Origin of the sequence: Thalassobacillus pellis, assembly GCF_016908295.1 — a bacterium.
GTDB classification, from domain to species: domain Bacteria; phylum Bacillota; class Bacilli; order Bacillales; family Halobacillaceae; genus Thalassobacillus; species Thalassobacillus pellis.
The window spans coordinates 57,672-115,342 of sequence record NZ_JAFBDO010000004.1 but is presented as its reverse complement, the minus strand read 5'-3'; the positions used below and the strand labels follow the sequence as shown (position 1 = coordinate 115,342).

Below are 57,671 nucleotides of genomic sequence, written 5' to 3'. Positions count from 1 at the left end.
ACCCAACAAGAAGTTTATGTGCATACCTTAGAAGGAAATCCAGGTATTCCAACTCCCGTTATCCGAGAAGCTTATTTCATTTGTATAACCCAAGCAGTCAAAACTATTGACATCACTACTCCTTATTTTATACCTGATGAGGATATTATTATGGCGATAAAAACGGCGGCGTTACGAGGTGTGCGTGTTAGGTTAATAGTTCCACACCGTGTGGACCAAATAGTAGTAGGAACTGCAAGCCGTACCTACTATGGAGAACTATTAGAAGCAGGCGTAAATATTTTCTTATATGAAAAAGGAATGCTGCATGCGAAGCAAATGGTCATTGACGGAGAGATAGTTGAAATAGGGGCTGCCAACTATGATATGAGAAGTTTCCGTTTAAATTACGAGACATGTCAATTTTATTATAGTAAAGACGTGGCAAAGAAACTCACAGTGCAATTCGAACGTGATCTATCAGAGTCTAAAAAGTTAACTATAGAAGATGTGAAGCAACGTTCGTTTTCCATGCGCTTAGTGGAACAAAGCGCTCGCCTTATGTCTCCGTTGTTATAGGATATAAATAAATGGAGTTGAACTATTTATATGCTTTTTTAATAAAACTACTTTCTTCTTTAGAGACGGTATAAAAGTTAGCATAAGAACTCGGCGATCTTAAAATTCCATTCCCCGTGAGCAAAATGTGGGGGAGAAGCTTTCCAGATGCTACTACTCATAGCGGGTTATCTTAACTGAGTTTCTTTATTTAACCACTGTGGTATTAGTGGGGCAACAAAAACAATCTTCCTCAATTTTGAAGAGTAATGAAGGAAAGAGGTCGCTCTTGGCCGGACTGACAGCAAAAGTGGATGGTAAAGGGTTGCTTGAAGCAACAGGTAATCCAATTGAGCTGGTATTAATTTCTTTAGATGTAATATAAAGGAGAAAGAATAGAAGTGGTAGTTAAAGGGTATGTCCAGTATGCCCTAAGATCTAAACATCATTAATGCACATTTGAAGTTAAACAAGATCCATATGATTTCGAGCCGACTGTAAAAGCATACTTCGCACCGGATGAAGAGGTTACTCGCGGCGATTTCTCGGTTGTGATGACTCGTTATTATAATGCCTATCATCAATAACAGCGAGAGTTAAATAAGTCCGACCGAATGTCTAAGTGTAGAAGCGGATTATACAGGATTTAACGCTGCATTCTTTAACACTGTAGACCTTAGCGAAATAATTAGGTTAAATGAGGGCGACACAGTAGAAATTTTTGCAGTGAGTTCCACTCCAGGTACAGACACTGCCGCATCACGTACTAGTTTTGCAGGAGCTCGACTTACTTAGGAAAACGCAAGGAATAAGAAAGAAATGTTGTTACGAAAGCTTTACCGCTAACCCTATATTGTATTAACGGAATTATGATAATTAAGTTTACATCAAATACATTTAGTGCATCTTTTATGATAAATGAAGTTATTCAATAAAGAAAAGGGCAGGGAAAATTTAGCGGAAAAATGTTTAATGCTATCCAAATTTAGTAAAACAGCCAGAGATTTATTGTTGGAATTTATGGAGATACACGTCCATAAATTTGACAATCCAACAGCTTTATATATATTTGAATTATTTATTACGTAAGTTACCTCGTAGCAGTAAAGTTAAAGATGTGTATATGGCTGATCAAATTTGTTAGGTTAATTGTTGCCGAGTTGTTGCCCAAATTGGTTAAAAAACCTACAAATCCATCCTATTTAAACCTAATTCAATAGGAAAAAGAACTGATAAGATAGGTGTTTATCAAAGTTCATCATAACCATTCTTATTCAGTTGTCCACTTTGACAGGGTGGAGGTCGTTTGTTCGAGCCCAATCGGAATCACTTAAGTGCCAAAAGTCTCTAAACGTTGCCAACAACGGTTAGGGGCTTTTTTTGCTTAAATAGAGTTTCTATATTCCCTGCAGCTTCAAGGACATGTCCATAAGTCTCCATAATAATTTGTACATCTGCTTGCGCTAAACGATGAGAAATGATTTTGCGAGAGGACTTTATTTTATCAATAAGGGATGAGCTTAATGCAATAGTTGTTTTTTGGGGGTCATTATCTTCTTTATAGTACTATTCCTATTTAATTTTATTACAAGAATATTCCCTTCACTAACCCATAATTTTTGTTGGAATTTTATCATTCACTATCTTTAGGGTTTTTGCTTAATTTTGAAGTTAAGAAGACAAGCCAAATCAAAGATACAATCAATCCAATAATATTCAATGTATTTAAATTAGCAAAATCCATGTCTGTCAGATAAATGGAAACGAGTACAAGAGTAAGAATGTCTTCAGAAGTTATCTTTTTCATATCTTATGGAGGATGTGTTTAACTATCTGTTTTAATTGTTTCCCTTTCCGTAATGTTACTACTAAGGTCAGAATCATATTTTCATCCACCATTCCCCCCCTTTCTTATTTAATCTTACGGAACCTATATACGAAAGACAAGAATTTAAACCGTTATGATGTAGCTTCCAATTATAAATTAGACTTCATTTATTTTAAGCAAAGCTCGTTCTCTTCCCCATCTTCTTAAGGTGGGATTATTTTTTATGACCATAGTTTGGAAAAAATCGTATTAATTGTAATGTTACATAATTATAGATAAAATATAGTTAAGTAACATTACAACAATATGCTGGGAGGAAGAACTCTTGGAGTGTGTCCAGCCTTTAAAAAAAGTTGAGGATATAAATGCGATAAAACGTGTATTGGTGCAGCATTCACAGCGTGATTTATTGTTTTTTGTCTTGGGAATCAATACGGGTATAAGGATCAACGATCTACTTCATTTAACTGTTCATGAGGTATGGGATGGCAATCAAGCAAGGGAATGTGTATATATAACGGATTCATCTGGTAAGGAAAAGAAAGCGTTTTATTTAAATCCTAATGTGAGGAAAAAGCTTGAGGAATATCTATTTAGCCATGATTTATCTTTGGATGACTACCTTTTTAAATCTAAGAAAAATAACCATCCTATTACCCGTCAACAGGCCTATCGCATAATTAATCAAGCAGCGAAGGATGTGGGAGTGAATGGGAAAATTGGTACTCATACTTTAAGAAAAACCTTTGGTTATCATGCTTATCGTAAAGGAATTGCCATTTCAATTATAATGAGAATTTTTGGTCATCATTCTACCTCAGAAACTTTTAACTATATTGGGGTGGATAAAAAGGAGGAAAAGTTTATTAAAGTAGATGTCAATTTATAATCATTTGTAAAAGTAGATTAGAAACCTTTTTTTGAAACCTCTTCCAACCTCCATTTTAATTAACACCTTCCGTCATTTTGTATCAGTGATTAACAAATATCATGCTTTATAAAATAATATAGAAAGGAATGAATCTATGAAGGTACTGGGTTCAAAGTTAAAGGAAGTATTATATGCCGTTCTCCCCATTACTGTCTTGGTTCTGATATTGAACTTTACATTAGCTCCGTTGGATTCCTCATTGATCATCAGTTTCATTATTGGTGCCGTTCTCATTATTGTTGGATTATCCATTTTTTTATTCGGAGTGGATATCGGAATAACACCTATTGGTAAAACGATGGGGAAAACGATAGCAAAAACAAACAAAATTTGGATTGTAGTTGCTGCTGGACTGTTACTTGGTTTTGTCATTTCCATTGCAGAACCTGATTTGCATATATTGGCAAGACAGGTGGAGTTAGTGACATCAGGTCTGATCTCAAAAACCAGTATTGTCCTCGTTGTATCCATAGGGATTGGGACACTGATTGCCTTAGGGCTTGTCAGGATTGTATTCAATATACCATTGTTTAAAGTGCTGTCCGTACTATATTTTATTATTCTTGTGCTAGCCTTTTTTACTTCCCCTGAATTTTTAGCTATTTCCTTTGATGCGTCCGGAGCGACAACGGGAGCGTTAACAGTTCCATTTATTTTGGCACTTGCATTAGGAATCTCCACCCTGAAAAAAGATAGTAAAGCCTCTGAAAAAGATAGTTTTGGGCTTGTTGCCATTGCATCTACAGGAGCAATCATAGCAGTCATGATTATGAATATCATTGCGAAAACGAATGAATTATCAGGAAGTTTGGAGCAACATAAGTCAGGTTCAACATCGATTTTAGAACATTATCTACAAGAGGTTCCTTTAATCGCCCAAGAGATTACATTGGCGCTGCTGCCGATACTCATAATTTTTCTTGTATTCCAAAAAATATCATTTAAAATGTCCATAAAAGCGGTTAGAAAAATAATGACGGGAATTTTATTCACGTTTATAGGTCTTGTGTTATTTTTAATTGGTGTAAATGCTGGATTTATGGAAGTAGGGACCGCAATCGGTCATTCAATCGCATCTTTGGATAATAAATCATATATTGTAATCATAGCTTTCGTGCTCGGAGTTGTTACAATCCTCGCAGAACCGGCAGTTCACGTTTTGACGCATCAGATTGAGGATGTAACCAGCGGTTACGTACGTAGAAAAATCGTTATGATATCTCTTTGTATTGGGGTCGGTATCGCCGTAACCCTATCCATTTTAAGAATACTGATTCCCGATCTTCATTTATGGCATTATCTTTTACCGGGGTATATCATAGCTATAGCTATGACTTATTTCGTGCCAAAGCTATTTGTCGGAATTGCCTTCGATTCAGGAGGGGTTGCATCAGGACCGATGACTGCTACATTCATATTGGCGTTTGTCCAAGGTGCGGCTGAAGCGATAGAGGGTGCAAATGTATTAAAAGATGGTTTCGGGATGATCGCACTGGTAGCGTTAACCCCACTTATTACCTTACAGGTAGTCGGGCTGGTATTTAAATTGAAATCAAGAAAGGGAGGCGAATTAAGGGATGTCCAATAGTTCCGATATCGCCGAATTAGAACTTATTTACGTTATTGTTGATCTTGGATTAGGGAGCAAGGTAGTACAAACAGCAAAGAAACATGGTATTTCAGGTGGAACAGTATTACTCGGAAAAGGAACATTAAAAAGCCGTCTCCTGGAATTGCTAGGAATAAATGATGTTCGCAAAGAAATTGTTATGATGGCTTCTGATAGAGAAACAGCTAATTACGCAATTGAACAACTGGATAAGAAATTTAAATTCACAAAAAAACATCAAGGCATTGCATTTACCATTTCTGTAGGGAAAGTGATTGGAGCAAGGAGTTATAAGGATAGTCACGTAAAGGAAGGTAGAGGTGCAGACAATATGAGGTATCATGCAATTACGGTTATCGTAGAAAAAGGGAATGCCGAGGAAGTAATAAGTGCAGCAACCGAAGCTGGTTCCAAAGGAGGCACCATCATAAATGCCAGAGGCTCTGGAATACATGAAACGAGCAAGGTTTTTTCCATGGATATTGAGCCCGAAAAAGAAATTGTTTTGATTCTCAGTGAAAAAGAAGCCACGGAAGAAATAGTAGCGTCAATAAGAAAAAAGCTTAAGATTGATGAGCCAGGAAACGGGATTATCTTTATACAAGATGTGAATAATACTTATGGTTTATATAAATGATGTATCCTTGAAATAATGGGGAAGTTGGATCTTATTGACGAAGTTAGCTTTAGGTCGTACCCCCGGCAATCATCCATCTCTTGGCGATTATCTAGAATTAACTTCAAACTTTAAGAAGTTTTTCTAAAGTTAATCAGACTTATTCAGTCTCTGTACAATGTACAGGGATTTTTTTGTTCGCTGGTGTTAAAAATGTCAAAGGGGTTCGCAGATAAATCGCTTCAAAGGATAGCCATGATAATAAGTGTAATTCTGTGTCTATCGGGAAAAGGATAAAGAAATGATAGTTGTACAAATGACTTATTTGGAAATGGAAACAAACAACTACTGAAGATTTAGAAGGAGGGCATCATAAATGGCTAACCAAACCTCAGAAAATGAAAAAATCATCAAGAAAATGAAAGATATGATTAAGGATGAGAAAGTGGCGATGCTGACTACTATATCTCCGGAGGGCAGTCTGAAATCCCGTCCTATGCGTACCCAGGAAGTGAAAATGGATAAGGAAGAAATATGGTTCATTACTGAAAAAGATACAGAAAAGTATGTGGATATCGGTCGTAATCCTAACGTCAACCTGGCATACGCAGGCAATTCCTATGTGTCGATCAGCGGCACTGCTGAATTTGTTCAAGATGAGGATAAGAAGAAAGAATACTGGAACACGATTCTTGGAAAACTGCTGAACACTTCTGCGGATGATCCGAATGTTGTACTTGTCAAAGTGACACCTGAAATTGCAGAATACTGGGAATCCGGAATAAACGTGAAGACCGTCAAGGAATTTGCTAAGAAGATGACCAGCAGTAAATCATTAGACGATGGCAATGATTTAAAAGATACGGTTCATTTTCATGAAAACAGATAATTTCTGCCCTGCTTGTTAGACAGGCTTATAGAATAACTGGGGGAAGTCAGTCCCCCAGTTATTTAAAAGCTTAAAGTTGAATAAAACATACCAAGTGGACATACGATTTATCAAAAGTTCACGGAGGTGTTTTATTGAACAGGAAGGGCATATACGGGTTAATTGCACTGCTGATTTTGGTAATCGGATCGATAATTTTTTATCATATAGTTCCTGTAGATTCAATTAATTCGCAGGATAGTAACCTGAACCAAGAATACATAGTAATTGGTGAAAAAATAGAGAAAGTTATAAAAGAGGACAAAGCTGTCGAAAAGGTATATGTGAATAATAATGGTATGGTTATTATTGAAACTTCGATAGATGATTCGAATATAAATGATGCTCTGCAAAAAGCGAATGTTATTACTCAAAAAGTTATCGATATCAATAAACATCATGAATTCGATCCGTTTACACTTAGAATTAAAAGTAAAAGTGGAAAGTCTTTATCTGATATGAGAGTTTTAAATTAGAAAAACGGAAAATAATAAAGAACTCTATATAGAGAGCAAACCTGAAGTAATGGTTTGTTCTCTCTTTCATTTTTTAAGAGTTTTAAATTAAGAAAACATGTTAAAAATATGGGGAACCTCAACTCAGGGAAATTTAAATTCAACTATCAAAATAAGGAGGAACATGATGGTGGTTCAGCAGAAGCGGATTACTTTAGTTTCCTCGATGGCATTATCAACTGTGTTATTTATCGTTATTGCCTTAAATTTTAAGGAATCATGGATGTTGGACTTCGGGAAGTGGGTGCAGTCCTATATGTACGACTTTCTTGGACCAAATGGGGACACTGCTTTTGTTGTGATTACCTATATCGGTTCGAAAAATGTCTCTTTTCCCCTTTTGGCAATCCTAATACTTGTATTCCTGTTTCAGAAAAGGTACTGGACGGCACTATTACTAATCGTGAATCTGATTGGTGTAAGGCAGCTTAACTCACTATTAAAATCCATTTTTGAAAGGACACGTCCCGAGTTAGAGCACCTTGTCCAGGTAAGTACGGAAAGTTTTCCAAGTGGACACTCCATGAATTCAATCGCTTTTTTTGGCTTTCTCGCTTATTTGCTTTACTTAAAGTTAAAAGCATCCGGAAAGCCGGCGAATGTGGTTATAATATTTACCGGTATTTTGATAGTTCTAATTGGGTTGAGCCGAATTTATTTAGGTGTTCACTACCCGTGGGATGTCATTGGTGGATTCTTAGCCGGAGGAGCGTGGCTGTTATTTACTATGTACCTATACACTTATGTACCGGAAAAAGAACAACTCCAGCGTACAACTTTGGCTATCAAGGAAACTTCTGAATAACTACCTGATCGTTCCTATATTAAAAGGAGAGTACTGTGTGAGAGCGTGATTGCATCAAGGTAAGACCCTAAAAAGGTATGTTCTGATAATTACATCATACATTTAGTTGAGAGACTAATTATGATGGAGGGTTTTTACATGCAATTTTATTATGGTCACCAGATGCCGTTGCGCGTGTTGGATGAAGCGGAATTTTGGAAGCACCAGGAAGAGGAGCATACTGTAGTAATTCGGGAATTGGTCCCTAATCTAGAGCCTCAATTTGTACAAGCCTTAGCCCAATGGGAAAAGGATTTCGCTGCAACCCACCAGCAGGTAGTGAGGTATATTGAAACAGTCAATCGATCTAAAGGACAAGTCACTCCACAGTTATATCAGGATATTATGCAACTCGTCACTTATTGCCTACAGCAAAGCCAGCAATTTATCAATTTTTGCCGCAGTTTGATGGAGGAGAGTGAACCTATTCGTAACAACCCAACCGCAAAAGTGGTTTTGAATCATATTATTGTGGAGTCAGAGTACTTTATAGGTATTGCCCAAACAATTTTATATCAGAGTTAATAATTCAGTTGTGGATTCCAAGAGTACTATAGTTGAAATAGTTATATCGGTGAATAAATGCTTTTTCAGAGGATAGGTGCCGTTTAATCAGGGCGATTATGTTATAATTTAAGGGTATTGGCGCTCTCATCGACTATTAAGTTGTTAACACGACGGAAGCAGATAAGGAGAACTAACAATGCCAGCAGGTTTATTAATTCTGATAAGTACTTTTTCCTTTGGTTACGTTGTGTATACCATTATCAAAGCGAAACCCCTTAAATATATGTGGACTCTTATAATTAGTATGGTATATGGTTTTTTGTTATTTTTTATTGGGATGAGTGTTTCAGGAGCTGTATTTTGGATTCTTGTGACATTGCCCGTCCTTATTGGACTGATACTTATAATTAGAAGAATACTTTAAAATAAGCTTTTGTTTGCAATTTAGCAAACGAAAGCTTCTTTTTTATGTATTGGGAAGCTGTCAGGACAGTGCACAGTCAACTTATTTTTGTGAGATTTTATCTTTCATCTCCCATTACTAAAATAGTTGAACGCTGGTTACATTGACGGGACACTATTTGGTGTCGTATAATTAAGACACTAATTGGTGTCCTAATTATTAAAGGAGGAGGGGATTTTGAGCGAGAAACTTCAAGAGCGTGATGTTTATGGCGCTATCGCTGATCCAGCCAGGCGTAAATTGATGGATCTGTTGGCAGAAGCAGAAGAATTGCCGCTAAATGGGTTAACTGTTCATTTCGAAATGGGACGTACTGCGGTTTCCAAGCATTTAACAATCCTAAAAGAGGCTGGACTTGTGACCAGTAGAAAAGTCGGGAGAGAAACAAGATATCGAGTGAATGCTGCTCCGTTGAAAGAAGTCCAGGATTGGGTATCCTTTTACGAGAAATTTTGGATGGAAAGAGTTTCCCTTTTAAAAAACATATTAGAGGAGGAAGAAAACATGGCAGACGTATCATTAGATTTTCAGTTTACAAGTTCAATCAATAAGGTGTGGACTGCATTAACAGACTCGGATATTCTTGCAAAATGGATATGGGAGAATGACTTTAAACCAATCGTAGGACATAAATTTCAATTTCGAGCAGAGCCGAATAAGTGGTGGGATGGCATAGTAAACTGTGAAGTGTTAGTCGTAGATGAGCCTAATAAGCTTTCTTACACATGGGAAAGTGCTGGTGAAAGCACGACAGTTACGTGGACATTAACAGAGGGTTCGGATGGAATTACCAACCTGCATCTCGAACAAAACGGATTCAGTGAAGAAACAAAAGCACGCCCAGGTGCCGTCGAGGGTGCCAAATCCAGCTGGATGAAAATCGGTGAAGAACTTAAAAAAGTGTTGGCTGAATAAAAGGGAGGAGAACCTTATGTTCATCGCTTTTGTTATTTTCCAAAGTTTTTTGCTACTCTCCATGTCTGTTGCCGGCGTAAGCAAGCTGGCTGGCGAGAAAAATCAAGTTAAACTATTTGAGTCGATTGAACTGCCGCAATGGTTTCGGGTTGTTACCGGGTTCGTCCAAATAGTCGGAGCAGCCGGGCTTCTTATCGGATATTGGTATCCGGTAGCAGCTGCATGGGCGGGCATTTGGATTGGTATCACCATGCTGCTGGCAAGCCTTTCTCATTTCAGAGTCAAGCATCCTTTTGGAAATGCGGTACCGGCCATTGTGATTACTTTGATAGCAGCCATTCTTGTAGCTGTATACGCATATGGAATGCAGCATTCTTTTATCCTTACTTAACAGGGGTGCATTTTGAATGAAATTATGTGCTTATATATTATTTGGAATCAAATAACCATAAAGACAAATAATAGAGTGAATTGTCATAATCAAAAATTGGAGAAGACGATCATTCTTTACTGCTGAATGAAAAAGTGAAAAGGAGTGTTCCTTTATGTCAGATAGTAGAAAGAATCGTAAAGTAGATGGATTTTTGAAAAAAGCCAAACAGTGGAGGGAAGAATTTGAGACATTGAGGGAAATCGTTCTTGACTGTGGGCTGGATGAAGATATTAAATGGATGCACCCTTGTTATATGCATGAGGGGAAAAACATTGTTTTGATACATGGATTCAAAGAATATTGCGCGCTTCTGTTTCACAAAGGGGCCTTGTTAAAGGATCCCCACAACATCCTAATTCAGCAAACCGAGAACGTACAAGCGGCACGCCAGATTCGCTTCACCAACGTTCAAGACATAGTTGAAATGGAAACAATATTGAAAGAATATATACAAGAAGCCATTGAAGTTGAAAAAGCCGGTTTGGAGGTGGAAAAGAAAAAAGATTTCACCATTCCGGATGAACTTCAAAATAAATTCGTTGAAATGCCTGATTTGAAAACTGCATTTGAAGGATTGACGCCAGGTCGCCAAAGAGCCTACATTATTTATTTCTCCAAGGCTAAAAAACCCCAGACCCGAGAGTCGAGAGTTGAAAAATATGTGCAGCATATCCTCGATGGAAAGGGATTAAATGATTAATATATCCAATAAGATTAGTTCACCATGATGGTTGTTGGAAATTAAAATGTTCAAAACGAGCGTTGCAATGGAAAGCCCTGATTTTTCTGCAAGGAGAAGAATCAGGGTTTTAACCGCACAATTAGAAACTCTTTCAGCTTGATAGTCCTTAATAGAAATGATATAGCTCTATGATAAATGATATAATGGAGGCGCAGTTAATAAAAATCTAAGGGGGGATATTATGGCCGAACATAAGATTTATACGATGAGTTTTGCGAGTGTTTACCCCCATTATGTTAAGAAGGCGGAGAAAAAAGGACGTACGAAAACAGAAGTCGATGAAATTATCCGCTGGTTAACAGGGTATAGCCAGGAAGAGTTAGAAGAGCAGCTGGAAAAGCAGACTAAATTTGAGAACTTCTTTGCGGAAGCACCACAGATGAATCCTTCCCGGACCTTGATTACAGGTGTAGTCTGCGGTGTCAGAGTGGAAGACATCGAAGAACCAACAATGCAGGAAATTCGCTATTTGGACAAACTGATCGATGAGTTAGCAAAAGGAAAAGCGATGGAGAAGATACTGCGCAAATAATACTTACCATATTACCAGCCATTAGGCTGGTATTTTATATATTAGGAAAGTGTTTTTTGTAAAGGCGTCTGCCTTTATTTGTCATTTATTCTTAGTAGAGTTTGGAGCTTGTTTATTAGCAACTTTTTATGAGTAATCGAGCTTTAGAATGATTTAAGTCGTATATTTATATAGTTTATCTCAAATTCAAGTCTTCCATATAAGGGCAGGTTTATCGAAGACTCAGTTTCGAGATAATCGACTCTTTATAACACTATCTTGTGTGGTGAAATATAGATTATAGTTCATAGCAGGGATTACATGTGAAATGAGTAGAATATGGGGAATTGCCGCCCATTATCTCTGCATTATCTACTAAAATAAAAACGAATAAGAATGCTTTCAACTTTTAAAGAGTAAAGCCAATTTATTTTTTATTCTGTTTCTTATCCAGGATGGACCTTAGTTCTTTAACATCCTCTTCAGACAGGTCTTCCTCCTGAATGAATTGAACGAGCATTGACTTTAAGGTGCCGTCATAGAATCGTTTTACAAAGGATTTTGTTTTGTCACGTTGGCATTCGTCCTGGGAGTAAAGCGGATAAAATGTATAAACTCTCTGATTTTTATGGACGCCGACGACTTCCTTTTTAGTAAGCCGATCTAAAAGTGTCCGTACGGTTTTCGGATTCCAGTGAGTTTGTGCCGGCAATGAAGAAATGATATCATTTGCTGTTTGCGGCCCTTTTTCCCAAAGCACCTTTAAGACTACCCATTCTGACTCTGTAATCGCGGGTATTTTTTTCGTCATGTGAATCCCTGCCTTTTCCTTTTAATAGATGCCTTTGTTGTGTAGAATGTATTTCGTAATGTCAGCAGCTATACTGCCGCTGGCATGATTGTCGCTTTCGATATTCGTGGCAAAGAAATAGGTGTTGTTATCTGTTTCTACAAACCCAATAAACCAGCCATTTACATTTTTCCAGTTAACCGTTCCTGTTCCGGTTTTGCCATAAAGAGTTGAACTGTTTTTTGTCTCCAGTTTAATGGCATTTTTTACGAAATTAATATTCTTTTTAGTAAATCCAAATTGATTTGTATAAAATTTTTTGAGTTTCTGTACCTGTTCGATCGGTGAAATTTTTAAGGAAGATTCCAGCCAGTACTCTTCGATACCACCTGACAGATTTTGATTACCGTACTGTATCCTTCTCATGTACGCTTCAATATTTTTCTTTTGTACCATTTTGTCCATCTTCTGAAAATACCATGTTACAGAGTTTTCCATCGCTGTATGCAAATTATGATTCTGGTTCCAGCTTTGATAAGGATACGAATGACCATTCCACTTCATGAAATTGTCATTTCGTGTGATAACTTCGGACTCCAATGCAAATAATGCACTATAAATTTTGTACGTGGAGTTTGGTGAAACCCGCAATGTGCTTTTGTATTTATTATAGATATTGTATTGCTTCTCCCGTAAATCGTACAATACAAAGCTGCCTTTATATCCTTTGAAATAAGCGCTTAAATCTTCATATACTGTTTGCTCATTGTCAAAATTAATGCGTTCATCATAAGGCATAGCAGAAACAATCGGTACTTGACTCACTACAAATCCGGCAAGAAGGATAAAAATCAGGATACTTTTCACTTTTACCAGCTTTGTTTCAGTTTCGAAATGTGCAATACGCTCAATTCTTTTTTTTATTTCCTTTTTTGAACTAGCGATCTGGTTAACCATTGCGAAATGTCTTGGATGACGAAATTTATCCGCAAGCTTAATAATTGTGTTTCCGTATGCTGCACGCTGATGTTGATTTAATGTATGGAGGACAGCACTGTCACATGCGATTTCTCTGTCCAGTCGCATTTCCCTGAACGCTATCCAGATAAATGGATTAAACCAGTACAAAATCTGGAGCAGGACAATCAGGTAATTTATGGCAACGTCTTTATTTTTGTAGTGATGTAATTCATGCAGCAAAATGTATTTTATTTCATCCGTGGACAGCCAAACTTCAGCATGACTTGGCAGGATGATGCAGGGTTTGAATATCCCGAACATTAATGGGGAGTTGATTCGTTGTGATTCCGTCAACACCACAGGGTACGATATATTTAGCCTTTGTTTGCACTGTTCGAATAATGATAGAATTTCGGTATTCGTTATAGCACTTGCAGACTTTTTTAATTGCCACAATTTTATCCAGGCATGCATGGCCAAAATAATCATAACGAGCATGCCTGCTATCCATACTATGGTGAAAACAGGTTCCAGAACTGTAAAATCCAATCGATGAACAGATGTTGAAAAATCGTTCATCCAACTTCCATTATTTAATTGAGGATTTTCGTTTGTGAAGCCGAGTTGCGCCTGATTACTGTGTTGGATCCCATTTCCCGTAAGCTTACTATCGAAACTTAATAATTGCGTTGGGAGATAAGGAATTAGTAAAGCAATTAATAACAGGAACCAAAGATTGTACTTCCATTTGGATGACAATTGATACTTAAAAATTTTTCGAATCAACAAGATAACAATGACCATGAGAGAAGATATGAACAAGCTAACAGCAAGATGGAGAGCGGACATTTATTCACTCCTAAATCGTTATATTACATCTGGCGGTGTATTATGAAGGACAGAGTGAGCTCTTATTTTAAAGCATCCAGTGTGATCTCGGCAGCCCTTGCAACCAGCGCATCGTCATATTCAGCATTCTTTGTATCGTACCGGGACATAACTGCTATGACGATTGGTTCTCTGTTCGGCGGCCATACAACGGCGACATCATTTCTTGTTCCGTAGCTGCCAGCCCCGCTTTTATCATCAACTCTCCATCCTTGAGGGGCTCCGGCGCGTATTAATGAATCCCCTGTTTGATTTCCTTTCATCCAGTCGATAAGCAATTCACGCTTATCATTTGGAAGAAAGTCACCAAGGGCAACTTTCTTCAGGTTAGTGGCCATAGCTCTCGGTGTGCTAGTATCACGTTTATTACCTGGCGTGAATTCATTTAATTCGGTTTCGTATCGTTCGGGCATTGTAACGTCATCACCAATGTCGCGTAAAGCTTGCTTGAATTGATCTGGCCCTCCGATCGCCTCAAGTAGAAGGTTTCCAGCGGTGTTGTCGCTTGTCCGGATAGCCGCCTCACTGATTTCCAAAAGTGTCATTCCGGTACCCACGTGTTTCTCGGTAACTGGAGAGTAAGTAACCAAATCATCCTTGGTGTATGTAACGGTTTTTTTTAGTTGTTCTATGTCGTTTTGCTTCAGCAAGATCGCTGCAGCCAAAACTTTAAAGGTAGATGAATAGGCATAATGTTCATCCGGTCGATATTCGACTGTTTGATTCGAGCCTGTATCAATTGCATAGACACCTAATCGAGCATCAAACTCTCTTTCAAGCTGTGTAAGTTCTTTATTTTTATTGATTTTTTTTTCTGATTCGCTTTGCTTATCGGAGGATGCGTTGTTTTGATCACCTGCAAGTGTGCATGCGGTAAGTATTGTGAGTAAAAGGAATGTTAAGGACATTGTAACCAAACGAATGCCAGCTTTGTATGAATTTGTTTTTTTCACTTGAACACCTTCTCTTTTATTAGATTGTTTTGCGCTTTGATCATCAACCCTTTTTTTAAGCATTGTATACCCTCTTACTGATTGGACTACAAATGTAATACTATATTACATTTGTAGTCTGTAAGTGTCAAGATGAAATTTTACATACATATCCAATAATCTCTGAGGGCATTCTTCGAAAATATTATGTGGGTGGATGGGCTTAGTGAAATAATCAGAGCTTTTATAGGATGAAGCAAGACTTAGAAAAATCTCCTAAAAAAAGGTTACAAATGATTTTTCAGAATTGATTTGTATAGCTCAAAAAGGTTGAACTCTTTAAAAAACTCGATCTAATCTCAAGAAACGTAATTACCTTGAAATTGAGTCTTCAAGAAACGGGGGCGCGCGACAAGTTCTGCTATAAGCGCTTTCTGGCGTGAAAGGCAGGAAGTTTATTCGATTAAATTTCAACTGTACAACGGAGGATGGGAATGAAGGATCCATGTTTCCCGAAACCATCCCGTCAACACTCCTGCATGCGTTAAGACGGGCAGGTCTTAGGGTGTGAAGCACAGGTGGATTGGGCAGAACGAAGGCTAAAGCCATATCTAAGGTATGCCAACGGATATGCCTCACGGCTGAAAAACTAGATAGGATGAGAATCGTTCTTTGAGATAGGAACTGACGAACTTCCGAAGGTAAGGGTCTAAAGATTTCAATGTAGGGAAACCTACAGGTCATCTTACGATGACGTGAGTGGTGTGGAGTAAAACTGCCCCCTCTGAAAGACGCTATACCGAACGATGGCGGTATCGAGCTCACAGGCTTACAGGAAGCATCTACGTCCAGTATGGATAGCTACGTTGTATGGTACTTGGAAAGCAAGGAACGTTGAATCAAGGGCTGTCACCCAAAACGGTTGCTATAAAGTTATACTGAAAAGCATTTGTCCTTGTGAGGGTAGGGGAATGACTGATGAAACTTCTATAATGGAAGGGGAGGAATAGCCCCAAGTCTAGAGTATGAAACGATTATTTTCCTAACGTGAATGGCACCGATCGGGTAGGAACGTGGGAACATCGCTCCAAAGGAGGGATGCCACAGTGTCAACGCTACGAAACTGGGATTACTATAATATGACGGAGACCTTTACGTATCTTCATGAAAAAGCGAGTCAGGGACATACATTTTCTCACCTATATGAAACCATCATATCGAGAGAAAACATCCTGCTCGCTTTTCGCATGATTAAAACCAATAAGGGATCAAAAACGCCGGGAACCGATGGGAAGACCATCGATGACATGAAAGAGCTATCCGAAAAAGATTTGGTAAATGAAGTCCGAACCAAACTTAGAAACTATCACCCGAAGAAAGTTCGAAGAGAATGGATTGAAAAAGAGAACGGCAAATGGAGACCTCTTGGGATTCCATGCATACTGGATCGAGTGATCCAACAATGCTTCAAACAAGTTCTTGAACCGATTGTAGAATCTCAATTCTTCAAACATAGCTACGGATTCAGACCTCTCCGGTCTGCTCATCATGCTATGGCAAGGATACAGTTTTTGATTAACCATAGTCAACTTCATTACGTGGTTGATGTAGATATTAAAAGTTTCTTTGATAACGTAAATCATCGTCTATTAAAGAAGCAACTCTGGAATATCGGCATCCAAGACCGAAAGGTATTGGCATGTATTTCTAAAATGATTACATCGGAAATTAATGGTGAAGGCGTGCCCGATAAAGGTTCACCACAAGGTGGAATTTTATCTCCCCTTCTTTCTAATGTCGTCTTAAATGACCTAGACCAATGGGTTGCGGACCAGTGGGAAGTATTTCCCCTGACGAAATCCTACAGTTCAGATGATGCCAGAAGGCGAGCGAGAAAACAAACGAATTTGAAACAAGGATATCTGGTCAGGTATGCTGATGATTTCAAAATTCTATGCCGGGATGGAAAGACAGCGCAACGGTGGTACCATGCGGTACGTCTGTACCTCAAAGAGCGTTTGAAGCTGGACATCTCACCAGAGAAATCTCAAATTGTAAACTTAAGAAAACGAGAATCGGAGTTCTTAGGGTTCACCATTCGTGCGAATAAAAAGGGCAAGAAACGAGTGGCCCATACTGGGGTCATTTCTTCAAAAAGAGAGAAAATCAAACAGGAAGCGAAAAAGCTCATTCGAAGAATGAAAGCTTCGCCTTCTGCTGAGAATATTCATCGTTACAATAGCTTTGTTCTAGGACTTCACCAATATTTTAAACGAGCGACTCATGTAAATCTTGTGTTCTCACGTCTTGCTTACGATCTTAAACCATTTCTAGTGAACCGTCTTCGACCGGTTGGAAAGCTAGAACATCCTTTTAAGCCACCGCCTTTTTATAGGAAAACCTTTAGCTTAGGAACGAAAACGATCAATATCAATGGTACGTATCTGTTTCCCATTGGCAATGTGAAAACATTCCATACGATGAACTTCAGTCCAAAGCTTTCGCTTTATACAAAGACAGGAAGAGAACAGATGTACAAAAGTCTCCGCCATGATATACAGAAAGAAATTGGACACTTAATGAAGCCTTCTTTACCGAATCGAAGTGTCGAATATCTGGATAATCGTATTAGTCGGTATAGTATGAAAATGGGGAAATGCGAAATTACAGGTGAACATCTTCACGCTTCAGATGTTCACTGTCACCACTATGTGCCAAAGAATCTTGGAGGAAGCGATCAATTTCAAAATCTCCGTATTCTTCATAAGGATATTCATCGACTTATCCATATAAAAGATATAGAGAAGATAAAGGTTTATCTTAAACAATTACCACAGAATCGATTGATCTTAGATAAAATCAATCAATACCGAAAGGTAAGTGGGGTGGAAAGGATCGTCGCATCCAGTCTCGAAGAGTAACATAGGAACTTATAATGTAGTACATACCTTTAGATGGAGCGCCGAATGCTGGGAAACTAGCACGTTCGGTGTGGAGCAGGGGAAAAGCCGGAGATAACCTCAAAAGCTTACCTATTGCTAACTATAGCTGCACATTGGCTATCGCTTATTGTGTTAACGGAGCAGGATTGTAGAAGAAGGATAAGTTGATTTAACTAAAATATTCAAAGGAAGTGATTTTTTTTGAATACAAAAAGAACTGTCTTTTTAATAAGTGGTCCCCCTGGGTCTGGAAAGAGTACATTGGCTGATAAGGTATGTGGAAGTATAAATGGGTTATGTGTACATATAGAAGGGGATCAGTTATACAATATGGTAAGAAAAGGATGGGTGCATCCTTGTGATGATCACGATAATTTTTTTCTGAATATTTTATGGGATAATATAGTTGCTTTGATTGAAAATTTTACAAAAAATGATTTAAATGTAGTTACTGATTATGTTTTTTCTGCAGAGCAGTTATCTACTGTTATAGATAGAATAAAGAATTTAAATATTAACATTAAAGTAATAGTTATTAAAAGTGAGATAGAAACCTTAATAAAAAGGGATAGACAACGAAGCGGTGTTGCACATGTAGGAGAAGAAAGAATTAGACAAATTGTTAGAGATTTTAATTCTAATAAGTTTCCAGAAAGATTAATACTTGATAATAATGATTCTTATTTAGAGGACCTTGTAAATATCGTTTTGAACGAAGACAGATTTACCGTGAATTAATTTGTAATATTAGTTTAAAGAGCATATCTTGATTTAATATAAATCAAAAATCCACCAATTACTTACTCAACTAACTGGGGCTAAAGTAAAAGAACAGTAAGAGATATATCTCGAATTCGAGTCTTACGTAAACGGGGACGTTAATCCAAGAAGGATATAAAGCTCTTTTTATTGAAACTGTTCACCTAAAGATAGCCTGAGCATAGTAGGGTATTTAGAATGATTATTTATTATACTCCAAGACAACTCTTCGGTCATATATCTGTTTTTGATGAAACAAATGGTTATTTTTTTACTGTTGATCTACTCTTTTGATCATTCATGCCCCTACTGTATTGAAATATTTATTCTGTTTCACAAAGGGGAATCTGATGAAAAAATATATTCTTCTCACCGTCATCGTTTTGGCTTTTGGTGTATATATCAGTTTTTTTAGTGATAAAGCGAAAGAAACGGCTGGTGAAGCTTCAATTGATCAACAAGCACCGATGGATGAAGACAGTTGGGAAGAAAGCGCTTTATTTCAGCGAGATGATAAGGATAAAGGAACATATAAAATTCGATTAGGAAGTAACGGTAAACTGGCTGCAATGGAGTTTGAACCTGTGAAAGCTGATACTCCATTAAAATATATGTGGTTGTTTTGGGGAGACAAAGAAGATATCAAAGATAGTTCCTTAAAGATTATAGGCAGACATAAAGAGAGTATGCAAATGGAAACTTTATTTGAGCAACAGTTAAGCCACTTAGCAGGTATTTATGGTGCTGTCCACCATATACCTTCTAATGTAACCTTACCTCACGAGGGTGTTTGGCGTTTAGAAGTATATATGGATGAAGAGTTATACGGCTACATTGTCATACAAACAAAATGACGAATTTGAAACTAAGCGCCCCCGTTATATGTGGCGATTGCTCAAAAACCCTATTGGCGGAAATTTGTCTTTTATATATGACAAAGCAGGTTTTTTCAGATGTGAATTTATGATTTAAAAGGGGGCTTTAAAAATGGCAATTATCGTTGGGTATGTAATTGCATTTATAGGTGCGCTTGCAGCTTATCAGTTAAGTAAAGGTACTCCGAAAAAAAGAAAATATAAGGTGTGGGGCATTGCTCTTATGGTGCCAATTTCACCAGCGTTAGCTTTTGCGATTGGGTCAAACTATGCATTCATTGTTAAAAATGGTTGGGCTACATTGATAATGTGGTATATTTTCCCCGTTATCTTCATAATAGGATTCGTTATGTTAATGGTTGGTATACTTATGAAAGAAGAAACAAAAATAGTTTGAGAATTTCAACTAAACGGGGGCTGATCTGGAGAAAGGATAAGCCTCTTTTCTTTGTAAAAAAGGATTGAGTTACTGGGTTTGATTTGAAATAATTGGAATTAAGGATGTGGTAACATTCAAACAACACACTACCATAAACTACTTAAGGAGGTATTATGAAAAAAATTTTATTAACTATATCAGTAATTGTTAACCTTTTTTATTTAATTAATGTACTTGCGGGTTCCGGAATTAGGCTGTCCAATCTTATGAATGTTATCTTGGGAGTGATATTTGTAGTAAGTATTTTGGGATCAATAATTTCCCTGTTACGTTCTAAACAAAATTCGAGTTATCACCTTTATTTGTCACTCACCGTGCTTACATTAAGTTTAGCTTCCTTTGGTTGGTTTGCTTTTATAAATTATTTTTCATTAATAATGGGAGTGTAAGGACTCTTATAAGGTTGATGTCTTGAAGTCGAGTCTTCATGAATTGAAGGCAATTGCTAAATAAGCAGTTGAATATATATAATAGCAGTTATTTGGGGAGGAGTGTAAATATATGAACTATTTACAAGACGTTTTGGCCGACCAATTGTCAGCTAATGCAAATGAGAAGAGTTGGTACGTACCATTTTCAGAAGCAGTAAAAGACTTGACAGAAGAAGAGGCTTTTTGGAAAGCGGATGAAAATAGTAATAGCATTGGCGAAATTGTCCATCACTTGATTCATTGGAATAAAACTTGGCAAAAAAGATATTCAGAATCTAGTGTTTATGCTTATCCATCAGTAGAAAATAATGACGAAACTTTTTACATAGAAGAAAACAAACAATTCGATGAACTACAAAATAAACTTTTAGAAACACTTTTATACTGGCAAGAACTCTTAAATGAAAACCAATTAAAAAGTGATGTTAAAGGGTTCTCTGATACAAAATGGTGGGAAGTATTGGCGAGTGTAACTACCCATAATGCTTATCATATTGGCCAAATTATTTACATTAGAAAGATGCAAAAGAGCTGGAGATAACCGTAGTGGTGTAATAGGTTAAAGCTTACGTTTTGTTTTTATGTGCATATCTTAAATTATCTCGAAATCGATTTTAGGGGGAAAATCTGTAATAGTGCCCTTGTTTTATTTTGTGAGACAATTATAGTTAATTACGCTGAAGGAGGGTTACTATCAATAGAGTATTGTTGCAGGGCAGTTGGTATCGCTATTTTTATTAGTAGTTATTCCTCTTTTGTTCTTGACTGTCATTTCATTATTGGTAAACGTAAAAAAAAGAACGGAGAAAATAGAAAACAAAATAAATAAGATGCTTCAAAATGGAGAATGAAAGTAGAAGGTGCCTAATAACCTTGAAATCATGTCTTCATGAATTGGGGAGCTTTAGTGGAAGATCAACTCGAGAGTATCTCGAATTCAAGGCTTCACAAAACGGTGGCGATTGCTGTATTAAACATCGCCATCCTTAAAGAAAAGGCTGTAAAAAGCTAAATGTTTTATTATAAATTTATCAAACATAAAATTGTGGAGGACTAAAATGGACTTATTGCAACAATCAATAAATATGGCAGCCTTGTATAAGGAAAACCAAAAGATAGAAGCCATTATTCTTGCTGGTTCAGTATCTAAAAATCTACAAGATGAACATTCAGATATTGAATTACATATTTTATGGTCAAGTCCTCCAACAGATGCGGAGCGACAGTATCCTATTGAGCAAATCGGTGGCACCATTCTATCTTATCATCCTTATGAAGAAGAAGAGTGGTCTGAGGCGTACTTAAATAAGGTTGGCATTAAATTTGAGATTAGCAGTTTTTTGGTTGGAACAGTAGAGCGCTTTATTTACGAGGTCGTGGATAAATACGAAACAGATTATGACAAACAATGTATTTTAGCTTCCATTCATGATGGTGTGTGCCTATTCGGAAAAGAAAAAGTCACTAAGTTAAAAAATAGGGTTGCCACATATCCTTTAGCACTTACTCATAATATGATTTTTGAAAATCTTTGGTTAGGTAATCGATGGAATAACCGCCAAGCACTGTTAAAACGTCAGGACTGGTTGATGCTCTATGATGTCATGTGTGGGGTACAAAAGAAATTGTTTGGAGTTTTGTTTGGCCTTAACCGTATGTACATCCACCACCCTGTATTTAAATGGATGGAGCATAATATTGAACATATGCAGATTAAACCAGAAGATTTTTGTAATAGAATGAGCAAAATATTGATAGGGAAACCAAAAAGAGGTGTAAAAGAGTTAGAGGGATTAATCGAAGAGATTATAAGATTGGTTAAGGAACACCATCCTGATTTGGACATAAGCGAACAAATGGAAAGCATAGAATATGTTAAATAATAAGCCTGAAGATAATTGCTTTTATGAAAACACTTTTTATCCAATTTGCCTATTTGAATATTATCATTTATATATAAGCAACACATAATCATTAAGTATTGTAAACCTTGAGTTCGAGTCTTCCGCATAAGGGGGGCGATTGTTCAATATAGACGATCGCTTTTTTAACAAACGGAACAGAGCAGTTGAATATCGGGGGGGATAGAATGGAATATGAATTAAGTCTAAAAAGTCAAAAAGTAAGAGTGTGGTTATGGATTATGGTTCCTGCATTCATACTAACTTATGGTTTGTTTGCCTACTTACCAACAGAATTTAGTTTGCTACCTACTTTGCCACTAACTATCGGTTATTTCTCTTACTTAGGTTGGGTACTGGTGCGAAAGAAAAAGTAGAGGTAGCTTGTTTATGTAACACGTGAGTTAAATTTAGTTTTGCTTCAATACATCTTGAAATTAAGACTTCCATTATAGGGGGCGATTGTTCAATATAGACGATCGCTTTATCACTAACGTGGCAGGATAATCAAAAAAGAGATTGTTATTGAGAAACGATATTCCTAGGATAAAAACGGTAAGCGTATAAGGATGTTTTAAAAGGGAGAGAAAAATAATGGCACAATCACTAATCTTTGATATGGATGGAACACTTTTTCAAACAGATAAGATCCTGGAAATATCACTGGATGATGCTTTTAGCCGTTTACGGTCATTAAATAAGTGGGATCAGGAAACGCCTATTGATAAATACCGTGAAATTATGGGGGTTCCTTTACCAAAAGTATGGGAGACTCTGTTACCTGATCATTCCGTTGAGGAAAGAGAACAAACAGATGCTTATTTTCTAGAAAGACTAATTGAAAATATAAGCAGGGGTAAAGGTGCTTTATATCCTAACGTAAAGGAAGTCTTTAGTTATTTAAAAGAGAATGATTGTTCCATATACATAGCAAGCAATGGTTTAACGGGATATTTAGAAGCAATTGTCAGTTATTATCATTTGGATGAATGGGTTACGGAAACATTCAGTATCCAACAAATTGAATCGTTTAATAAATCGGATTTAGTCCAAGGTATTATAAAAAAATACAGCATCACTAATGGAGCAGTAGTTGGGGACCGACTTTCAGATATAAATGCAGCCAAAGATAATGGGTTAGTTTCAATTGGCTGTAACTTTGACTTTGCGCGAGAAGATGAACTTTCTCAAGCTAATATTGTCATTGACGATTTGACAGAGCTACAAACAATATTATCAAAACTAAAACAAATAGCTTATTGAACTCAAAGGAAAACTGTATGGATTATAAAAACATATCGTTCAAGTATGGGAGTGCTTATGATACAGGGTTAAATAGCAGCAATTTTGAATTAGTACTTGAAAGAGCATTAATACATCATCTGGATGAATTACAAAATTGCTTTAAAGAAGCCTATCGAATACTCAAGGATGGTGGGTATTATATTGTTTAGGACCGTACCCCTGATGATTGTTTAATAAAAGGCAACGATAATCATATAAGAGGATATCTTTTTGAATTGTTTCCAAGATTAATCGATAAAGAGGTGAGTCGCCGGTATTCCAGTCATTTCGTATTGAAGACTTTGAAGAAAGTTGGATTTAAAAAATTGAGGAAGTTAAGTTGTGGGAAACAAGAAAAGTGTATCACACCAAAGATCAATTACTTGAAGGTTTAAGTAAGCGAACCGGAAGAAGTATTTTACATGTACTAGATGATAATGAATTGAGGACATTTATTAATTATGTAGATAAGTCACTTATGATTAATAAGAGCGTAATTGAGAAAGATAGATGGACAATTTGGAAAGCGGTTAAATAATATAAAGATATCTCGATTTCGAGCTTTAAATATAAGAGTGACGATTGTTCAATATGGACGATCGGTTTTTCACTAACAGGGCAGTTTGATTAAATAAAAAGTACAGAGGGAGACTAATTATGACAAAAAAGTATTGTTCAATATTATCAGTATCTTTTTTCACTTTGGCTGTTTTTCCACTACTAGCTGGTTTGACTGAATGGGGTAATGCACTATATGTTGCTGTAATTAATATAAGCATCTTTTTACCTTTGATATTAGGAGTTTTGGGCTTAATATTTGCTTTAACTGGGATTAAAGGCAAGATCAAAATTAGCCTTGTTTTGATGAATGTCTTAGGGGTGCTTCTATCTACATTTTTAGTCTTTATTGCGATGTATGGTTTTCAACAAGCATAAAGGGATCATCTTCAGCTGACTGGGCGTAAGTTAAAGATCTAATGAAAGATGTCTCGATAACAAGGATTCGATAATAGAGGGACAAATCTTAAACATAAGGATTTGTTGCCTCCGTATAACAATGGAGGCTACCCTATGAAAAACTGTTGGCTGAGATATTTATTGAAATTAAGACAGAACAAACAAAATTTAATCATTTATCTATTTCCGTTAATATAATCCTATCTGGATATAGGGAGGTTATGGCTTGAGCTTTACAATGAAGCACTTTACAAATTGTCTAAGTTTCTAATGAAAAAAAAACAACTAAAGAAGTCGACTTGTAACTACGTATACCTTTCCATATAATGATAATTAAAATTAATAGAAGCAAGGAGTTTTAAATTGAGTAAACAAGATGAGGTTTATCAAAATATATTGGATAAATCGCTAAAACTTTTTAATACTAATGGAATTCATATAACCTCTATACAAGATATTATGAACGAGACCGGTTTACCTAAAGGAGCCATATATAGAAGGTTCAAGAATAAAAGTGAAATTGTATTAGCTTCTTATAAAAAAGCAGGTTTAATAATAGATTTCTATATGCGGGAATCAATAAAAAACAAAGACTCTTTTACTGAGAAGATCATAGCAATATCAAATATCTATCTAGATGCAGTTGATAATCCGCCTATTGAAGGAGGATGTCCTATGCTGAATACTGCGATTGAGAGTGATAACAATTTCCCAGAATTGAAAAAGATGATGGCAGAGGCTTTTCAACAGATGATATTGTTCGTTGAATCTTTACTTCAAGAAGGAATAGAGTCTGGGGAATATACAACGGAGCTCGAACCTCGTTCTTTAGCATCCCATTTATTGTCTTCCATGGAAGGAGCCATTATGACAAGTAGGCTTTCATTAAACAATGAGCATGTAGAAAACACAATAAAATATACGGAAAGGCTGTTGTTAACATATACAAGGTAGATGTCAAGGAATAGACATATTTACTTTGTTGCTCTTTGTGAGTAATTAAGTTATAGTATAACCAGACCGGACGGTCCGGTCTGATTATACTAACAGAAATGAGGTGTAATAATGGACGTTCAAATCATACTGTTTGAAGGATTTGATTTATTAGACAACTTAAAAAGGCGAATTACATGGATGGTCAAGCTAAGATAGGCAAGCTCCCATCTATGCTAAGAGGATCTAAGGTGTCTCAGTAAATAGTGGTTTAGTAGAAAAGGAGAAGTATGACTAAAAGAAAAACTTTAATTGTAATCCTGTCTTTGGTTTCTGTGATGTGGATTCTGCATACTGCTTCAAAAAATTTTATAGTGGACCCAGAATTCGCTTCTTTCTTGAGCAAAAAAGAAATTATTATATCAAATGGTAACCTATGGATCGTAATGATTAAAATCCATATCGTCCTTGCGATTACTGCTTTAGTTACTGGTCCTATAGGTCTTTCAAAAAGTATTAGGATTAAAAAACTTCCATTACACCAGTGGAATGGCCGAATATATATATTATCCATTCTTTTAAATATGGTGCCAGGTTACTATGTTTCAATTTTTGCTAATGGCGGAGTTCTAAGTATGATTGGATTTTGGATATTAAATACATTATGGCTTGTTACAACAATTAATGGGTACCTGTGGGTAAGGAGAAAGAAAGTAGTTCAGCATAGAAAATGGATGCTTAGAAGTTTCTTTCTTACCTATGCAAATTTAACAATATATATCATAGTCGCTACGTTCCATAATGGGTTTAACTTCGATTATGGTGTTTCTTACATCATTGCTGTTTGGGGATCATTCACAATCAACTTAACATTAGCAGAATTCGTTATTAAAAAATCTAAAATCTAATGAATATGAGAAATTAAAGAGGTTACTTATGAGAATTATTTTAGAGAATGTCGATTTGTTTCAGATGATCCATCGGAATTCTTGGATATTTGTTTTTACACTATTTTTCATAGTTTATGCCCTATATGGGAAGAAAAAAAGCAAAGCTGCTAATATGACCCAAATGATTTTACGGTTCTTTTTTATAATTATGTTATTTTCAGGGGTTTCATTAGTGATTGCTTATAATTTTGATCCATTTTATGTAACTAAAGGATTATTTGCCATCACTATGATGGGGCTAATGGAAAGCAGCACTGTTAGAAGGAAAAAAGGTCAACAAAGCAAACTTGCTTTTATTAGTGGTAGTATTTTATTAATAACCGTAGTATTGATGGGTTTTAGAGTAATACACTTCTAAATATTATTAATGATCAACATCAATTGCGCTTGAAAAACGTAAATACTTTTGAATGGATTATTCTAGTTATTGGACGATTATCCAACAAAAGATGGTCGTTCTTCCATAGGAGTCTTTTAATAGATGTAATTCTTAATAAAAGGATATTTTTAACATACCGAGTTTTCCATAATTGGGAGCAATTATGTAGTAACTTGTTTATAAAGACCAAACCACTAAAATTAAGTGATTTGGTGTTTTAAAGCTTCACGGGTGTGGCTTTTGATGCAACAAGTATTTTATACCTCACACCTGCATTAGCCATAGTAATTTCGTGGATCTGGGTTATCGAAATTTCTACACTTTTATTCATAGTTGGAGGTATTATCTATACAAGTTAGAGAAAAGGATTTAAAAAGCGAATGAATACTTTAATCAAATAGTATCTTGAAACCGAGTCTTAAAGAAAAGGGAGCTTATCTGCAGTAATGATAAGTCTCTTTTTAGTGTAAAAGGATTGAGTTCTTGAATTTCATTTGAAATAATTGGAATTGAGTATAGGGTAACTTTATTGAAAAAATATATCTCGATGGGCGGATTGTTCAATAATTAATTCTAGTAGAAGGAGGCGAAAGTTTGAGGAATAAACAAGTTATTTTCTGGAGTATTATAGCTGTCATTCTAGTATTGATATGGCTCTCCTTAAGATAATACATATAATATAGGATTTTATAAGCGAAGGAAGGTATCTCGAATTCAAGCATTACGCAAACGGGGGCTTTAACGGAAGATACTTCACTTTTTAAGCCTGTAATAGAGTGCATTGTTAAAGTATGAAACCAGTTTTGTTGAATAAACCAAGTTTTAGGTTAAGTAAATAACTTCATTACTTCATATGCTATTTATATGTTTAGGGAAGAGGGATGTAAAATCGAATTAAGTATATGGTTAGTCTTTGGAGCAGGTATTTTATCATTTATTTCTCCCTGTGTGTATCCTCTGTATCCTTCATACCTTTCTTTTATTACAGGGATATCAGTAGGGGAACTTTCTAATAAATCAAAACAGCCACGCCAGGTAAAACAAAAGTTAATGCTACATACATTATTTTTTGTATTGGGGTTATCTATCGTGTTCTTTATTCTAGGTTCAGCTTTTACTTTTATTGGTGATGTTTTTACTAGATATCAGAATATAATACGAATGATAGGAGCTGTATTTATAATAGGGATGGGTTTCTTTCTAATGGGAATTTTCCAACCCATTTCTATGATAAAAGAAAGACGCTTAAAACTGGTAAAGAAACCAGCAGGATATTTGGGCTCATTTTTAGTTGGCGTGTTTTTTGCAGCAGGATGGACTCCTTGTATTGGGCCAATGTTAACAGCCGTTTTAACTTTATCAGCGTCGAATCCTGATCAAGGGTTGATTTATACATTAGCATATACACTTGGCTTTGCTATTCCTTTTTTAGTTATGTCTTTTTTCTTAGGAAAAGCTCGATGGATTTTAAAGTATTCAGATAAGATAATGAAAATTAGTGGCGGAGTTATGGTTATGGTGGGCCTATTATTGTATTTTGACAAACTGTCAGTATTAGGGTTATGGCTAACAGAGTTATTTGGAGGGTTTAGAGGTTTTTAGTAATAAATATTATAAAAAGTTTTGAATGAACGTATTCACTCCTGAAATATGTTTCAATTTCGAGTTTTAAAGAGTTAGGCACTTGTTTTCAATGTATTGATCATTCAATGAGGTATCTGCCAGGGGGACGGGGTAAGATGATCATTTTTCTGTTTATAGCTGTTCATATATTGCTTGGCTTAATGTTAATTTCTTTCAAAGGGAAATTACCAAAACAAATAACTACGTTTTCTTTTGTATTTCTCAGTATGAGTTTCTTATATTTCGGATCCATTTTGTTAGGATAAGCATGTTATCTCAACGCTGAGATTTCAACTTTAGGGGGCAAATCATGAACAATGGTTGTTCCTTTTCTACCTATTCGGATGAAAGTATTGATCTAACGAGCAGCTAAGTTTAAAAGAAAACTACATTAAGGAAATACAATAGTTAAGTTAATAAGTAGGTGTTAGTCAATGATAATCAAAAACGAGGAAGATGTAATAAAATCAATAAAAGAAGATGACTGGATGATGTATGTACTAAATGCTGTAAAAACGTTGAATTTGCCTGATTGGTGGATTTGTGCAGGATTTGTTCGTTCAAAAATATGGGATGTGATACATAATTATAGTTCGAGAACTCCATTACCAGATATTGATGTGATTTACTTTGATTCAACAAATGTAAGTAAATTTGAGGAAGAAAAGTTTGAGGAAAATTTAAAATCTATTATTCCCAGTATCCCTTGGTCAGTAAAAAACCAGGCGAGAATGCACATCAAAAGTAATATGCCTCCCTATTCATCTTCCGTTGACGGTATTTCAAAATTCCCTGAGACAGTCACATCATTAGGAGTAAAAATTGACAAAAATGAGGAAATAAAATTAACAGCTCCTTGGGGAATTAATGATGTTGTAAATTTAGAAGTAAGACCGACACCATTTTATGATACAAAAGAAAGAATAGGATTCTACAAAAATAGAGTTACAACAAAAAATTGGAATAAAGAGTGGGATAGGTTAAAGGTGTACGGTACCAATAACTCTTATTAAGATAACCGTTGATTAAGTTAGAGATCTGATAAAAATATCTTGAAATCAAGTCTTCCAGTTTAGGGGAGCAATAGCTGTATAGTGGATAATGCTTCTTGTGCTAACGGAGCAGTTTAATTGAAAATAAAGGGAGATTTCATATTGCATCCAATAACAGCAACAGAAATAACAACTTCGGTCATTTTTGTAATTGGTATTTTTGTTATGTCATTATTAACACCAAGTAACATAAGGAAACATTGTTTACTTGTTTCAATTTCATTAACTGCACTATTACTTATGCTTTTTGCTGTTCGTCCTTTTTGGATCGACTATCAAGTTTCGAAAAAAACGGAACAACTTAAGGAATACTTAGAAGAAACATTCCCTCAACAAGAATGGAAGATTAGTCAACAAGAAGGAAGACAATATAACCCTTATCACCTCATAGTTGAATTTAAAAAACGAAAAAGGTTGGCTTTATACTTATTCCGTAGTAGATGAAGAGAATATTTGCCAAAATGCTTGGTCAACACCAGAAGGAAATTCTCCTGATGAGGGTAGACATTTTAAAAACTTATGTGAAGAATAATCTTTATTAAACAAACGGGGGCAATTATTCAATAGGAGGTTTCGCCAATCTTTTTGAGACTTAGGTGATAGGGAACTGTTAATCTTTCAGTAAGTTAAAGGGTGTGAAAATGAATATACTAAGCGAAGTATTATTAGTAGTACTAATATGTATTATTAGTTATTTTGTTTCAGGTCGTCCTGATAGTGTGCTTCCTTTATTTTTCGGGGGAGTTTCAGGCTGGGTACTTGTAAAATTAATAAGTAGGATTTGGAGATCAAATCAATAGTTTTTCCAAAGTTGTCTTGAAATCACGAAATGTAGAGTGGTGGTGTTGCTTTTGAGTTTTGCAATTAAAAAAAGGTCTGAATCTATGTTCTTAATTATTGTTTTGTTAACTTTATTTATTATTATTGGTTGTTCTTCTGATGAATCCATAACAGAAGTTACTCAACCTGGAGAGCTATATGAAAAGAAAGTAACTAATGATTCAAATGAAAAAGAAAAATTTGAGGCAACCTTTTCAACGCTTAATATTAATCATATTCCTAAGAACATCACTTTTGAAATTAACAAAAATGTATGGAATTTGTTAGAAAATGATAAAGTCTATGAATTGCACTTTATCTATAAACATCAATCAGACAATTTTGTCTTGGAAGAAATCAGTTTATCCCAGGTATCTTTAGACAACTTTCGACAAAAGGTTAAAGAAATTAAAGGTAAAATAGAGTAAAACGAGAAACGGTATCCTTCAAGTATAATATTAATTAAAGGGAGCTAGGGTTATTATTTGTGCAATATCTCAACTTCGTGTCTTACGGAATTTGGTTCATTTCTTGAATAAACATATATAGGAACATCACAGGGGAGTTATTAAATGAGTAAAGAAATATATGAATTTATAAATGAAGTACAGTTAAAAAAGTATGCAGAACTTGGTGTACGAGCAGGTGTAAATCTGCAAAAAAATCAATTATTGATTATTCATAGTGATATACAAAATGCTACGTTTGCCCGTCTAATCCAAACGATAGCCTACGAGGAAGGAGCTTCAAATGTATTTATAGATTGGACAGATGAACAGTCTACCAAAGAATTTTACTTAAATGCAGCAGATAGTGTCATTGATAACTTTCCTGATTGGCAGGCTGCCCGTTTTAAGGAGTGGGACGATGTAGGCGCTGCTTACATCCATATTATTTCTGAAAACTTAAATGTTTTTAAGGAGGTTTCTTCAGATAGGATAAATCGTTTCCAAAAAGCTTCTCGTACCAAATTGAGGGATTATTATGCGAAAATTAGATCCCACGAGGTACGCTGGTGTCTTCTAGCTGTCCCAAGCGCTGAATGGGCAACAAAAGTATTCCCCAACCTAAGTAAAGAAGAAGCTATACAATCATTATGGAAATTAATTTTAAAAGGATCTCGGGCAGATGGGGAAAATCCTATAAAAGATTGGGAGAGCCACAATAGAACCTTCGAATCTCGAAAAAAAATCCTAAACGAGAGTCAATTTGAAGCACTTCATTTTACAAATAGTTGTGGTACTGACTTATTAGTTGGTCTGCCAAAAAATCATCACTATATCGGTGGGGGAGTCATAGATGAAAAGGGAATACCTTTCTTTCCTAACATTCCTACGGAAGAAATATTTACTGCTCCTCATAAAAATAAGGTGAATGGCAAATTGGTAGCTACTAAACCTCTTATCTATGGGGGGAGTGTCGTAGATGAATTTTATCTGGTTTTTAAAGATGGACGGATTACCGACTATTATGCAGCAAAGGGACAGGGAGTGTTAAAGAACCTCATCGAAACAGATGAAGGTTCACATTATCTAGGTGAAATTGCCATGGTCTCTAATAAATCGCCTCTTGCTCAGGCAGATACGCTTCTTTACAATACATTGTTTGATGAAAATACGTCCTGTCATATTGGAATTGGAAATGCATCTCCTTCCAATATTCAAAATGGCAATGATCAATCTGAGGAAGAGTTGAAGGCAGCGGGGCTGAATACTTCCCTTTTAACAGTCAATGTGACCTTTGGTACCAAAGATATGAAAGTAGTGGGTAATAAAGAAGATCGTACTGAAGTCATGCTAATGAAGGATGGGGATTTCCAATTCTAAATTGAAAAATTGTACTTCAACAGTTGAAAATCTGCGCCATATTTAGAAATTGAAAAAGATTTTTTGTTTAGTGGATAAAAATGAGGGGTTATTTTGAGGATAAATCTAAAAATTTCAACAGTAATTTCAACCATAATTACTTTTTTAATTTTAATGGGATGTGAACCATTAGCTAAGGAAACGATGGATTTTTATGAAAGCACAGAGAGTATTGACCTCTCTGATGAGAATATCAATTCTATATCAATAAATTCATATGAGAACGATGTTATAAACACTTTTGGAAAACCAACTGAAGTCGAAGAAATAAGAGATCCAAAGTCAAAATATTTGAGTTACGATGGAGTGGAGTTTGGTTTTGCAGATGCCAAGGTTATTCGATTATTCATTCGAAGAACAGACGAAAACTCCAAAATATATGAAACTGCTAAAGGAATTAAAATCGGGGATACAAAAGACCAGGTAATTAAAGAATACGGTGAGAACTATTATGAAAGGGTTGAAAGTGGCTTAGATACCCTTGGATATTTTGATAAAGATAATTTAATAAATATAGAGTTTGGGTTTAATGAAAATAAAGTTATAGCTGTTATTATTAAGAAAATTGGTTGGAAGGAAGATAATCAAAGGGAATCTTTATAAAGGATTTATTACATAATCAGGAGTGAACCTTAATGATGGGGTGATATGTTGTTAAAAACTTCTAGGGTTATTCTAGCTATATTAGTACTGACTCTTTCCAGTTATGGATTAATAACGAATAATTCTCCTCTTTTGCTTCCCTATATGATCATGTTTTTAGGTTGCCTATTGTTGGTGATGGGGCTTGAAGAATTCAATAAAACACACAATTCTTTATTAGGTTATATGTTAGTTGGGATTTCACTATTATGCATTTATACATCTGTGAAAGCTTTTTTAGCTGCTTAGTCTTAAAGTAATAAAAAGAAGCTGGATCAAGCTTACATACACTTTGCAGGAGTTCATCCGGACTATCGAAAGAATAATATAGGTAAACAACTTTACGAAGAATTTAACAGTGCTGCAGTAAAAGAAGATCGATATATAGTTCAAGAAGTTACTTCACCTGTAAACAAAACATCCGTTGCATAACATGCTAAAATGGTCTTCGATATAAAGGGTGGAAGGAATTCTTGTATCCCAGATTATGATTGCCCAGGGCAAGATAGAGTTTTATTTATTAAACACTTAAAATAATGCGTTTCCATTATTGCATATAGATTTTATCTCAGCTCCAAGTCTTCACTAATGGTGATTTAGTTCAAAATCAATGGAAGATTGTTATAGGCTTTCAACAACAGCGGGGGGGATGTTAGTGAGACAAAAAACTCCCTGTAAAAGAGCAAATTATTTTACAAAAAAATTAATTTATGCTATAATTTACAATATTTTATTTGAGGTATATAATAGGGTTCTCCTGGCCGGGGGAATCCTATTTCTGTTTTAAGGAGTGTGTTTCTGTGAAAGAAAAGGAGTCGAGTGTTACTTCATTAATTTCTGCTTTTGGTAGAGCTTATCATAGTTGTTTTGACTCGCCTATTATCTTTAATGACTATGTGGCAAACGATTTAATCACCCAAGATGAATTTAAGGAAATAAAGAAGAACCTAGTACAGGGAGTCCAATTTTTCAATGTAGATTTAAAGCAGCAATTTAAAGGAAACACAGAAGAAATGATAAAGTGGATAACTCAAGTTCAGCTTTCTCCAACACCCTTGGCTCGTGCTGCTTATTCAGAAAAAGTATTGCTAGATGAAATGCGACTAGGAATAGAACAATATGTCATCCTTGGAGCAGGTTTAGATACTTTTAGCTTTAGATATCCTGAATTTGAGTCTGCTCTAAAGATTTTCGAAATTGATCACCCATCTACACAGGACTTTAAAAAGAAAAGGTTGAAAGAAGCGAACTATAACATTCCAAGAAACCTTCAGTTTATAGCGATGGATTTCTCTAAAATGTTTTCTGATCAAAACCTAATAAAACAAGGGTTTGATGTTAATAAAAAGACTTTTTTTAGCCTTTTAGGAGTTTCTTATTATTTAACTCGAGAAGAAATCTCACACTTATTGGCTCATTTATTTACCAAAGTTCCTCCAGGGAGTTCAATTGTTTTTGATTATGGAGACGAAACTTTATTTACTGAAAAGGGTCACTCTAATAGAGTCGAAAACATGGTTAAAATGGCTGCTGCAAGCGGGGAACCAATGAAAACATGTTTTTCTTATGAGGAATTGGAGAATATACTAGAAACATTTGGCTTACTTATCTATGAACATCTGACACCGATTAGTATAAATGAACTTTATTTTAGTAATAGAAATGACTACTTAACAGCTTTTGAAACCATTCATTACGTTCATGCTGTAAAACAGTGATACCTACCTGTTAATCAGGTAATAAATCTTGATATAGAGTCTTCCGGTAAAGGGGGCATTTCTCTAAGAAGGAGAAATGCCCCCTTTTATGGAAGTAAAGGTTGAGGAGATAGACACATGGAAAAGTAATTTTATATAGCAAAAACTCAGGCTGATTGTTAAAAAAGTTTAAGGATTGGCATGACACCTTATGAATGAGCTATCCACAAAACACCGGATTATCTATTAAATAATTAAATTGGAGGGATTAGATAATGGATGTGAAGACACTCTTGTTACAACAATGGGCAAGCTGCTTAGATGAAGAAGACTGGTTTCCACCCCTTGAAAAAGTGCTAGAGGATATTACATTAGAACAGGCAATTTGGAAACCAGCTGATGGGTCAATGAATTCTATTTGGGAAATAGTGTGTCATTTGCTTTTCTTTGAAAAGAGATTTCTGATGCGCTTTCTTGGCGAAACAGAGAATGAACCACAAGCAGAAAATAATGATTCTACATTTCAATTACCAAGTGAGACGGTAGAAAATTGGAAAGAAACAAAGCAAGAATACTTTTATGTTCATCGTGAACTTGGAAAAATACTAGCAAAATCAGACCATGATGATATGTATAGAAAAATCCCAAAGAAAGATTATCCATTAGTACTTGAACTGAAGAGTCTAGCAATGCACGGCGCATATCATATTGGGCAGATAGTGTTCCTTAGTAAAATGCAAGGAGCTTGGCCAGAGAAACGAAGTTTTTAAAAAGGCTTCATTAGCTCTACAGTAAAAAAAGCGATCGTTATTATTGAACTATCGCATATCTATAATCACGAAGCAATAGTTGAAGAGTTGTTAAGCAGGGGGAGACCAAAAGTGGATATTGAACAAGAATTATATCGAGCAGCAAAAGAACTGATTAAAAAAAGATATCCAACTGGCTGGGGTGGTGCAGCGGCAATGTACACTAGCGAGGATGAAATATTGACAAGTGTTGCTCCAGAGGTGATAAATGCTTCAACAGATTTATGTATAGAAACAGGTGCGATTTTGGAAGCACATAAATTTGATACTAAAATTACTCATTCAATTTGTGTAGTAAGAGACAATGAAAATGAAGAATTAAAGGTATTAACTCCGTGTGGGGTCTGTCAGGAAAGGTTAATTTACTGGGGTAGAGATGTAAAAGTAGCTGTAACTTCAAATGACGAGAAACAATTACTTTTCAAAACACTGGAAGAAGTCCAGCCTTACCATTGGTCTAAAGCATACAAGGATGAAGAGTTATTCGACTAACAGTAGCGGTAGTAAAAAAATGAAGCTTTAATTGAAAAAAAGGTGGCTATCCTCTCTAATTATCCTATAGACATTAGGAAGGTGCGCGGTTAGAAATCCCGGGGCAAATGTTCAAATTTAACGATAGCTCTTACACTAACGGAGCAGTTTAGTGAAAGAAGAAGTTATTATATATATAAAGATAAATGTAATTCTCAGGTAGAATTGAGGAGAAATGGATGTCTCAAGATGGTATTGTATTAGTAGCTAGTGTATCAATCTTTGGCAATGATAAAGTCTTAATTATAAAAGAGAATAAACCCACTGCTGTTGATAAGTGGAACTTTCCAAGTGGACATATAGAGTGTGGCGAGGACATTCTTTATTCAGCTCGGAGGGAAGTTAAAGAGGAAACGGGATTAGATGTAAAACTGATTGGCACGACTGGAGTATATAATTTTCTCAGTAATACGAACAATCAAGTAATTTTATTTCATTTTATTGGTGAGGTTACTGGAGGTATATTAAATCTCGAAGAAAATGAAATTACTGAGAGCAAATGGATAAAAGTTAATGAGCTTTTAGCATTTGAAAACAAGGATTTACGAGAACCGCATGTAATAAAGCAGATAATTGATAACTTATTAGAAGAAAACATATATTCTATTAGTGTATTTAATGAGCAACTCTTTAAATAGTGATCTTTTAGGAGCTGTCTAAGAAGGAAAGGACTTACGAGGAGCAGATCCTTAGAGGAGAAATTCTTATTGGCGCTAACTTAAAGGGTAATGATATGAGAAAGACTGATTTCATAGGAGCAGATCTGAGAGGTGCAAATATCAGAGGGGCTCACTTAAATGACGCATTATTTCTGACTCAGTCTCAAAAAATTCTACTAAAGGAGATGCTCAGACTGAAAGTCCGAAATATATAGATAAGCCAGTTCACTGGTTTAAGTAAGAGATATAGATTATTACTTGAAGTTAGTGTTCCTTTATCGGAGGCGATTGCTCAATTGCATCATTTACATAAGTATCTGTGAATTAGCTTTTATCACTAAGCTCTTTTATTTCTCTTTCAATAAGAAACACTGAAATTTCAAAGGCTTCTATCCGCCTTTTAGCTAGAGTAATTTGAGGTTTATATCTATCAGGATTTTCTTTAGCCTCAAAAGTTTTTATTGTCTCTCTGAGTTTGTGTAGTGTTGAGTCAATTTGGCGTTTTGCTTCAATTAAGTGAGATGCTTTAATATCCATTTAAGCGCCTCTCCTTTTATTGCTTAATAATGAGACAAGTTATGTATTTTTTGCAATTAGGATAGATAAGTGTACAGGTTCTAAAGAGGACTGTCAAAAGCTTTGTTCTAATCATGAGCCCTCGACTTCGAACCTTCAACTATTGAACCTGGCAATTGTTCAATATGGAAGATTGGTTTTTCACTAACAGGGCAGTTTAATTGATTACCATAGAAATTAACTAAAAGTCTATTTTTTTGTGGGGAGAAGTAATGACAAAACCTATTGTAAAGTTGAATGAATATAATCCAGAATGGGAAAACGAATTTGAAAATGGAAGAAAGAAAATTATTAAAGCTATAGGTGATAAAATAGCCGGAATTGAACATATTGGAAGCACTTCAATAAAAGGGCTAAAAGCAAAGCCGATTATTGATATTATGGTAGGCATAGAGGATTTAAGTAACACATCAATCCTTGTTTCTCCTTTAAGTGAAATTGAATTTGAGTATGTCCCAAAACCAGAATTAAAAGATAGGAGATTTTTCAGAAAGGGATTATGGGGTAGAGGTACTTGCCATTTACATATTTGTGAAATACATAGTACAGAATGGGTAGAGAAATTGTTGTTTCGTAATTATCTTAGAAAAAATCCTGAAATGGTTAAAGAATACGCTTTGCTAAAAGAAGAACTAGCTACTAAATATAAGTTTGATAGATCGACCTACACCCAACAAAAAGAACCGTTCATTGTTGATATAATCGAAAAAGCCAAGGAAGTGTGAATGAGTTTTTTATGTAGTGATTTATTAAAAGGTGAGGATAGGAATTCAATGAGTAAATGCTTTTTATTATTGCTATTTTCTTTTACTTTATTAGCAGCTTGTACTCAAGGTGAAGAAGAAGCAGGGGATTATTCAGGGATTATCAGTGATGGAAAGGCTATGGGTTATGAGTACACCATAACAAAAGAACAAAGCACAATTTCCTGGAAGATTGGTTACAAAAGAAATACTACTATAATCAAAGAAAATACAGAGAATGAGAAGGATTTAGAAAAATTTATGATTGCTGTTGGTGATAGTCAATCAGAATTGGTCGAACTAATGATAACGTTATCATACTTTTTTATTGTTGCCCTTACAACTCTTTTCCTTTATAAGAAGAACAGAAATATGCTAAGAGGTAGTGGTGTAATTATTACTGTATTTGTAGGTTTTGCTATATATAATGCTGTTACTACTTCTTTTGATTTAAGTAGTTCATTGCATGACGCTAAATACTATTATTTAATATTAACTAATTAAAGTAACGGAGTTTTAGTAGAACAAGACAATACACTTATAATAAAAGAAACCTTTACGAAAGAAAATACGTAGAAAAAAGGAGGATAAAATTAGAGGAGAGGAAGGTTCTGGTGAACACATTACAACCATTATCTAAGCCTGAGCTACGCGGAATTGCGACGGGAGTTTTATTTATGGCGTTTTTTGGTTATGTGTGGGTTTCTACAGGGATAGGAGGGTTAGGGGGCTACGGAAGTCCCTGGTTATTCATTTTTTCATTAGCTATTGGAATCGTGTTGGTTTCAGGTGGTTGTTTACTAATGATCGCCTCACGTGACTTACCAAATCTGTCGCAGGATTTGGATCAGCCTTAATCCTATGGGGAACTAGCTTGGCCATATGGCTGAGGGGCCGTAGGTTGGTTAGGGCATCTCAAGCCATTTGACGATATACGTATGTGAGTAATCAAATGCGACATCCTCATTCTGAATGACATCCGCCATATCTTCGATTCTCCTAACGGAAAGAGAAAGGTTGTTAGAAGAGTAAAATACAAGGAAGAGACCATTAAGTCAGAAGGGGAAGACGCACTGCTAGGAAGTTCAACTTGAGCGAGACTGCTAAAAGCTTAATGGAAAAAATGGACGGAAACATCATTGCTGAGTTAGAAGATAAATTAACTATGACATGTGAATGGGAATTTTAAAACTGTTAATTCAATAATTCCCATTTCCATAATTTTTGAGCTTGCTTTTTACCACAGCCCATACAATAGATATAAGTAGTAAAGCCAGGGCATTATACGCATATCTCTTTAATTTCAGGGGAGGAAATGGTATGAGTATTCAATTTGAGACGAAAGAAAAGTTTAATGTTCCGAAAGAAGAAGTATTCCAAGGCTTGTTGGATTTGGATTCAGCAATGCACTGGATGCAAGGGCTAGTTCGAATAGAACGGTTGGATGAAGGTCCTATGAAAGTTGGCAGTGGATGGATAGAAACAAGGAAAATGATGGGACAAGAAGCAAGGGAAGTATTTGAAGTAACAGGTCTGGAGCCTAATAAAATTCAACTTTATGTAGACGGTTCAAAAGGGACAAGCGGCAAAGGGGAACATTTTTATACCTATACCATTAAAGAATTAGCAAATGCTACAGAGGTTACTTTAAACGGTGAAATTAAAGGAATGTCTGGAATTGCAAAGCTGGTTGGTAAACTAATGAAAGGCACATTCCGAAAAATTTGTGCCAAGGATTTGGATGGATTAAAGCATTATTTGGAGAAATAGAATTTCCGTGCCTATGCTGATTCGAATAATCGTGTTTCACAAAGATGATACCCGGAATTCATAAAAACTTACAATTAATAACGGGTTTAATTCCTTCCCTTAACTATGCTGTAAGCAGTAGTTTTATTATGAGGAAACTAATGGTTTGGTTATTCATGAGGGGAGGCTATTCAAGTGTAGTAATTAATTTTTAGCCAAGATGTCGTTCAACATTACCGCTTGTTAAGTACAAGTGGAGAGCGTCAGGTGAATTTTACTCTTTAATATGATTATCTATAAACACAAAAGACCTTTAACATACAACAATTTATGCATCGGTTGTATGTTGAAGGTCTTTTTGTATGCGAAAAAAATTCTGCAATGCCATTTATACCAAGCTTGCTGCCAACGTAGTGACGAAAAACTGATGAATTCACGGAAGGAGGAGTGATACATTTAGTTTTTCACATGGAACTTTAAAAAGGCCTGACCCCATAAGTATTTAAGGACAATTTTGATTTTCTCCTTATTTTACCAGTAACCAGTATATTACATTTATGTTACAATTACATTACAAAATAGTCTAAGATAAAAATTGGACAATATATATCAACATAGGGGAGAAGGGGGAAATGAAGGTGGGCTTTTTGCTAAGGAAAGTTGCACTAATAATGGGAGTTTTAGGATTGGGTTTAATCCTGACAGCTATAACCGCAGAGGCTGCGCAAAGTGAAGTGATTATTATTAATAAAAGTAACAACCAGCTGGCATTCTATGAAAATGGTACTCTCCAAAAAGTATTTCCAGTAGCTACTGGAAGAACAAAGAGGTTAACTCCGGAAGGGAAATTTTCGCTCGTTAATAAAGTGAAGAACAGGCCGTGGTATACGGGAAATATTCCAGGGGGAGATCCTCGTAATCCGCTGGGCGCAAGATGGCTGGGAATAAAAGTCCCTGGGGATTGGGGTCATACCTCTGGAAATGTTTATGGAGTGCATGGAACTAACAATCCGTCATCGATTGGTACCTTTGCCTCTAGTGGTTGTATTCGAATGTACAACAAAGATGTCATCTGGCTGTATGATCGGGCAAATAAGAATATTCCAGTTTATATAACAAGCTCCCCTTCGTCTTTCGCCGCGTTAGCGCAGAAATATGGAGTAGGGAAAGTTCAGAAAGTAGTCGCAGGACATGAAATCTTTGATATCAACTTGTATTATGGCAGTAAAGGCGAAGCAGTGAAAATTCTCCAAAGAAAACTTCACATTACAGCGGATGGTATGTTTGGACCAAAAACGTTAAGCGCTGTGAAGAAATTTCAAAAATCAAAAGGACTCGCGGTTGATGGCATTGTAGGTCCTAAAACAAGGGCAGCATTATTCAGCAAGTAATCAATAAGTATAAAAACAGTTACAGCCTCGGGAATCCCCTCAAGGCTGTTTTTTTATAGGCTTATTATTTGTGATGGCTTTAACTATTCCATCTTTTTTTGACATATAGGTATTTAGATTAAGTTGCTATGTTGATATTAAGTCTTAGCAAATGGGGAATCTCTGAAACCTATGATGATCACCTTTCCTAAGGTGATACTATTTGTCTCTTACTTATATTGGTATAATTAAATATGATTGACAAAATAGTTTCAGAGGAGCTGTTTAATGATGTCGACAATTAGTTTGAACCCTTATTTGATTTTTGACGGGAACACAAGAGAGGCGGTCAATTTTTACGAGAAAACACTGGACGGAAAAGTGATGGGTTTCCTGACATTTGGCGATATGCCGGCTGATCCAAATCATCCGATGACGGATGATATGAAGGATCGAGTTATGCACGCTCACTTAAAAGTCGGCGATGCTGATCTAATGTTTTCAGATACTTACGAAGGCATGCCTTATCAGCCAGGCGATACGATTCAGATTGCCATCCATCCTAAAGAACAGGGAAAAGCGAGAGAAATCTTCGCTGCTCTGGAAAATGGTGGTCAAGTTGTCATGCCTCTTCAAAAGACGGATTGGAGCCCCTTGTACGGGATAGTGAAGGACAAATTCGGTGTTACTTTCCAAATAAATGTCCCGGAGGAGCAGTTGTAGTAATAGCTCCTAACCTTCCACCAACGCTGTTTAAATGAGTCATACTGTTTGCGAATGTACAGGAGGTTTAATCAGATGTAATGGAAAATTGGTATCTGTCAAGGTGATTCTTCAATAGAAATTATTTAGGAGGATATTACATGAAACTAGGCGCATTTTCTGTAAGTTTAAGTGTGAAAGACATTACTAAATCCAAAGAGTTTTATGAAAAGCTAGGATTTCAATCCCTTGGAGGAGATATTACTCAAAATTGGCTCATTATGAAAAACGAAAGCTGTGTAATTGGGCTTTTTCAAGGAATGTTCGAGAAGAACATTCTGACCTTCAATCCTGGATGGGATCAAAATGCGCAAAATATCGATTCGTTTACAGATGTTCGGGAACTCCAAAAGCAGCTAAAGGAAAATGGTATTAAATTACTGTCTGAAGCAGATGAAACGAGCGAAGGTCCGGAAAGTCTAACGATTGAAGATCCTGATGGCAATCCTATTCTAATTGATCAACATAGATAATTGTTTTTTTAATTTGTTGATGAAATAATAGGACTTTCATACACATGGAAGTCCTATTCTGAATTATAGTCTTATTAAACGAACGCATTCGCTTGTTGAACAAAAAAGATTATGACTACATCAAAAGTAAGTCTTCATGATAAGAGAGTAACTAATCAGCAGTAAATGTTCATTTACGTGCTGGTTTATTTTTTATTGTGTGAAAGGAAGGCACCTTATGGTTTCTTTTAAAAAAGGAGATGGTAATTCACCGCCTTTTTACGGATGGACGATTGTTTTAGTTGCAGGTTTAAGCTTGTTTTTTCTGGCCCAGGGCAAACATATTCGGTTTCCATTTTTATAGATTACTATATAGCTGAGTTTGGCTATTCCAGATCTTTAGTATCCGGCATTTATTCTGGTGCTACATTGTGTGCCGGTTTAACCTTGTTTTTGGTGGGAAGACTGGTGGATCGATTCGGCCAAAGGTACATGATGAGTGCGGCAGGGTTGTTACTGGCAGCTGCCTGCTTTTGGAATGCAAACCTTACAGGAATTATCATGATGTTTATAGGTTTTTTTATGTTGCGTTTGTTTGGGCAAGGGTCATTAACTTTGATTCCTAACACATTAGTTCCGCAGTGGTTTATTGGTAAAAGAGGGAGGGCCTTATCGGTGATGGCAATCGGTGGGTTTGCCAGTTCCGCTTTGCTGCCACCGCTTAATACATGGTTAATAGATTCTGTTGGCTGGAGAAACACCTGGGTTATTTGGGGTGTCGGCTTGCTGATCCTATTTCTTCCCCTTGCCTTTTTTCTGGTACGAAATAAGCCAGAGGACATAGGTGAAATTCCTGATGGTAAATCCAGGAAAAGAAACAGTGCGACTGTTAATCTGGATGTGGATGTGAACGAAGTTTGCTGGACATTAAAAGAAGCAACCAGGACAAAGGCATTCTGGATGATTTTATTTTGTGTAAGTGTTCCGGCTTTAGTAAATACGGGCATCACTTTTCATCTTGTGTCGATTGTCCAGGGGAAAGGATTGTCACCTTCTGTGGCAGCATTGGTTTTATCACTGATGGCCATCGTCGGATTCCCGATTACTTTTTTTGTCGGTTATTTGGTAGATAAAATCCAGGTTCATTATGTTTTGGCCATGACATTTACTGGCCATATCCTTACGTTATTTCTCCTGTTATTTACAAATTCTTGGGCAGGGGCGATCATTTTTGGAGTTGTTTGGGGCCTCATAAGCGGATTTGAGAGAATTGTATTAAGCATTGTTTGGCCAAATTATTTTGGGCGTACATATTTAGGAAGTATAAAAGGGGTGGCTCAAACAGTCATGGTGCTGGGGTCAGCATTTGGCCCCTTACCATTCGGTTTGTTTTATGACTACTTTGGTGGCTATCAGGAGATTTTATGGGTGATGATGATGTTGCCATTGACAGCAGTTGTGTTATCTCTGCTATCTCCAAAACCACAGTATAATGATAAGGCTGATTAATGGAATAGCTGTGTAAATTAGTTTCAGATGAAAGAGTACGTTATTCCAACAATCGGGAGCAATTGCCAAAATACAGGCAGTCGCTTCCGATTTTTTTATAGCGCAAATGGGCTATGGAGAGAAAAGTTTCCCTCGCTCGATATTATGGAGACCTATCTTCAAATCTATGAGTTCATTTTTGCAAAATCTCCACTTACAAAGTCTACACACTGAAACCCCTTACAAAACCGATGAAACGGCGTTATACTATATTCTAAGATGATCATCAACGTTGCAACCGTATAATTCTGCAAAATTTACCAGATGACAAACCAGAGTAAGGGGGATCCCCATGGTATTGGATAAAAGACGTGCACGCTTATTATCCATCATTCGGCAATCCGCTGATCCCATCCCGACGAAAGATTTGGTAGCCAAGATGAAAATATCACAGCGCACGATCTATTATGATCTCGATCAAATCAACAGTTGGTTAGTAGATCAGAATTTAGAGCCTATTGAAAGCAAGCATGGTAAAGGGCTTTATTTACCCGATACCTCAAAGTCCAAGTTAATCCTTCATAAAGAGGAAGGGTTTGAGGATTGGCATTACCAATTATCTAAGCAAGAACGGGAAGTGCTCATTAAAGCCAAAATATTATTAGAAGAACAGGATGCCTCGATGCAAAGCTTCATGGATCTTACAAGCATGAGCCGTGGTACGGTAGCTAAGGTCATTAAAGCTATTAAAAACGATTTCAGGCAAACAGGGCTGGATCTGTTTTATCAAAAAGGATCTGGATACCGAATAAGCGGTTCAGAAGAAGCGAAAAGGAAGGTGCTCTCAGACATCCTGGCCATTATCTTCGCTCATCCAGAGTGGCATAACGTCCGGAATGAAGTTTATCAAATGATCCAGCCGGGGGCAGGGTCGTCGTACCAGGAGATGGATCAACGGTCTATTGTAAGGAATCTTCTTTATGAAGCTGAACAAAAATTAGGACTGACGTTGACGGACGAGATGGTCGAAATCCTTTCCTTACAGATTCTGATGATTATAAAGCGGGTTCAATTAAGGGAGTATATCGTTGTTCAGTCTGAAGAAAAGCAGGTGCTTCAGCAGACAGAGGCTTATCAGGCTATCTTGATCATTACGAATAAACTAAGGGATTTGTGGAAGGTTTCTTTTCCAGATGACGAGATTTGTTTTCTTACTATGAATCTACTAGGTTCCAAAGTACAACACGATGACTTCAGCCATTATACAGAACGTGAACTTTCTGGATTGCGTGAGGTCGTTCAACGGATGATCTCCGACTTTCAATTGTATTCTTGTGTAATGTTTGATGACAAGAAAGGGCTTGAAGAAAACCTTATATCTCACATTAAACCTACGTATTACCGATTGAAATATGGTGTAAAAATCGCTAATGATTTAGCTGCAAGTATTCAAAAAAATTACCCGGACATTTTCCATTTAACGAAACGTGTGATGAAGCACTTAGAACTTTATGCTGGAGAGATAATCCCCGATGAAGAGGTTGCATATATTACCCTGCATTTCGGGGGGTGGCTTACGAAAGAGAAGAAACAGGTAGAAACGAAGTTCAGAGCGATCATTGTTTGCGAGAATGGGATTGGAACTTCCAATATGTTACGTACCCAGCTGGAAAACCTGATCGCGGGCCTGAATGTTACGAAAACCTTGTCCATCAGGCAATACCAATCAAGGGATTTAAATGCAGATGTTGTTTTTTCTACCAATTATATTAAAGAAAGAGATATCCCTGTTATTCATGTTCCAGCAATCTTGACCAATCTGGAAAAGGAACAGATTATTCGACGGATGAATGAACTTTTTCATTCGAAGCAACAGCATAAGGATTCATCGGACCTATTGATGGAAGTGATCGAGAAATATGCAACGATCCATCAAAAAGACGAACTGAAAAGTGAAATAGTTCAGCTTTTAGAAAAAAATACCCCGGTGTCAAAGGAGCTACAAAAGCCTATGCTCAACGAATTATTGACGGAACAAACAATACAATTCAAAGATCATGTATCGAACTGGGAGGAGGCTGTCGAAACGGCTGCTCAGCCTCTAGTAGAACAGCAATCTATCCGCCCGCAGTATATAGAGGCAATGATTGATAACGTTAAAGAACTGGGTCCCTACATCGTTATAGCCCCAAGAATTGCAATTCCCCATGCGCGTCCAGAAGCTGGGGTTGAAAAATTGGGAATGAGTTTCTTGCGATTAAAACAGCCTGTTTACTTTTCTGACAAGGAAAAACATCGTGCCCAGTTGATCATTGTTCTGGCGGCAATTGATAATCAAACACACTTAAAAGCACTAGCGCAGCTGACAGAGATGTTATCAATGGAAGAAAATGTAGAGCGTTTAATTTCAGCGAATGATCCTGAGAGTGTCATTGAATTAATTAACAAAACAGTAGAAGTTTAAATATTTGAGGAGGAATCTGAAATGAAAAAAGTACTAGTGGTTTGTGGAAATGGTTTAGGGAGCAGCATGATTGTTGAAATGAACGTGAAAGCCGCATTAAATGAGATGGGGAAAGAAGCAGAAGTCTCCCACACTGACTTGGCTACAGCAAAGACAGAGCAAGCGGACATCTTCTTAGGTTCAGAGGACATTGTAGACAGTCTGGAAGATGGAAATAAAAATGTCGTGAAACTGAAAAACCTGATGGATAAAAATGAGCTCCGTGAAGCATTAGAAAAACACATGTAATTCAACTACAAAACAAAGGAGCATTACACATGATTAACTTAATAATGAAGGATATCTTAGGAACCCCTGCCATACTTGTCGGTTTGTTTGCATTAATCGGACTCATCGTGCAACGTAAACATTCAGGGGATATCGTTTCAGGAACACTGAAAACAGTGATGGGCTTCGTGATTCTAGGGGCAGGGGCGAATGTACTCGTCCAGTCCCTAGGTCAATTCAGCAGCATGTTCAATGAAGCCTTTGCGGTAGACGGGGTAATTCCGAATAACGAAGCCATCGTTGCCCTCGCACAGGAAAGCTTCGGTACAGAGACGGCAATGATCATGCTGTTCGGCATGGTCGTCAATATCCTCCTCGCCCGCTTCAGTCCCTTTAAATATATCTTTTTGACTGGCCACCATACGATGTTCATGGCCTGTTTAATCGCTGTCATTTTAGTCACAGGTGGATTTTCCGGAGCTTCCATGATCATCCTGGGATCAGTCATTCTTGGTTCCCTGATGGTGCTATCCCCAGCTATGCTGCAGCCTTTCACCCGAAGAGTCACTGGTTCTGACGACTTTGCCATCGGCCACTTCGGCTCCTTCGGTTATCTGGTTTCCGCTTTGGTAGGAAAAGCTGTCGGAAAAGGTTCTAAGTCAACCGAAGATATAAAAGTACCAAAATCCTTAAGTTTTCTTCGCGACACTTCTGTTTCTGTATCCTTAACGATGGCAATTCTCTTCTTTGTTGTGGCTGGTGCTGCTGGCCCTGCATTTGTGGAAGGTGAACTAAGCGGCGGACAAAACTTTCTCGTCTTCGCCTTTATGCAAGGAATTACATTTGCTGCCGGTGTGTATATTATTTTAGCAGGTGTACGCATGCTGCTTGGTGAAATTGTTCCTGCCTTTAAAGGAATAGCTGACAAGATTGTGCCAAATGCAAAACCAGCACTGGACTGCCCTGCTATTTTCCCTTTCGCAGGTAACGCTGTTATCATCGGATTCTTCTTCAGCTTTATCGCCGGCCTGGTCAGCATGCTATTCCTTCCTTTATTAGGACTGAAAGTAATTGTGCCAGGATTGGTCCCTCACTTTTTTACAGGTGCTGCTGCCGGAGTATTTGGGAATGCAACTGGAGGAAGGAAAGGTGCTATCATCGGTTCTATGGCGAACGGGGTCATTATCAGCTTCTTACCAGCCCTGTTGCTGCCTGTACTTGGCTCACTCGGATTCCAAGGGACAACTTTCGGAGACGCCGACTTTGGAGTGGTTGGAATTGTCCTCGGTAACCTGATCCGAATCATAGAGTCGAATGGCGTTGTATTCGCGGCTGTTTTAATCATCTTAGGTATTCTTTTTTTCCTTGGATTCAGATCAAAAGAAAGTGTGGAAAAGAAAAGTACAGATGTGGCTTAAGTTATTTTAAAAAATCCTTTCCTGTCCTCAGAAAGGGATTTTTTAATAGTGAATAAATTAATGCTAAATTTTCCTAGTAAAGGGTGCGTGTGGTAACACAGAGTATTACCCTTTTACTGAAAAAACATTGAGATAACAGACAGGGTCTGAAATAATTGATAGGTAAAGACCTTGATGACTTCCATCATTATGAAAGTTTACATAGAAACTCATCAATGTAATAGGGGAAAAATAATATGTTCCTACAACAAAAACAGTCTTCCGCTAAGCGAGCCATTTCATTGGATTTAGCCAGGGGCTTTATGCTTTTGCTAATCGTACTCGCTCATGCACCATTATATTTATACAACTCTGATCCTGGGGTTATGAGCCGCCCGGAAAGTGTTACTTTCCTGGACCATCTTTTAAACGCTTTAGGTGAATTACTCATAGACAATCGTGCTCGGCCGATGTTTGCCGTGTTATTTGGTTACGGAATGTTTATGATTTTTGAAAAACAAGTTTCAAGAGGAAATTCTGAAAAAGAAGCCATAAAAACAGTCACACGACGGTCTCTTTACTTGATTTTATTCGGGTTTATACTGGCCGTTTTCATCGGTGGCCAGGATATACTCATGGCTTATGGCATAGCTGGTATTCTTGTAGGCAGGTTGCTGCGGCGTAATAACCGTTTATTAATAAAAGTAACCCTCATAATAACTGTGGTTATCACGTTTTATCTTCCATTTATATGGGGGTCATTTCTAACGGAAATCGGAAGTTATGGATTTGGTTCCGATTTTTCTGCAAATGATAGTTATATCCAATTATTATTGGATGGACTATTTTACTTTCCTGTTATTCCTGTCTTCATTCACTTTCTTTTTCCGGTTCTTCCTTCTGTACTTATTGGAATCTGGGCGGGGAGAAAACGTCTATTAACAGAATCAAAGATTAACCATAGGAACTTAAAATTAATCGCTGCGATTGGAATTGCCATTTCCATCTCCGGGGCTGTTCCCTTAGTGATGATTAACAATGTTTGGGAACCTGGTTTTTTTGTTGCTGGAATCGCTTACAGCGTTCAGATTATAACTGGGATAGCCGGTGGATTAGGATATGCAGCCTTATTTGGATTTCTAAGTAATATTATTAAAACCCCTGGTACGGTAACAACTTCATTGACTGCTTTAGGAAAACGGTCGCTCACATTTTTTATTCTGAATGAAACCCTGCTAGTCATTCTGTTGTCGCCAGCAGCATTAGGTTTAGGGGGCACATTAAGCAACACGGGAGTCATTATAATTGCACTTTTTGTGTGGATATTATCCGTAGTAATGGCATCCATTTTAGAAAAATTCCACATAAATGGGCCGCTGGAAAGCTTTATGCGCCATCTAGTTTATAGAAAATAATCATAAAAAATGTTCTTCCTAAAATATCATGGAGGTGTAAAAATGAAGGTCAAGCGAATTGTAGCCAATATTGAGACACAGAGTATTAAGGAAGCGAAGCACTTCTACGGGGAAATACTTGGACTGGATCAAATGATGGATCTTGGATTTATAGCAACCTATGGATCACATGAGAACATGGCTACTCAAATCAACTTTCTTTCAGAAGGAGGTTCCGGCACACCGGTACCTGATTTATCCATTGAAGTTGATGATCTCGACGTTGCGCTCGCTCGCATAAAAGAAGCTGGCATCCCAATTGAGTATGGACCAACTGAGGAACCGTGGGGAGTTAGGCGTTTTTTCGTTAAGGATCCGTTTGGGAAACTCGTCAATATTTTAATACATCTCTAAATGAAATACATGAGAGGTGCTTAGCTTTTTAGCCTAAAAAAAAGAGACGTGCGTCTTCAATAATTCTAAAAAATTAATTACCTTAGACTTATTAAAATAAGCTTTATAATTTACCCCTTAAAATGATAATTCGATGCAGAAAGAAGCCCTTGCCAGACAAGGGCTGTTTTTTATGTTGCTAAATGATGTCATTTCCATTAAAAAAATTACGGATTTTTTACAAAAATATGTTTAATTACCATTATTACCCGGAACACAATTAATGTAACTATTATAAGGAGGTTTTATTTTGTTGAAGAAATTTTCTGTAGTAGTCGTAATGTTTTTGGCAGCGCTTACAGGATTACCTAATCCTGTTTTTGCAGACAATCACGGGGAACCACCTGTCAAAGAGTTGGAGCAGCAGTTCCATGACTTGATTTATTTAGAGACTACAGAAGATGGCAAAGTGAAAAAGTATGATTCCATGGCAAGGTTAGAAGAAGAGTTGAAAAGTATTATGGTTTGGCCGCTGGCAGACCATTATTTAGAGACCTACTTCGAAGAACGGGACGGGGAATTATACATGAAAGAAATGGACGGTCCTGTTCAGTTGAAGACGGACCAAGATTATACTTTGGAAAAGGTCAGCGCTGATAAATACAAACTGACTCAACATGGTGAAAATCAACTGCGAGGCGAATACACATTGACAATCACATACAGCTACGAAGCTGGTAAATGGGTATTCGGTGATCGTATGAACCAAGTAGCTTCTTCAGAAACCGGAGGGAAGTTACCTGATACGGCAACATCTCTGCCGACTATAATGCTTTCTGGTGGTGCTGTTATGGCATTAGGTGCCCTGCTTCTTATCTTACGCAGAAAACCTACTGTTTAAGTAAGGATGTATGGATATGAAGAAACTCGGTATTTTGCTATTGTTCACAGGAATAATGATGATAGCCTGGAGCGGGTATTCCTGGTGGGAACAGACCCAGGCAGTCACCAGTAACGCTAAGGAACTTCACCAGCAGTACGAAAATTGGGATGACACCGCATACCAGCAACAGGTAAAATCCATTACTGACGATCAAAAGTCCCTTACCAAGTCTTATCAGCACGGAGAAGAAGTCGGGAAATTGGAGATTCCTCGTATAGGCAACCAATATGATATTTACTGGGGCACAGGTGCTGATACCCTTAAAAAAGGGGTTGGCATGTATGACAGTAAATGGACGGTCAAACCAGATATCCCTGGTCATGTTGTTCTCTCTGGTCATCGCGAGACGGTGTTCAGACAACTAAATGAAGTGAAAAAGGGGGACCATCTTTATGTAAGTTATGAAGGGAAGACGTACGATTATCAGATTCGTAAAACGTGGATAACAGATGCAGAAGATCGGTCTGTTATCGTTGATAAAAACAAGCCGACACTTACATTAACTACTTGTTATCCCTTCGATTTTGTCGGCTCTGCACCTGAACGTTATATTGTCCAGGCAGAATTAGTCTCTGTGGACAAAAATGGCTAAAGGCACTGCAACAGCAGTACCTCAGGCTGTCGAGAAACTCTCGACAGCCTGATTTTTTTTAAAAAAACATTGGTGGCTCTTCTCAAAATCACATTGACAAGGAGCTTTCAAGGAGGAGATGTATTTAAGCTTGTATTGAAATGGAGTTTACCATACAAGAGAGCTTAATCATTCCATACATACCTACATTATAGGTATACTATAAATGATCACCATAAGAGCAACTCTTCAATAATAATAAGAATTGCTCATTTCTTTTTATATGTTACATTTTGGACTGGGGGATGCATATGCAGAATAACGTTTTTGAACAGATGGCAAAAAAATATGATACACCAGAAAGAATCGAATTGGCTAATGTAATAGTTATAGAATTAAGACAAAAATTGCATAATAGTAAATCTGAATGTTTTCTAGACTATGGGAGTGGTACGGGTTTAGTTAGTTTAGGTGTGACAGATCTAGTGGAGTCTGTTTTATTAGTCGATTCTTCAAAACAGATGTTAGATGTTGCACAGGCTAAAATTTCCCGCCAGAAGATTTCTAACGCAAACGTGCTTTGTTCGGATTTTACTAATGAAACTCCTGAACTCAAAACAGATATCATTTTCATGTCACTCGTTCTTTTGCATATTCCTGATACGAAAGAAATCTTACAAGTATTGTTCGATATATTGAATGAGGGTGGCAAACTTATTATTGTGGACTTTGATAAAAACGATGATATTAATCACCCAAAAGTCCATAATGTTTTTTTACATGAAGACCTGAAAAAAATATTAGCTGAAGTTGGGTTTGAATCTATTGAAATTCAGACATTTTATCATGGTAATAATATATTTATGAATCAGGATGCCTCCATGTTTATTGCTAATAGTGTGAAGTAAACATCTGTCACCTCTAACGTTTGTTCCCGGTCTTAAGACAACTAATTCGGAGTTTAAGGGGAACTTTTGGAAGGGCATTGCTTTACAAATTTTTTCATAATACTGCTGATTTTAAAATAATGGCAAAAAGGCCAAAAATAGCTGCAGAAGTATGGATAAAAAGGACACTAAATGTTTTCGAGTTAGCCGCGTATGTTGATAAGGGCCGTATATTTATGGTTTTATATCCATAAATCCATGTTAATAAAAAAAGAAGACCGTAGATGTATCAACATCTACGGTCGGTAATAGAAAGGTTCCCTGTAAGGGGGATCGACAAATGGGTAAAACATCGATGAATAATGACTTATTTCATCTTGACAAGTAAAGCTATTATGTATTACTATGTACCAGTAATAAGTATTACTTAATACCAGTAATACAATGTACCAGTAATTCAAGTACCGAAAAAAATACAGTTAAATACAAATGGAGGTAAACATGGGAAATTTCAGAGAAATGATGAAAGGGGTGCTTGAGGGCTGCGTGCTTGAGATCATCAGCCGTGGCGAAACGTACGGCTATGAAATCACTCAACAGCTACGAGAACTTGGCTTCACAGATGTGGTTGAAGGCACAGTTTATACGATTACCATGCGTCTTGAGAAAAACAATCTGGTCAATATCGAGAAAAAGCCATCCACTATGGGACCGCCGAGAAAATTTTACACCCTTAATGAAGCAGGGGAAGAGCATCTTAAAATCTTTTGGCATAAATGGGACTTTGTCTCAAGCAAAATTAACGAATTAAAAAAATATTAGAATAAGGAGAATATAATATGCGTATTTTTGAAAAAATTATCGGAAGCCTGGATGACAAGCGGGAATGGAGGGCAATGGAGGCAAGAGCAAAGACACTACCAAGTGAGTATCATAACGCGTACAAAGCGATTCAAAAGTATATGTGGACGACTGGTGGTCCCACTGACTGGAAGGACACCAGCCGTATCTTTGGCGGCATTCTCGATCTTTTCGAGGAAGGTGCAGCGGAAGGAAAGAAAGTGACTGACCTAACGGGTGAGGACGTGGCCGACTTTTGCGATGAGCTATTGAAGGATGAGAAAACTTGGAGCGACAAGTATCGTAAGAAATTGAACGATTCGATTGGTCGTGACTAACTGGCAAAATACCAGGGAATTGAGTATCTGAGGATATGAGAGAGATTGGATTATGAAGCGCGTTGGGAAAAAGTGAAAAGAAGCAGCGACTGAATAGCTGGTTATGATTACTGATGGCCACTGTCACTATTCAGTTTTATTTTTAAACCAGTAGTAAGTTATACAGAATATCAGTAAAACTAAGTAGTGGGGGAGAGGCAGCCTAGCCCCGCAAATCGTTCGGTGAATAATTACTCCTTTTTCTAACGGCGGGCAGCCCGCTTGTTTATCAAGCTCTCTAGTTTCCGAATCTCGTAAGCGGTATTGCTGGGCATTTTATAAGGAGGGATAAAGATGAGCAATGCAGTGATTTCTGTAGCAGAATTAAAAAAATCATTTAAAGAACAGGAGGTCTTAAAGGGGGTGGATTTTGAGGTGCGGCGTGGCGAAGTTTTCGCATTGCTAGGCTCAAATGGAGCTGGTAAGACAACAGTTGTCAATATCCTTTCGACTTTGATGAAACCCGACGAGGGGAAAGCAAGTATTTGCGACTTTGACGTCCAGCATCAACCAGAACAAGTTCGCCACAACATCAGTCTGACAGGACAGTTCGCAGCTCTCGATGGCTTACTCACCGGGAGAGAAAACCTGATGATGATTGCTAAGTTGCGGGGGGTAGCCAATCCAGGTCAAGTCGCCGATAATCTGCTCGCAAAATTCAGCCTGAGCAATGCGGCCAACCGTCGGGCAGACAGGTATTCAGGCGGGATGAAGCGCCGGCTTGACATCGCTTTAAGTCTGATTGGGAAGCCAGCAGTCATTTTTCTCGACGAACCGACGACAGGGCTTGACCCCGAAGCCCGTATGGAAGTTTGGAAGACAATTAAAAAGCTTGCCGGAGGGGGCGCGACTATTTTGCTGACGACTCAGTATTTGGAGGAGGCTGAACAGCTGGCAGACCGTATTGCCATCCTGCATGGCGGAAAAATTATCGCAACAGGTACTCTTACCGAACTCAAGGAGATGTTCCCACCAGCTAAAGTGGAATACATTGAGAAGCAGCCTACATTGGAGGAAATTTTCCTCGCGATCATCGGAAAAGGAGAAGATGTGAATGAACAGTAATACAGGGGTGTTATTATGGCGTTTAATGCGCAATATAATGCGTAGCCCGGATACAATTATTACGGTTGCTGTTACGCCAATTATGCTGCTTCTTCTGTTTGTCTACGTATTTGGCGGTGCCATCAAGACAGGGTCGGACAACTATGTCAATTATTTATTGCCAGGGATCATGCTAATAGCTATCGCATCCGGTGTCGCTTATACTTCTTTACGGCTGTTTACGGATGTAAGGAGCGGGTTGATGGCACGTTTCCTTACCATGCCCATCAAGCGCTCGTCGGTATTGTGGGCTCACGTGTTGACCTCGGTTGTTTCTAATGCGTTTACTGTAGTGGTGGTTATCTTAGCTGCTTTATTTATGGGCTTCCGTTCCGGCGCTAATATCCTGGATTGGTTAATGGTAGCTGGAATACTTGGACTATTTACACTAGCGTTAACATGGCTTGCGGTCATTCCTGGATTGACAGCAGGTTCTATGGAAGGGGCTACCGCCTTCTCGTACCCGCTGATTTTCCTGCCGTTTATCAGTTCGGCTTTTGTCCCAACCGAAACCATGCCTGGAATTGTCCGGGTGTTTGCTGAAAACCAGCCCGTGACTTCAATCGTAAATGCAATCCGTGCCCTCTTGTTTGAAGGATCTGTTGGCAATGATATTTGGACTGCACTTGCCTGGTGCGCCGGAATAATGGTTGTTGCTTATTTCTTTGCCAATAAAGAATTCAAACGCCAATTAGGATAGGGACGCCAATATGGGAGCAGCCTTTTTTATTATCTCCTGTCATATCCACTATAATGAAAAAAGCTAACAATAAAGACCTTGAAAAAATTAAAAAGATACTCGATAACAGTAACTTTAAATAAGAATCTGGATGGGCGCCTCCTTATTAATGAGGCGCTTTTTTAGCTTAATTCAAAAGAGAGGCTTAGCTGAAGATATTTACATGGGTTTTACCAGAGCTTTATAGGTTGCCGAGCCCAGAGGAAATTACGATGTTTTTCCAAATTTTTGATGAAAAACTAAAAATTCAGGTTAAATTCCTTCTTCCCAGGGTACGAATAAGAAGTATTAAATATTTAAGAATAGAATGGTGATCATATGGGGTTCTTTTACTATATAAAGAAATATTTCAAGATGTCCAGACGCCAGCGGAAAAGTGAATTAAAATCAACGCTTTGGTTTATGCCGCTTTGGTATATTATTGGAGCAATCGGTTTATCTGCTTTTACCTTTTATCTGGATTATGTGGTTGATATCAGTTTATATTTGCCAACCGCAATCGGTTTTACTGGACAGACACTGCAGGTGCTATTAAGTGCGCTTGTGGGAGGGGTACTGACATTAAGCGCTTTTACCATAAACTCCCTGCTCGTTGCCTTGACGACGTTCAGTGGTCAGTTTTCTTCCAAAATGCTTGTAAACTTCGTCAGCGACCGGGCAACCCAGCATGTGCTTGGTATTTTTAACGGAAGTTTTATTTATGTGCTTTTAAACTTCTTATATGTTACGCATGAAAAAGAGGAGTATATCGTTGCGACACCGGTTTTATCCATTCTCACTGCTATTACGGCTGCAGTGACCTTTATTTATTTTATCAACCATACGACCACTTGGATGCAGGTTCATAATATCAGTTTCAATATGAATGCCAAGTCAAAGTCGGTGCAGGCCTCACTGGAGAAGGAATTAGCTTCTTACCATCTTGACAAGGAAGTAGAGTGGGAATCCCTACCCCTGGAGTCTGATGGAAAGGTTATAAAAACCAGCCAATCTGGTTATTTTCAAGTTGCTGACTTTGCGAGACTGATTAAACAGGCGAATCGGGACGACTGCCTTCTGATGTTTAATGTCAGAATTGGAGAATTCGTAGTGGAAGGAACACCCCTGCTTACTTATTGGGAATACGGGCAAACCATTGAACCAGACCGATATTTGAAGTCCATTGAGATCGGGGTCAAACAAACGGAAATTCAAGACTTGGAGTATGGGCTGATTAAACTGGCTGAAGTAGCCATCAAAGCTTTAGGTCATAATGATCCACTTACGGTTACCAATACGATTCATCAGATTGCCGATTTGTTGAAAAGCATTGGCCAGTCTACGAATTTCTCACCTTATCTGTTCGATGAGGAGGAGGAGCTTCGTATTATCTTAGTTCAAAAAGATTTTCGTTATTACCTCCACAAGGGATTTGCCTCCATTCGTGAGTATGCTGACCAGAACTCGACGGTTATGACGGAGCTTATAACGATGGTGTCCCAGCTGAGTAAAACGATGGATAAGGAAGTGCATCAAGATCTATGGGAATTTGCCCGCCAGACTATATTAGGGTTTGATAACTATAGCCTGTACGAGAATGACTGCCTGTACATTTTAGAGCAATTATCCGAGCTTGCTAAAAACACAGGTGATAAGGAAGATTATCTATTCCTGCTTGAATACATGCTGCAGCGGGTGAGTTCGAAGAGTGCTTCCAAGGTGCCTTCTTCACTTTAAAAAAATGAATGATCAGGTATTACTCAAGGTTGAAGTAACACTATTCAGCCTTTTTTTATTGTTTACATAACAAATTGGTAATAAATAACGTGAAAAAGAGGGATACCATTATGCTCGCTGAAGTAATCGATCTGGGATGTTGTAAAAATATTACATATAAATTGGGTGAATGCTACAATATTAAGAGGAAAAACTTAATGGGGGACGCCTTTCGCATAAGGTACTTGCTTCTTTTCATACTCTTATATTAATGATTTATAATTAAAAATTTGAGGGGAGATGATAGTATCAAAAAGTTTCTTGTGCCACTCTTTCTCTTTGTGTTTATAGCGGGATGCAATACGGAGTATGTTAATTTTAATGGAGAAAGTGAAAACTGGAAAGGACAGTACAGAGCACATATTGATGACAATAGTGAGAACGGGGTTTATACATTCAGATATAAAGGGGCAACAGAAAATGTAGTCCTTGAGAATTTGAAAATCGTTATAAATGGCGGGGAATCGGTTTTAAAAGAAACAAGACGTGAAGGTGCGACTGTCAAGATGTCATCTGCTTGCTCAGGATGTGCAGTCACGGATACAAAAGAATCTATTAAAGTGGAAATTGAATGGGGAGGAAAAGAAGAAGATTTCTTATTGGAGCCGAACTAAGACTGTTCATCAAGAAGGAGGATAAAATTGGCCTACAATAGAAAAGTCAGTACTTTATCTGTAATTGGATCATTGATCCCCTTATCGATTCTGATTTATTTTTATATTCAGCTTTTAGAAGTGGACAATATTTTTATAACCATAGGAGCGACACTATTGCTGATTTTTGGGATTTATATGTTCATAAAGGACTTTGTTTTGCTGATCAAGAAAAAAGTATAAGTGAAAATAGGCTATATAAAATCATGTGCACCTACCTTAATTCTGTGACTGTTCAATCATTTTATTAC

Annotated in this window: 65 protein-coding genes and 1 pseudogene (1 of these 66 only partly in view); 62 read left to right on the top strand and 4 right to left on the bottom strand. The window is 37.1% G+C overall.

The window, feature by feature from the left end:
• The 13 genes and pseudogenes from cls to JOC33_RS14140 form a co-directional block, all read left to right on the top strand.
• Positions 1 to 558, top strand: partial view of a cardiolipin synthase gene (gene cls, locus JOC33_RS14195; protein WP_205093212.1) — the final stretch only. 912 nt of this gene lie to the left of the window's left edge; 558 of the gene's 1,470 nt are visible here — the last part of the coding sequence; its start codon lies off the left edge, out of view; its stop codon occupies positions 556 to 558.
• 2,132 nt (positions 559 to 2,690) lie between these two features.
• Positions 2,691 to 3,254, top strand: coding sequence for a tyrosine-type recombinase/integrase (locus tag JOC33_RS14190; RefSeq protein ID WP_205093211.1), 564 nt, complete (start codon positions 2,691 to 2,693; stop codon positions 3,252 to 3,254).
• Between the two features lie 136 nt (positions 3,255 to 3,390).
• Positions 3,391 to 4,884, top strand: coding sequence for a DUF1538 domain-containing protein (locus JOC33_RS14185; protein ID WP_205093210.1), 1,494 nt, complete (start codon positions 3,391 to 3,393; stop codon positions 4,882 to 4,884).
• Entirely contained in the window at positions 4,874 to 5,542 is a 669-nt protein-coding gene (locus JOC33_RS14180) for a P-II family nitrogen regulator (protein ID WP_205093209.1), read from the top strand. The genes JOC33_RS14185 and JOC33_RS14180 overlap by 11 nt, the downstream gene beginning before the upstream one ends.
• A 355-nt stretch (positions 5,543 to 5,897) precedes the next feature.
• Entirely contained in the window at positions 5,898 to 6,410 is a 513-nt protein-coding gene (locus tag JOC33_RS14175) for a pyridoxamine 5'-phosphate oxidase family protein (RefSeq protein WP_205093208.1), read from the top strand.
• A 134-nt stretch (positions 6,411 to 6,544) separates the two neighbouring features.
• Positions 6,545 to 6,925 carry a hypothetical protein gene (locus JOC33_RS14170; RefSeq protein WP_205093207.1) on the top strand — a complete coding sequence of 127 codons (381 nt, stop codon included), beginning with the start codon at positions 6,545 to 6,547 and terminating at the stop codon, positions 6,923 to 6,925.
• A 163-nt stretch (positions 6,926 to 7,088) separates the two neighbouring features.
• Positions 7,089 to 7,769 (top strand): phosphatase PAP2 family protein, encoded by a 681-nt coding sequence (locus JOC33_RS14165; protein ID WP_205093206.1) that lies wholly within the window; start codon positions 7,089 to 7,091, stop codon positions 7,767 to 7,769.
• Between the two features lie 138 nt (positions 7,770 to 7,907).
• The gene (locus JOC33_RS14160) at positions 7,908 to 8,333 is read left to right on the top strand and encodes a DUF2935 domain-containing protein (RefSeq protein WP_205093205.1); all 426 of its coding nucleotides are present in this window, start codon (positions 7,908 to 7,910) and stop codon (positions 8,331 to 8,333) included.
• Between the two features lie 622 nt (positions 8,334 to 8,955).
• Positions 8,956 to 9,276, top strand: a pseudogene (locus JOC33_RS20585) (ArsR/SmtB family transcription factor); the annotation flags it as partial.
• Between the two features lie 6 nt (positions 9,277 to 9,282).
• The gene (locus tag JOC33_RS20400) at positions 9,283 to 9,693 is read left to right on the top strand and encodes an SRPBCC family protein (RefSeq protein WP_239534228.1); all 411 of its coding nucleotides are present in this window, start codon (positions 9,283 to 9,285) and stop codon (positions 9,691 to 9,693) included.
• A 16-nt stretch (positions 9,694 to 9,709) separates the two neighbouring features.
• Positions 9,710 to 10,084 (top strand): DoxX family protein, encoded by a 375-nt coding sequence (locus JOC33_RS14150; protein WP_205093203.1) that lies wholly within the window; start codon positions 9,710 to 9,712, stop codon positions 10,082 to 10,084.
• Positions 10,085 to 10,238: 154 nt separating this feature from the next.
• Positions 10,239 to 10,826, top strand: a complete 588-nt coding sequence (locus JOC33_RS14145; protein ID WP_205093202.1) for a YdeI/OmpD-associated family protein — start codon at positions 10,239 to 10,241, stop codon at positions 10,824 to 10,826.
• A gap of 223 nt (positions 10,827 to 11,049) precedes the next feature.
• Positions 11,050 to 11,400 (top strand): DUF2200 domain-containing protein, encoded by a 351-nt coding sequence (locus tag JOC33_RS14140; RefSeq protein WP_205093201.1) that lies wholly within the window; start codon positions 11,050 to 11,052, stop codon positions 11,398 to 11,400.
• Positions 11,401 to 11,806: 406 nt separating this feature from the next.
• Here the strand turns inward: JOC33_RS14140 and blaI are convergent, their stop codons facing one another.
• The 3 genes from blaI to bla form a co-directional block, all read right to left on the bottom strand.
• The gene (blaI, locus tag JOC33_RS14135; protein ID WP_205093200.1) at positions 11,807 to 12,190 is read right to left on the bottom strand and encodes a penicillinase repressor BlaI; all 384 of its coding nucleotides are present in this window, start codon (positions 12,188 to 12,190) and stop codon (positions 11,807 to 11,809) included.
• 21 nt (positions 12,191 to 12,211) lie between these two features.
• On the bottom strand, positions 12,212 to 13,978 hold the full coding sequence (locus JOC33_RS14130) for a BlaR1 family beta-lactam sensor/signal transducer (protein WP_205093199.1): 1,767 nt from the start codon (positions 13,976 to 13,978) through the stop codon (positions 12,212 to 12,214).
• 62 nt (positions 13,979 to 14,040) lie between these two features.
• Positions 14,041 to 14,925, bottom strand: coding sequence for a class A beta-lactamase (bla, locus tag JOC33_RS14125; RefSeq protein WP_205093354.1), 885 nt, complete (start codon positions 14,923 to 14,925; stop codon positions 14,041 to 14,043).
• Positions 14,926 to 16,055: 1,130 nt separating this feature from the next.
• On the opposite strand from bla, the gene ltrA reads away from it, so the two are divergent.
• From ltrA to JOC33_RS20730, 26 genes are all read left to right on the top strand, one after another.
• Complete coding sequence (gene ltrA, locus JOC33_RS14120; RefSeq protein WP_205093198.1) at positions 16,056 to 17,870, top strand: group II intron reverse transcriptase/maturase; 1,815 nt, start codon at positions 16,056 to 16,058, stop codon at positions 17,868 to 17,870.
• A 222-nt stretch (positions 17,871 to 18,092) separates the two neighbouring features.
• On the top strand, positions 18,093 to 18,629 hold the full coding sequence (locus tag JOC33_RS14115; RefSeq protein WP_205093197.1) for an AAA family ATPase: 537 nt from the start codon (positions 18,093 to 18,095) through the stop codon (positions 18,627 to 18,629).
• A 371-nt stretch (positions 18,630 to 19,000) separates the two neighbouring features.
• Complete coding sequence (locus JOC33_RS14110) at positions 19,001 to 19,504, top strand: DUF4871 domain-containing protein (RefSeq protein ID WP_205093196.1); 504 nt, start codon at positions 19,001 to 19,003, stop codon at positions 19,502 to 19,504.
• A 133-nt stretch (positions 19,505 to 19,637) separates the two neighbouring features.
• Entirely contained in the window at positions 19,638 to 19,922 is a 285-nt protein-coding gene (locus JOC33_RS14105; RefSeq protein WP_205093195.1) for a hypothetical protein, read from the top strand.
• Between the two features lie 155 nt (positions 19,923 to 20,077).
• Positions 20,078 to 20,353, top strand: coding sequence for a hypothetical protein (locus tag JOC33_RS14100; protein WP_205093194.1), 276 nt, complete (start codon positions 20,078 to 20,080; stop codon positions 20,351 to 20,353).
• A gap of 112 nt (positions 20,354 to 20,465) precedes the next feature.
• Positions 20,466 to 20,936 carry a DinB family protein gene (locus JOC33_RS14095; RefSeq protein ID WP_205093193.1) on the top strand — a complete coding sequence of 157 codons (471 nt, stop codon included), beginning with the start codon at positions 20,466 to 20,468 and terminating at the stop codon, positions 20,934 to 20,936.
• 517 nt (positions 20,937 to 21,453) lie between these two features.
• Positions 21,454 to 22,278, top strand: coding sequence for a DUF4037 domain-containing protein (locus JOC33_RS14090; protein WP_205093192.1), 825 nt, complete (start codon positions 21,454 to 21,456; stop codon positions 22,276 to 22,278).
• Positions 22,279 to 22,484: 206 nt separating this feature from the next.
• Positions 22,485 to 22,673 carry a hypothetical protein gene (locus JOC33_RS14085; protein ID WP_205093191.1) on the top strand — a complete coding sequence of 63 codons (189 nt, stop codon included), beginning with the start codon at positions 22,485 to 22,487 and terminating at the stop codon, positions 22,671 to 22,673.
• Between the two features lie 217 nt (positions 22,674 to 22,890).
• Positions 22,891 to 23,559, top strand: coding sequence for an HAD family hydrolase (locus JOC33_RS14080; RefSeq protein WP_205093190.1), 669 nt, complete (start codon positions 22,891 to 22,893; stop codon positions 23,557 to 23,559).
• 17 nt (positions 23,560 to 23,576) lie between these two features.
• The gene (locus JOC33_RS20395; protein ID WP_239534218.1) at positions 23,577 to 23,750 is read left to right on the top strand and encodes a methyltransferase domain-containing protein; all 174 of its coding nucleotides are present in this window, start codon (positions 23,577 to 23,579) and stop codon (positions 23,748 to 23,750) included.
• A 487-nt stretch (positions 23,751 to 24,237) separates the two neighbouring features.
• Positions 24,238 to 24,516: a hypothetical protein gene (locus JOC33_RS14070; protein WP_205093189.1), complete on the top strand. Its 279-nt coding sequence runs from the start codon at positions 24,238 to 24,240 to the stop codon at positions 24,514 to 24,516.
• Positions 24,517 to 24,900: 384 nt separating this feature from the next.
• Positions 24,901 to 25,491: a TetR/AcrR family transcriptional regulator gene (locus tag JOC33_RS14065; protein ID WP_205093188.1), complete on the top strand. Its 591-nt coding sequence runs from the start codon at positions 24,901 to 24,903 to the stop codon at positions 25,489 to 25,491.
• 269 nt (positions 25,492 to 25,760) lie between these two features.
• Positions 25,761 to 26,378: a DUF2306 domain-containing protein gene (locus JOC33_RS14060; protein ID WP_205093187.1), complete on the top strand. Its 618-nt coding sequence runs from the start codon at positions 25,761 to 25,763 to the stop codon at positions 26,376 to 26,378.
• Positions 26,379 to 26,406: 28 nt separating this feature from the next.
• Positions 26,407 to 26,778, top strand: a complete 372-nt coding sequence (locus tag JOC33_RS14055) for a DUF1516 family protein (protein ID WP_205093186.1) — start codon at positions 26,407 to 26,409, stop codon at positions 26,776 to 26,778.
• Between the two features lie 885 nt (positions 26,779 to 27,663).
• Positions 27,664 to 28,401, top strand: a complete 738-nt coding sequence (locus JOC33_RS14050; RefSeq protein WP_205093185.1) for a cytochrome c biogenesis CcdA family protein — start codon at positions 27,664 to 27,666, stop codon at positions 28,399 to 28,401.
• Between the two features lie 455 nt (positions 28,402 to 28,856).
• A complete protein-coding gene (locus tag JOC33_RS14045) occupies positions 28,857 to 29,435 on the top strand; it encodes a nucleotidyltransferase family protein (protein WP_205093184.1) in 579 nt (192 codons plus the stop codon).
• A gap of 141 nt (positions 29,436 to 29,576) precedes the next feature.
• Positions 29,577 to 29,918 carry a hypothetical protein gene (locus tag JOC33_RS14040; RefSeq protein ID WP_205093183.1) on the top strand — a complete coding sequence of 114 codons (342 nt, stop codon included), beginning with the start codon at positions 29,577 to 29,579 and terminating at the stop codon, positions 29,916 to 29,918.
• 407 nt (positions 29,919 to 30,325) lie between these two features.
• A complete protein-coding gene (locus JOC33_RS14035; RefSeq protein WP_205093182.1) occupies positions 30,326 to 30,721 on the top strand; it encodes a hypothetical protein in 396 nt (131 codons plus the stop codon).
• Positions 30,722 to 30,865: 144 nt separating this feature from the next.
• On the top strand, positions 30,866 to 32,119 hold the full coding sequence (locus JOC33_RS14030; protein ID WP_205093181.1) for an aminopeptidase: 1,254 nt from the start codon (positions 30,866 to 30,868) through the stop codon (positions 32,117 to 32,119).
• 93 nt (positions 32,120 to 32,212) lie between these two features.
• A complete protein-coding gene (locus JOC33_RS14025) occupies positions 32,213 to 32,761 on the top strand; it encodes a hypothetical protein (RefSeq protein ID WP_205093180.1) in 549 nt (182 codons plus the stop codon).
• Between the two features lie 309 nt (positions 32,762 to 33,070).
• Positions 33,071 to 33,232 (top strand): GNAT family N-acetyltransferase, encoded by a 162-nt coding sequence (locus JOC33_RS20390; protein WP_239534226.1) that lies wholly within the window; start codon positions 33,071 to 33,073, stop codon positions 33,230 to 33,232.
• Positions 33,233 to 33,600: 368 nt separating this feature from the next.
• On the top strand, positions 33,601 to 34,518 hold the full coding sequence (locus JOC33_RS14010) for an SAM-dependent methyltransferase (RefSeq protein WP_205093178.1): 918 nt from the start codon (positions 33,601 to 33,603) through the stop codon (positions 34,516 to 34,518).
• A 254-nt stretch (positions 34,519 to 34,772) separates the two neighbouring features.
• Positions 34,773 to 35,267, top strand: coding sequence for a DinB family protein (locus JOC33_RS14005; RefSeq protein WP_205093177.1), 495 nt, complete (start codon positions 34,773 to 34,775; stop codon positions 35,265 to 35,267).
• Between the two features lie 111 nt (positions 35,268 to 35,378).
• Positions 35,379 to 35,798: a cytidine deaminase gene (locus tag JOC33_RS14000; RefSeq protein WP_205093176.1), complete on the top strand. Its 420-nt coding sequence runs from the start codon at positions 35,379 to 35,381 to the stop codon at positions 35,796 to 35,798.
• A gap of 218 nt (positions 35,799 to 36,016) precedes the next feature.
• Entirely contained in the window at positions 36,017 to 36,475 is a 459-nt protein-coding gene (locus tag JOC33_RS13995; protein ID WP_205093175.1) for an NUDIX hydrolase, read from the top strand.
• 14 nt (positions 36,476 to 36,489) lie between these two features.
• On the top strand, positions 36,490 to 36,711 hold the full coding sequence (locus tag JOC33_RS20730) for a pentapeptide repeat-containing protein (protein ID WP_420825719.1): 222 nt from the start codon (positions 36,490 to 36,492) through the stop codon (positions 36,709 to 36,711).
• A 109-nt stretch (positions 36,712 to 36,820) separates the two neighbouring features.
• Here the strand turns inward: JOC33_RS20730 and JOC33_RS13985 are convergent, their stop codons facing one another.
• Entirely contained in the window at positions 36,821 to 37,033 is a 213-nt protein-coding gene (locus JOC33_RS13985) for a hypothetical protein (protein WP_205093173.1), read from the bottom strand.
• A 251-nt stretch (positions 37,034 to 37,284) separates the two neighbouring features.
• Here JOC33_RS13985 and JOC33_RS13980 point away from each other — a divergent pair, with 251 nt between their 5' ends.
• The 23 genes from JOC33_RS13980 to JOC33_RS13870 all read left to right on the top strand — a co-directional run bounded on the left by JOC33_RS13980 (position 37,285) and on the right by JOC33_RS13870 (position 57,603).
• A complete protein-coding gene (locus JOC33_RS13980; RefSeq protein ID WP_205093172.1) occupies positions 37,285 to 37,797 on the top strand; it encodes a GrpB family protein in 513 nt (170 codons plus the stop codon).
• Entirely contained in the window at positions 37,798 to 38,319 is a 522-nt protein-coding gene (locus tag JOC33_RS13975; protein ID WP_205093171.1) for a hypothetical protein, read from the top strand.
• Positions 38,320 to 38,429: 110 nt separating this feature from the next.
• Positions 38,430 to 38,672, top strand: a complete 243-nt coding sequence (locus tag JOC33_RS13970; RefSeq protein ID WP_205093170.1) for a hypothetical protein — start codon at positions 38,430 to 38,432, stop codon at positions 38,670 to 38,672.
• A 463-nt stretch (positions 38,673 to 39,135) separates the two neighbouring features.
• The gene (locus tag JOC33_RS13965) at positions 39,136 to 39,585 is read left to right on the top strand and encodes an SRPBCC family protein (protein ID WP_205093169.1); all 450 of its coding nucleotides are present in this window, start codon (positions 39,136 to 39,138) and stop codon (positions 39,583 to 39,585) included.
• 665 nt (positions 39,586 to 40,250) lie between these two features.
• Entirely contained in the window at positions 40,251 to 40,955 is a 705-nt protein-coding gene (locus tag JOC33_RS20385) for a L,D-transpeptidase family protein (protein ID WP_275576999.1), read from the top strand.
• Positions 40,956 to 41,225: 270 nt separating this feature from the next.
• Positions 41,226 to 41,657 carry a VOC family protein gene (locus JOC33_RS13955; protein ID WP_205093353.1) on the top strand — a complete coding sequence of 144 codons (432 nt, stop codon included), beginning with the start codon at positions 41,226 to 41,228 and terminating at the stop codon, positions 41,655 to 41,657.
• Positions 41,658 to 41,797: 140 nt separating this feature from the next.
• Positions 41,798 to 42,169 carry a VOC family protein gene (locus tag JOC33_RS13950; protein WP_205093168.1) on the top strand — a complete coding sequence of 124 codons (372 nt, stop codon included), beginning with the start codon at positions 41,798 to 41,800 and terminating at the stop codon, positions 42,167 to 42,169.
• Between the two features lie 264 nt (positions 42,170 to 42,433).
• Positions 42,434 to 43,657 carry an MFS transporter gene (locus tag JOC33_RS13945; protein WP_338054528.1) on the top strand — a complete coding sequence of 408 codons (1,224 nt, stop codon included), beginning with the start codon at positions 42,434 to 42,436 and terminating at the stop codon, positions 43,655 to 43,657.
• Positions 43,658 to 43,988: 331 nt separating this feature from the next.
• Positions 43,989 to 46,100, top strand: a complete 2,112-nt coding sequence (locus JOC33_RS13940) for a BglG family transcription antiterminator (RefSeq protein ID WP_205093167.1) — start codon at positions 43,989 to 43,991, stop codon at positions 46,098 to 46,100.
• Between the two features lie 21 nt (positions 46,101 to 46,121).
• On the top strand, positions 46,122 to 46,388 hold the full coding sequence (locus JOC33_RS13935; RefSeq protein ID WP_205093166.1) for a PTS sugar transporter subunit IIB: 267 nt from the start codon (positions 46,122 to 46,124) through the stop codon (positions 46,386 to 46,388).
• 29 nt (positions 46,389 to 46,417) lie between these two features.
• Complete coding sequence (locus JOC33_RS13930; RefSeq protein WP_205093165.1) at positions 46,418 to 47,785, top strand: PTS ascorbate transporter subunit IIC; 1,368 nt, start codon at positions 46,418 to 46,420, stop codon at positions 47,783 to 47,785.
• A 236-nt stretch (positions 47,786 to 48,021) separates the two neighbouring features.
• Entirely contained in the window at positions 48,022 to 49,179 is a 1,158-nt protein-coding gene (locus JOC33_RS13925) for a DUF418 domain-containing protein (protein WP_205093164.1), read from the top strand.
• A gap of 42 nt (positions 49,180 to 49,221) precedes the next feature.
• Entirely contained in the window at positions 49,222 to 49,572 is a 351-nt protein-coding gene (locus JOC33_RS13920) for a VOC family protein (protein WP_205093163.1), read from the top strand.
• Positions 49,573 to 49,861: 289 nt separating this feature from the next.
• Positions 49,862 to 50,452: an LPXTG cell wall anchor domain-containing protein gene (locus tag JOC33_RS13915; protein WP_205093162.1), complete on the top strand. Its 591-nt coding sequence runs from the start codon at positions 49,862 to 49,864 to the stop codon at positions 50,450 to 50,452.
• A 16-nt stretch (positions 50,453 to 50,468) separates the two neighbouring features.
• The gene (locus JOC33_RS13910; RefSeq protein WP_205093161.1) at positions 50,469 to 51,086 is read left to right on the top strand and encodes a class D sortase; all 618 of its coding nucleotides are present in this window, start codon (positions 50,469 to 50,471) and stop codon (positions 51,084 to 51,086) included.
• A 290-nt stretch (positions 51,087 to 51,376) separates the two neighbouring features.
• Positions 51,377 to 51,973 carry a class I SAM-dependent methyltransferase gene (locus JOC33_RS13905; protein ID WP_205093160.1) on the top strand — a complete coding sequence of 199 codons (597 nt, stop codon included), beginning with the start codon at positions 51,377 to 51,379 and terminating at the stop codon, positions 51,971 to 51,973.
• A gap of 480 nt (positions 51,974 to 52,453) precedes the next feature.
• Positions 52,454 to 52,774 carry a PadR family transcriptional regulator gene (locus JOC33_RS13900; protein WP_205093159.1) on the top strand — a complete coding sequence of 107 codons (321 nt, stop codon included), beginning with the start codon at positions 52,454 to 52,456 and terminating at the stop codon, positions 52,772 to 52,774.
• Positions 52,775 to 52,791: 17 nt separating this feature from the next.
• Positions 52,792 to 53,130 carry a DUF1048 domain-containing protein gene (locus JOC33_RS13895; RefSeq protein ID WP_205093158.1) on the top strand — a complete coding sequence of 113 codons (339 nt, stop codon included), beginning with the start codon at positions 52,792 to 52,794 and terminating at the stop codon, positions 53,128 to 53,130.
• A 333-nt stretch (positions 53,131 to 53,463) separates the two neighbouring features.
• Positions 53,464 to 54,234, top strand: a complete 771-nt coding sequence (locus JOC33_RS13890; protein WP_205093157.1) for an ABC transporter ATP-binding protein — start codon at positions 53,464 to 53,466, stop codon at positions 54,232 to 54,234.
• A complete protein-coding gene (locus tag JOC33_RS13885) occupies positions 54,224 to 54,973 on the top strand; it encodes an ABC transporter permease (protein WP_205093156.1) in 750 nt (249 codons plus the stop codon). Before JOC33_RS13890 ends, JOC33_RS13885 begins: the two co-directional genes overlap by 11 nt.
• A gap of 357 nt (positions 54,974 to 55,330) precedes the next feature.
• Positions 55,331 to 56,728, top strand: a complete 1,398-nt coding sequence (locus JOC33_RS13880; RefSeq protein ID WP_205093155.1) for a DUF2254 domain-containing protein — start codon at positions 55,331 to 55,333, stop codon at positions 56,726 to 56,728.
• Positions 56,729 to 57,030: 302 nt separating this feature from the next.
• On the top strand, positions 57,031 to 57,381 hold the full coding sequence (locus tag JOC33_RS13875; RefSeq protein ID WP_205093154.1) for a hypothetical protein: 351 nt from the start codon (positions 57,031 to 57,033) through the stop codon (positions 57,379 to 57,381).
• Between the two features lie 27 nt (positions 57,382 to 57,408).
• Positions 57,409 to 57,603, top strand: coding sequence for a hypothetical protein (locus JOC33_RS13870; protein WP_205093153.1), 195 nt, complete (start codon positions 57,409 to 57,411; stop codon positions 57,601 to 57,603).
• The last annotated feature ends 68 nt before the right edge of the window (positions 57,604 to 57,671 follow it).

What these genes read in the sequence shown, in the direction of transcription:
- JOC33_RS13890 (WP_205093157.1), top strand. Translation starts at nt 53,464, where the DNA reads ATGAGCAATGCAGTGATTTCTGTAGCAGAATTAAAAAAATCATTTAAA.
- JOC33_RS14145 (WP_205093202.1), top strand. Translation starts at nt 10,239, where the DNA reads ATGTCAGATAGTAGAAAGAATCGTAAAGTAGATGGATTTTTGAAAAAA.
- JOC33_RS14150 (WP_205093203.1), top strand. Translation starts at nt 9,710, where the DNA reads ATGTTCATCGCTTTTGTTATTTTCCAAAGTTTTTTGCTACTCTCCATG.
- JOC33_RS13895 (WP_205093158.1), top strand. Translation starts at nt 52,792, where the DNA reads ATGCGTATTTTTGAAAAAATTATCGGAAGCCTGGATGACAAGCGGGAA.
- JOC33_RS13885 (WP_205093156.1), top strand. Translation starts at nt 54,224, where the DNA reads ATGAACAGTAATACAGGGGTGTTATTATGGCGTTTAATGCGCAATATA.
- JOC33_RS14185 (WP_205093210.1), top strand. Translation starts at nt 3,391, where the DNA reads ATGAAGGTACTGGGTTCAAAGTTAAAGGAAGTATTATATGCCGTTCTC.
- JOC33_RS14100 (WP_205093194.1), top strand. Translation starts at nt 20,078, where the DNA reads ATGAAAAAAATTTTATTAACTATATCAGTAATTGTTAACCTTTTTTAT.
- JOC33_RS14140 (WP_205093201.1), top strand. Translation starts at nt 11,050, where the DNA reads ATGGCCGAACATAAGATTTATACGATGAGTTTTGCGAGTGTTTACCCC.
- JOC33_RS13935 (WP_205093166.1), top strand. Translation starts at nt 46,122, where the DNA reads ATGAAAAAAGTACTAGTGGTTTGTGGAAATGGTTTAGGGAGCAGCATG.
- JOC33_RS13955 (WP_205093353.1), top strand. Translation starts at nt 41,226, where the DNA reads ATGTCGACAATTAGTTTGAACCCTTATTTGATTTTTGACGGGAACACA.
- blaI (WP_205093200.1), bottom strand. Translation starts at nt 12,190, where the DNA reads ATGACGAAAAAAATACCCGCGATTACAGAGTCAGAATGGGTAGTCTTA.
- JOC33_RS13995 (WP_205093175.1), top strand. Translation starts at nt 36,017, where the DNA reads ATGTCTCAAGATGGTATTGTATTAGTAGCTAGTGTATCAATCTTTGGC.
- JOC33_RS14160 (WP_205093205.1), top strand. Translation starts at nt 7,908, where the DNA reads ATGCAATTTTATTATGGTCACCAGATGCCGTTGCGCGTGTTGGATGAA.
- JOC33_RS14085 (WP_205093191.1), top strand. Translation starts at nt 22,485, where the DNA reads ATGGAATATGAATTAAGTCTAAAAAGTCAAAAAGTAAGAGTGTGGTTA.
- JOC33_RS14030 (WP_205093181.1), top strand. Translation starts at nt 30,866, where the DNA reads ATGAGTAAAGAAATATATGAATTTATAAATGAAGTACAGTTAAAAAAG.
- JOC33_RS13975 (WP_205093171.1), top strand. Translation starts at nt 37,798, where the DNA reads ATGAGTTTTTTATGTAGTGATTTATTAAAAGGTGAGGATAGGAATTCA.
- JOC33_RS14005 (WP_205093177.1), top strand. Translation starts at nt 34,773, where the DNA reads ATGGATGTGAAGACACTCTTGTTACAACAATGGGCAAGCTGCTTAGAT.
- JOC33_RS14105 (WP_205093195.1), top strand. Translation starts at nt 19,638, where the DNA reads ATGGCAATTATCGTTGGGTATGTAATTGCATTTATAGGTGCGCTTGCA.
- JOC33_RS14070 (WP_205093189.1), top strand. Translation starts at nt 24,238, where the DNA reads ATGACAAAAAAGTATTGTTCAATATTATCAGTATCTTTTTTCACTTTG.
- JOC33_RS13950 (WP_205093168.1), top strand. Translation starts at nt 41,798, where the DNA reads ATGAAACTAGGCGCATTTTCTGTAAGTTTAAGTGTGAAAGACATTACT.
- JOC33_RS13980 (WP_205093172.1), top strand. Translation starts at nt 37,285, where the DNA reads ATGACAAAACCTATTGTAAAGTTGAATGAATATAATCCAGAATGGGAA.
- JOC33_RS14095 (WP_205093193.1), top strand. Translation starts at nt 20,466, where the DNA reads ATGAACTATTTACAAGACGTTTTGGCCGACCAATTGTCAGCTAATGCA.
- JOC33_RS14175 (WP_205093208.1), top strand. Translation starts at nt 5,898, where the DNA reads ATGGCTAACCAAACCTCAGAAAATGAAAAAATCATCAAGAAAATGAAA.
- JOC33_RS13985 (WP_205093173.1), bottom strand. Translation starts at nt 37,033, where the DNA reads ATGGATATTAAAGCATCTCACTTAATTGAAGCAAAACGCCAAATTGAC.
- JOC33_RS14055 (WP_205093186.1), top strand. Translation starts at nt 26,407, where the DNA reads ATGAGAATTATTTTAGAGAATGTCGATTTGTTTCAGATGATCCATCGG.
- JOC33_RS14060 (WP_205093187.1), top strand. Translation starts at nt 25,761, where the DNA reads ATGACTAAAAGAAAAACTTTAATTGTAATCCTGTCTTTGGTTTCTGTG.
- bla (WP_205093354.1), bottom strand. Translation starts at nt 14,925, where the DNA reads ATGTCCTTAACATTCCTTTTACTCACAATACTTACCGCATGCACACTT.
- JOC33_RS13910 (WP_205093161.1), top strand. Translation starts at nt 50,469, where the DNA reads ATGAAGAAACTCGGTATTTTGCTATTGTTCACAGGAATAATGATGATA.
- JOC33_RS14180 (WP_205093209.1), top strand. Translation starts at nt 4,874, where the DNA reads ATGTCCAATAGTTCCGATATCGCCGAATTAGAACTTATTTACGTTATT.
- JOC33_RS13925 (WP_205093164.1), top strand. Translation starts at nt 48,022, where the DNA reads ATGTTCCTACAACAAAAACAGTCTTCCGCTAAGCGAGCCATTTCATTG.
- JOC33_RS14080 (WP_205093190.1), top strand. Translation starts at nt 22,891, where the DNA reads ATGGCACAATCACTAATCTTTGATATGGATGGAACACTTTTTCAAACA.
- JOC33_RS14130 (WP_205093199.1), bottom strand. Translation starts at nt 13,978, where the DNA reads ATGTCCGCTCTCCATCTTGCTGTTAGCTTGTTCATATCTTCTCTCATG.
- JOC33_RS13965 (WP_205093169.1), top strand. Translation starts at nt 39,136, where the DNA reads ATGAGTATTCAATTTGAGACGAAAGAAAAGTTTAATGTTCCGAAAGAA.
- JOC33_RS13945 (WP_338054528.1), top strand. Translation starts at nt 42,434, where the DNA reads ATGGACGATTGTTTTAGTTGCAGGTTTAAGCTTGTTTTTTCTGGCCCA.
- JOC33_RS13930 (WP_205093165.1), top strand. Translation starts at nt 46,418, where the DNA reads ATGATTAACTTAATAATGAAGGATATCTTAGGAACCCCTGCCATACTT.
- JOC33_RS14050 (WP_205093185.1), top strand. Translation starts at nt 27,664, where the DNA reads ATGTTTAGGGAAGAGGGATGTAAAATCGAATTAAGTATATGGTTAGTC.
- JOC33_RS20400 (WP_239534228.1), top strand. Translation starts at nt 9,283, where the DNA reads ATGGCAGACGTATCATTAGATTTTCAGTTTACAAGTTCAATCAATAAG.
- JOC33_RS13900 (WP_205093159.1), top strand. Translation starts at nt 52,454, where the DNA reads ATGGGAAATTTCAGAGAAATGATGAAAGGGGTGCTTGAGGGCTGCGTG.
- JOC33_RS13905 (WP_205093160.1), top strand. Translation starts at nt 51,377, where the DNA reads ATGCAGAATAACGTTTTTGAACAGATGGCAAAAAAATATGATACACCA.
- JOC33_RS13920 (WP_205093163.1), top strand. Translation starts at nt 49,222, where the DNA reads ATGAAGGTCAAGCGAATTGTAGCCAATATTGAGACACAGAGTATTAAG.
- JOC33_RS20395 (WP_239534218.1), top strand. Translation starts at nt 23,577, where the DNA reads ATGGATTATAAAAACATATCGTTCAAGTATGGGAGTGCTTATGATACA.
- JOC33_RS14045 (WP_205093184.1), top strand. Translation starts at nt 28,857, where the DNA reads ATGATAATCAAAAACGAGGAAGATGTAATAAAATCAATAAAAGAAGAT.
- JOC33_RS14090 (WP_205093192.1), top strand. Translation starts at nt 21,454, where the DNA reads ATGGACTTATTGCAACAATCAATAAATATGGCAGCCTTGTATAAGGAA.
- JOC33_RS13880 (WP_205093155.1), top strand. Translation starts at nt 55,331, where the DNA reads ATGGGGTTCTTTTACTATATAAAGAAATATTTCAAGATGTCCAGACGC.
- JOC33_RS13940 (WP_205093167.1), top strand. Translation starts at nt 43,989, where the DNA reads ATGGTATTGGATAAAAGACGTGCACGCTTATTATCCATCATTCGGCAA.
- JOC33_RS14165 (WP_205093206.1), top strand. Translation starts at nt 7,089, where the DNA reads ATGATGGTGGTTCAGCAGAAGCGGATTACTTTAGTTTCCTCGATGGCA.
- JOC33_RS14110 (WP_205093196.1), top strand. Translation starts at nt 19,001, where the DNA reads ATGAAAAAATATATTCTTCTCACCGTCATCGTTTTGGCTTTTGGTGTA.